General features: G+C 57.8%; 58 protein-coding genes (2 of these 58 cut by a window edge). 20 read left to right on the top strand and 38 right to left on the bottom strand.

All coding sequences use genetic code 11. From position 1 onward, the window contains the following. Positions 1 to 1365: the 3' portion of an AsmA family protein gene (locus ACOTZD_RS18785; RefSeq protein ID WP_048210706.1), read on the top strand. The gene continues 678 nt to the left of window position 1, outside the view; 1365 of the gene's 2043 nt are visible here — the last part of the coding sequence; the start codon falls outside the window, past its left edge; its stop codon occupies positions 1363 to 1365. 250 nt (positions 1366 to 1615) lie between these two features. Here the strand turns inward: ACOTZD_RS18785 and ACOTZD_RS18780 are convergent, their stop codons facing one another. The 3 genes from ACOTZD_RS18780 to ACOTZD_RS18770 form a co-directional block, all read right to left on the bottom strand. Further along, on the bottom strand, positions 1616 to 2938 hold the full coding sequence (locus ACOTZD_RS18780; protein WP_301163719.1) for an MFS transporter: 1323 nt from the start codon (positions 2936 to 2938) through the stop codon (positions 1616 to 1618). A gap of 260 nt (positions 2939 to 3198) precedes the next feature. Beyond that, positions 3199 to 4224, bottom strand: a complete 1026-nt coding sequence (gene yhjD / locus ACOTZD_RS18775) for an inner membrane protein YhjD (protein ID WP_003861199.1) — start codon at positions 4222 to 4224, stop codon at positions 3199 to 3201. Positions 4225 to 4274: 50 nt separating this feature from the next. Next, positions 4275 to 5174 carry a LysR family transcriptional regulator gene (locus tag ACOTZD_RS18770; RefSeq protein WP_174402457.1) on the bottom strand — a complete coding sequence of 300 codons (900 nt, stop codon included), beginning with the start codon at positions 5172 to 5174 and terminating at the stop codon, positions 4275 to 4277. Positions 5175 to 5293: 119 nt separating this feature from the next. Here ACOTZD_RS18770 and ACOTZD_RS18765 point away from each other — a divergent pair, with 119 nt between their 5' ends. Then, on the top strand, positions 5294 to 6052 hold the full coding sequence (locus tag ACOTZD_RS18765; RefSeq protein ID WP_174402458.1) for an SDR family NAD(P)-dependent oxidoreductase: 759 nt from the start codon (positions 5294 to 5296) through the stop codon (positions 6050 to 6052). A 174-nt stretch (positions 6053 to 6226) separates the two neighbouring features. After that, on the top strand, positions 6227 to 6829 hold the full coding sequence (locus ACOTZD_RS18760; protein ID WP_003861204.1) for a helix-turn-helix transcriptional regulator: 603 nt from the start codon (positions 6227 to 6229) through the stop codon (positions 6827 to 6829). Here the strand turns inward: ACOTZD_RS18760 and ACOTZD_RS18755 are convergent. Together ACOTZD_RS18755 and ACOTZD_RS18750 are read right to left on the bottom strand one after the other, a co-directional pair. Beyond that, complete coding sequence (locus ACOTZD_RS18755) at positions 6808 to 7146, bottom strand: lysozyme (protein ID WP_421636358.1); 339 nt, start codon at positions 7144 to 7146, stop codon at positions 6808 to 6810. The genes ACOTZD_RS18760 and ACOTZD_RS18755 overlap by 22 nt on opposite strands. Before the next feature lie 77 nt (positions 7147 to 7223). Further along, a complete protein-coding gene (locus ACOTZD_RS18750) occupies positions 7224 to 7757 on the bottom strand; it encodes a GNAT family N-acetyltransferase (protein ID WP_174402459.1) in 534 nt (177 codons plus the stop codon). Between the two features lie 146 nt (positions 7758 to 7903). On the opposite strand from ACOTZD_RS18750, the gene ACOTZD_RS18745 reads away from it, so the two are divergent. Then, positions 7904 to 9490 carry an STY4199 family HEPN domain-containing protein gene (locus ACOTZD_RS18745; protein WP_421636357.1) on the top strand — a complete coding sequence of 529 codons (1587 nt, stop codon included), beginning with the start codon at positions 7904 to 7906 and terminating at the stop codon, positions 9488 to 9490. A 35-nt stretch (positions 9491 to 9525) separates the two neighbouring features. Here ACOTZD_RS18745 and ACOTZD_RS18740 read toward each other — a convergent pair whose 3' ends face one another. The 4 genes from ACOTZD_RS18740 to ACOTZD_RS18725 all read right to left on the bottom strand — a co-directional run bounded on the left by ACOTZD_RS18740 (position 9526) and on the right by ACOTZD_RS18725 (position 14141). Then, positions 9526 to 11175, bottom strand: a complete 1650-nt coding sequence (locus ACOTZD_RS18740; RefSeq protein ID WP_003861211.1) for an alpha,alpha-trehalase — start codon at positions 11173 to 11175, stop codon at positions 9526 to 9528. Positions 11176 to 11416: 241 nt separating this feature from the next. Continuing rightward, on the bottom strand, positions 11417 to 11704 hold the full coding sequence (locus ACOTZD_RS18735) for a hypothetical protein (RefSeq protein ID WP_003861213.1): 288 nt from the start codon (positions 11702 to 11704) through the stop codon (positions 11417 to 11419). A 171-nt stretch (positions 11705 to 11875) separates the two neighbouring features. Beyond that, complete coding sequence (gene gorA, locus ACOTZD_RS18730) at positions 11876 to 13228, bottom strand: glutathione-disulfide reductase (protein WP_003861215.1); 1353 nt, start codon at positions 13226 to 13228, stop codon at positions 11876 to 11878. Between the two features lie 70 nt (positions 13229 to 13298). Beyond that, positions 13299 to 14141 carry a 23S rRNA (adenine(2030)-N(6))-methyltransferase RlmJ gene (locus tag ACOTZD_RS18725; protein WP_003861217.1) on the bottom strand — a complete coding sequence of 281 codons (843 nt, stop codon included), beginning with the start codon at positions 14139 to 14141 and terminating at the stop codon, positions 13299 to 13301. 206 nt (positions 14142 to 14347) lie between these two features. Between ACOTZD_RS18725 and prlC the strand changes: the two genes are divergently transcribed. Together prlC and rsmJ are read left to right on the top strand one after the other, a co-directional pair. Further along, the gene (gene prlC / locus ACOTZD_RS18720; RefSeq protein WP_032608085.1) at positions 14348 to 16390 is read left to right on the top strand and encodes an oligopeptidase A; all 2043 of its coding nucleotides are present in this window, start codon (positions 14348 to 14350) and stop codon (positions 16388 to 16390) included. Between the two features lie 7 nt (positions 16391 to 16397). Next, positions 16398 to 17150, top strand: a complete 753-nt coding sequence (rsmJ, locus tag ACOTZD_RS18715; protein WP_003861219.1) for a 16S rRNA (guanine(1516)-N(2))-methyltransferase RsmJ — start codon at positions 16398 to 16400, stop codon at positions 17148 to 17150. Positions 17151 to 17247: 97 nt separating this feature from the next. Here rsmJ and uspA read toward each other — a convergent pair whose 3' ends face one another. Next, entirely contained in the window at positions 17248 to 17685 is a 438-nt protein-coding gene (uspA, locus tag ACOTZD_RS18710; protein ID WP_003861223.1) for a universal stress protein UspA, read from the bottom strand. Between the two features lie 283 nt (positions 17686 to 17968). Between uspA and uspB the strand changes: the two genes are divergently transcribed. Next, positions 17969 to 18304 (top strand): universal stress protein UspB, encoded by a 336-nt coding sequence (gene uspB / locus ACOTZD_RS18705; RefSeq protein ID WP_003861224.1) that lies wholly within the window; start codon positions 17969 to 17971, stop codon positions 18302 to 18304. A 54-nt stretch (positions 18305 to 18358) separates the two neighbouring features. Here uspB and pitA read toward each other — a convergent pair whose 3' ends face one another. Then, entirely contained in the window at positions 18359 to 19858 is a 1500-nt protein-coding gene (pitA, locus tag ACOTZD_RS18700) for an inorganic phosphate transporter PitA (RefSeq protein ID WP_003861225.1), read from the bottom strand. 228 nt (positions 19859 to 20086) lie between these two features. Here pitA and ACOTZD_RS18695 point away from each other — a divergent pair, with 228 nt between their 5' ends. Together ACOTZD_RS18695 and ACOTZD_RS18690 are read left to right on the top strand one after the other, a co-directional pair. After that, entirely contained in the window at positions 20087 to 21286 is a 1200-nt protein-coding gene (locus ACOTZD_RS18695; RefSeq protein ID WP_003861226.1) for an NAD(P)/FAD-dependent oxidoreductase, read from the top strand. Between the two features lie 86 nt (positions 21287 to 21372). After that, positions 21373 to 22398, top strand: coding sequence for a TerC/Alx family metal homeostasis membrane protein (locus tag ACOTZD_RS18690; protein WP_003861227.1), 1026 nt, complete (start codon positions 21373 to 21375; stop codon positions 22396 to 22398). Positions 22399 to 22458: 60 nt separating this feature from the next. Here ACOTZD_RS18690 and ACOTZD_RS18685 read toward each other — a convergent pair whose 3' ends face one another. The 3 genes from ACOTZD_RS18685 to ACOTZD_RS18675 form a co-directional block, all read right to left on the bottom strand. Next, positions 22459 to 23121: an HAD family hydrolase gene (locus ACOTZD_RS18685; protein ID WP_003861228.1), complete on the bottom strand. Its 663-nt coding sequence runs from the start codon at positions 23119 to 23121 to the stop codon at positions 22459 to 22461. 106 nt (positions 23122 to 23227) lie between these two features. Continuing rightward, positions 23228 to 24022, bottom strand: coding sequence for an SDR family NAD(P)-dependent oxidoreductase (locus ACOTZD_RS18680; RefSeq protein WP_022651983.1), 795 nt, complete (start codon positions 24020 to 24022; stop codon positions 23228 to 23230). Between the two features lie 32 nt (positions 24023 to 24054). Further along, a complete protein-coding gene (locus ACOTZD_RS18675; protein WP_023314988.1) occupies positions 24055 to 24936 on the bottom strand; it encodes a LysR family transcriptional regulator in 882 nt (293 codons plus the stop codon). A 99-nt stretch (positions 24937 to 25035) separates the two neighbouring features. On the opposite strand from ACOTZD_RS18675, the gene ACOTZD_RS18670 reads away from it, so the two are divergent. Next, positions 25036 to 25542, top strand: a complete 507-nt coding sequence (locus ACOTZD_RS18670; RefSeq protein WP_003861232.1) for a phenolic acid decarboxylase — start codon at positions 25036 to 25038, stop codon at positions 25540 to 25542. Positions 25543 to 25602: 60 nt separating this feature from the next. Here the strand turns inward: ACOTZD_RS18670 and acpT are convergent, their stop codons facing one another. From acpT to ACOTZD_RS18570, 20 genes are all read right to left on the bottom strand, one after another. Continuing rightward, the gene (gene acpT, locus ACOTZD_RS18665; protein WP_058662705.1) at positions 25603 to 26196 is read right to left on the bottom strand and encodes a 4'-phosphopantetheinyl transferase AcpT; all 594 of its coding nucleotides are present in this window, start codon (positions 26194 to 26196) and stop codon (positions 25603 to 25605) included. A 2-nt stretch (positions 26197 to 26198) separates the two neighbouring features. Continuing rightward, positions 26199 to 27428: a beta-ketoacyl-ACP synthase gene (locus tag ACOTZD_RS18660; protein WP_174402169.1), complete on the bottom strand. Its 1230-nt coding sequence runs from the start codon at positions 27426 to 27428 to the stop codon at positions 26199 to 26201. Continuing rightward, positions 27425 to 28156 (bottom strand): 3-ketoacyl-ACP reductase FabG2, encoded by a 732-nt coding sequence (locus ACOTZD_RS18655; RefSeq protein ID WP_026094333.1) that lies wholly within the window; start codon positions 28154 to 28156, stop codon positions 27425 to 27427. The genes ACOTZD_RS18660 and ACOTZD_RS18655 overlap by 4 nt, the downstream gene beginning before the upstream one ends. Further along, complete coding sequence (locus tag ACOTZD_RS18650) at positions 28150 to 28623, bottom strand: hypothetical protein (RefSeq protein WP_059370278.1); 474 nt, start codon at positions 28621 to 28623, stop codon at positions 28150 to 28152. Before ACOTZD_RS18650 ends, ACOTZD_RS18655 begins: the two co-directional genes overlap by 7 nt. Further along, complete coding sequence (locus ACOTZD_RS18645; RefSeq protein ID WP_137041841.1) at positions 28623 to 29789, bottom strand: beta-ketoacyl-[acyl-carrier-protein] synthase family protein; 1167 nt, start codon at positions 29787 to 29789, stop codon at positions 28623 to 28625. The genes ACOTZD_RS18650 and ACOTZD_RS18645 overlap by 1 nt, the downstream gene beginning before the upstream one ends. A 1-nt stretch (position 29790) precedes the next feature. Next, positions 29791 to 30369, bottom strand: a complete 579-nt coding sequence (locus ACOTZD_RS18640; protein WP_045329987.1) for a DUF3261 domain-containing protein — start codon at positions 30367 to 30369, stop codon at positions 29791 to 29793. Continuing rightward, complete coding sequence (locus tag ACOTZD_RS18635) at positions 30366 to 32687, bottom strand: MMPL family transporter (protein ID WP_174402170.1); 2322 nt, start codon at positions 32685 to 32687, stop codon at positions 30366 to 30368. The genes ACOTZD_RS18640 and ACOTZD_RS18635 overlap by 4 nt, the downstream gene beginning before the upstream one ends. Then, positions 32656 to 33261 (bottom strand): outer membrane lipoprotein carrier protein LolA, encoded by a 606-nt coding sequence (locus tag ACOTZD_RS18630; RefSeq protein ID WP_023314981.1) that lies wholly within the window; start codon positions 33259 to 33261, stop codon positions 32656 to 32658. Before ACOTZD_RS18630 ends, ACOTZD_RS18635 begins: the two co-directional genes overlap by 32 nt. Further along, a complete protein-coding gene (locus tag ACOTZD_RS18625; RefSeq protein ID WP_174402171.1) occupies positions 33258 to 33680 on the bottom strand; it encodes an acyl-CoA thioesterase in 423 nt (140 codons plus the stop codon). The genes ACOTZD_RS18630 and ACOTZD_RS18625 overlap by 4 nt, the downstream gene beginning before the upstream one ends. 3 nt (positions 33681 to 33683) lie before the next feature. Continuing rightward, positions 33684 to 35375 carry a glycosyltransferase family 2 protein gene (locus tag ACOTZD_RS18620; protein ID WP_003861255.1) on the bottom strand — a complete coding sequence of 564 codons (1692 nt, stop codon included), beginning with the start codon at positions 35373 to 35375 and terminating at the stop codon, positions 33684 to 33686. Then, entirely contained in the window at positions 35366 to 35716 is a 351-nt protein-coding gene (locus ACOTZD_RS18615) for a hydroxymyristoyl-ACP dehydratase (RefSeq protein ID WP_003861256.1), read from the bottom strand. The genes ACOTZD_RS18620 and ACOTZD_RS18615 overlap by 10 nt, the downstream gene beginning before the upstream one ends. Further along, complete coding sequence (locus ACOTZD_RS18610; RefSeq protein WP_174402172.1) at positions 35703 to 37049, bottom strand: AMP-binding protein; 1347 nt, start codon at positions 37047 to 37049, stop codon at positions 35703 to 35705. Before ACOTZD_RS18610 ends, ACOTZD_RS18615 begins: the two co-directional genes overlap by 14 nt. Continuing rightward, the gene (locus ACOTZD_RS18605; RefSeq protein ID WP_003861260.1) at positions 37042 to 37641 is read right to left on the bottom strand and encodes a hypothetical protein; all 600 of its coding nucleotides are present in this window, start codon (positions 37639 to 37641) and stop codon (positions 37042 to 37044) included. The genes ACOTZD_RS18610 and ACOTZD_RS18605 overlap by 8 nt, the downstream gene beginning before the upstream one ends. Next, positions 37613 to 37864, bottom strand: a complete 252-nt coding sequence (locus ACOTZD_RS18600; RefSeq protein WP_003861262.1) for an acyl carrier protein — start codon at positions 37862 to 37864, stop codon at positions 37613 to 37615. Before ACOTZD_RS18600 ends, ACOTZD_RS18605 begins: the two co-directional genes overlap by 29 nt. An 11-nt stretch (positions 37865 to 37875) precedes the next feature. Further along, entirely contained in the window at positions 37876 to 38133 is a 258-nt protein-coding gene (locus ACOTZD_RS18595; RefSeq protein ID WP_003861263.1) for a phosphopantetheine-binding protein, read from the bottom strand. Further along, positions 38114 to 38929 (bottom strand): lysophospholipid acyltransferase family protein, encoded by an 816-nt coding sequence (locus ACOTZD_RS18590; protein ID WP_045345662.1) that lies wholly within the window; start codon positions 38927 to 38929, stop codon positions 38114 to 38116. Before ACOTZD_RS18590 ends, ACOTZD_RS18595 begins: the two co-directional genes overlap by 20 nt. Continuing rightward, complete coding sequence (locus ACOTZD_RS18585) at positions 38926 to 39648, bottom strand: beta-ketoacyl synthase chain length factor (RefSeq protein ID WP_017384119.1); 723 nt, start codon at positions 39646 to 39648, stop codon at positions 38926 to 38928. Before ACOTZD_RS18585 ends, ACOTZD_RS18590 begins: the two co-directional genes overlap by 4 nt. A gap of 125 nt (positions 39649 to 39773) precedes the next feature. After that, on the bottom strand, positions 39774 to 40823 hold the full coding sequence (locus ACOTZD_RS18580) for an AI-2E family transporter (RefSeq protein WP_003861270.1): 1050 nt from the start codon (positions 40821 to 40823) through the stop codon (positions 39774 to 39776). 135 nt (positions 40824 to 40958) lie between these two features. Further along, positions 40959 to 41516 carry a DcrB family lipoprotein gene (locus ACOTZD_RS18575; RefSeq protein WP_003861272.1) on the bottom strand — a complete coding sequence of 186 codons (558 nt, stop codon included), beginning with the start codon at positions 41514 to 41516 and terminating at the stop codon, positions 40959 to 40961. A gap of 72 nt (positions 41517 to 41588) precedes the next feature. Next, positions 41589 to 42254: a 7-cyano-7-deazaguanine/7-aminomethyl-7-deazaguanine transporter gene (locus tag ACOTZD_RS18570; protein WP_003861274.1), complete on the bottom strand. Its 666-nt coding sequence runs from the start codon at positions 42252 to 42254 to the stop codon at positions 41589 to 41591. Between the two features lie 169 nt (positions 42255 to 42423). Between ACOTZD_RS18570 and tusA the strand changes: the two genes are divergently transcribed. From tusA to ACOTZD_RS18550, 4 genes are all read left to right on the top strand, one after another. Beyond that, positions 42424 to 42666 (top strand): sulfurtransferase TusA, encoded by a 243-nt coding sequence (gene tusA / locus ACOTZD_RS18565; RefSeq protein ID WP_000130627.1) that lies wholly within the window; start codon positions 42424 to 42426, stop codon positions 42664 to 42666. A gap of 234 nt (positions 42667 to 42900) precedes the next feature. Continuing rightward, positions 42901 to 43872, top strand: a complete 972-nt coding sequence (locus ACOTZD_RS18560) for a TRAP transporter substrate-binding protein (protein ID WP_174402173.1) — start codon at positions 42901 to 42903, stop codon at positions 43870 to 43872. Between the two features lie 12 nt (positions 43873 to 43884). Then, positions 43885 to 44394, top strand: a complete 510-nt coding sequence (locus ACOTZD_RS18555) for a TRAP transporter small permease (RefSeq protein WP_003861278.1) — start codon at positions 43885 to 43887, stop codon at positions 44392 to 44394. A 10-nt stretch (positions 44395 to 44404) separates the two neighbouring features. Next, on the top strand, positions 44405 to 45691 hold the full coding sequence (locus ACOTZD_RS18550; protein WP_022649674.1) for a TRAP transporter large permease: 1287 nt from the start codon (positions 44405 to 44407) through the stop codon (positions 45689 to 45691). Between the two features lie 89 nt (positions 45692 to 45780). Here ACOTZD_RS18550 and zntA read toward each other — a convergent pair whose 3' ends face one another. Next, positions 45781 to 47952 carry a Zn(II)/Cd(II)/Pb(II) translocating P-type ATPase ZntA gene (gene zntA, locus ACOTZD_RS18545; protein WP_045349872.1) on the bottom strand — a complete coding sequence of 724 codons (2172 nt, stop codon included), beginning with the start codon at positions 47950 to 47952 and terminating at the stop codon, positions 45781 to 45783. Between the two features lie 76 nt (positions 47953 to 48028). Further along, the gene (locus ACOTZD_RS18540) at positions 48029 to 48655 is read right to left on the bottom strand and encodes a lysoplasmalogenase (RefSeq protein WP_174402174.1); all 627 of its coding nucleotides are present in this window, start codon (positions 48653 to 48655) and stop codon (positions 48029 to 48031) included. A gap of 129 nt (positions 48656 to 48784) precedes the next feature. Here ACOTZD_RS18540 and ACOTZD_RS18535 point away from each other — a divergent pair, with 129 nt between their 5' ends. After that, a complete protein-coding gene (locus tag ACOTZD_RS18535; protein WP_174402175.1) occupies positions 48785 to 49141 on the top strand; it encodes a DUF2500 domain-containing protein in 357 nt (118 codons plus the stop codon). Between the two features lie 60 nt (positions 49142 to 49201). Here the strand turns inward: ACOTZD_RS18535 and ACOTZD_RS18530 are convergent, their stop codons facing one another. Together ACOTZD_RS18530 and rsmD are read right to left on the bottom strand one after the other, a co-directional pair. After that, the gene (locus ACOTZD_RS18530) at positions 49202 to 49483 is read right to left on the bottom strand and encodes a DUF1145 family protein (protein ID WP_003861520.1); all 282 of its coding nucleotides are present in this window, start codon (positions 49481 to 49483) and stop codon (positions 49202 to 49204) included. Beyond that, positions 49467 to 50069, bottom strand: coding sequence for a 16S rRNA (guanine(966)-N(2))-methyltransferase (gene rsmD, locus ACOTZD_RS18525; protein WP_023314975.1), 603 nt, complete (start codon positions 50067 to 50069; stop codon positions 49467 to 49469). The genes ACOTZD_RS18530 and rsmD overlap by 17 nt, the downstream gene beginning before the upstream one ends. 127 nt (positions 50070 to 50196) lie before the next feature. On the opposite strand from rsmD, the gene ftsY reads away from it, so the two are divergent. The 5 genes from ftsY to ACOTZD_RS18500 form a co-directional block, all read left to right on the top strand. Next, complete coding sequence (gene ftsY / locus ACOTZD_RS18520; protein ID WP_023323837.1) at positions 50197 to 51657, top strand: signal recognition particle-docking protein FtsY; 1461 nt, start codon at positions 50197 to 50199, stop codon at positions 51655 to 51657. A gap of 2 nt (positions 51658 to 51659) precedes the next feature. Then, positions 51660 to 52325 carry a cell division ATP-binding protein FtsE gene (ftsE, locus tag ACOTZD_RS18515; protein WP_006812284.1) on the top strand — a complete coding sequence of 222 codons (666 nt, stop codon included), beginning with the start codon at positions 51660 to 51662 and terminating at the stop codon, positions 52323 to 52325. Next, positions 52318 to 53373, top strand: coding sequence for a permease-like cell division protein FtsX (gene ftsX / locus ACOTZD_RS18510; RefSeq protein ID WP_003861527.1), 1056 nt, complete (start codon positions 52318 to 52320; stop codon positions 53371 to 53373). The genes ftsE and ftsX overlap by 8 nt, the downstream gene beginning before the upstream one ends. Positions 53374 to 53623: 250 nt before the next feature. Further along, positions 53624 to 54481, top strand: coding sequence for an RNA polymerase sigma factor RpoH (rpoH, locus tag ACOTZD_RS18505; RefSeq protein WP_000159624.1), 858 nt, complete (start codon positions 53624 to 53626; stop codon positions 54479 to 54481). A 136-nt stretch (positions 54482 to 54617) separates the two neighbouring features. Beyond that, positions 54618 to 54801, top strand: partial view of a 4-aminobutyrate--2-oxoglutarate transaminase gene (locus ACOTZD_RS18500; protein WP_023323836.1) — the start only. Its footprint extends 1082 nt past the window's final position; only the first 184 of its 1266 coding nucleotides appear in the window; its start codon is at positions 54618 to 54620; its stop codon lies off the right edge, out of view.

Here is a 54801-nt window from a genome sequence, read left to right as displayed (position 1 = left end):
GGCCAGCCGCTCACCGGTAAAGGCAAAATCGGCGGCATGCTGGCGCTCAGGAGCGAGGGCACGCCGTTCCCGGTGCAGGCGGATTTTCGCTCCGGCAATACCCGCGTGGCGTTCGTGGGCACGGTTAACGACCCGATGAACATGGGCGGCGTCGACCTCCAGCTTAAGTTTGCCGGTGATTCGCTGGGGGAACTGTACGATCTCACCGGCGTACTGCTGCCGGATACTCCGCCGTTTGAAACGGACGGGCACCTGGTTGCCAAAATCAACACCGAAAAATCGTCCGTCTTTGACTACCGTGGATTCAACGGCCGCATCGGCGACAGCGATATCCACGGCACGCTGACCTACACCACCGGTAAACCGCGCCCGAAACTGGAGGGGGACGTTGAATCCCGCCAGCTGCGTCTGGCCGATCTTGGTCCGCTGATTGGCGTAGATTCGGGCAAAGGCACGAAGTCTAAAGAGGTTAAAAAGGACGTTCAGCCTGCGGGTAAAGTGCTGCCCTATGACCGCTTCGAAACCGACAAATGGGACGTGATGGATGCGGATGTGCGCTTCAAAGGACGTAAAATCGAGCATGGCAGCACGCTGCCGCTGAGCAACCTCTCGACCCATATCATCCTGAAAAACGCCGACCTGCGCCTGCAACCGCTGAAGTTTGGCATGGCCGGGGGAACCATTTCATCGAATATCCACCTGGAGGGGGATAAAAAGCCGATGCAGGGAAGGGCGGAGATCCAGGCGCGTCGGCTGAAGCTGAAAGAGCTGATGCCGGACGTGGAGCTGATGCAGAAAACCCTCGGTGAGATGAACGGCGACGCGGATATTCGCGGCACGGGTAACTCCGTAGCGGCGCTGCTGGGCAGCGGAAACGGCAACCTGAAACTGCTGATGAACGACGGGCTGGTGAGCCGTAACCTGATGGAGATCCTGGGGCTGAACGTCGGGAACTTTATCATCGGGCAAATCTTCGGTGACGACGAAGTACGCGTTAACTGCGCGGCGGCAAATCTGGATCTGGTCAACGGCGTGGCGCGTCCGCAGATCTTCGCCTTCGACACGGAAAACGCGGTTATCAACGTCACCGGTACCGCCAGCATGGCGTCCGAGCAGCTCGATTTAACCATCGATCCGGAAAGTAAAGGCATTCGTATCATCACCCTGCGCTCGCCGCTGTACGTTCGCGGAACCTTCAAAGATCCGCAGGCGGGCGTGAAGGCTGGGCCGTTGATTGCGCGTGGTGCGGTCGCCGCCGCGCTCGCTACGCTGGTCACCCCTGCGGCGGCGCTGCTGGCGTTGATTTCGCCGTCAGAAGGCGAAGCGAATCAGTGTCGGACGATTTTGTCGCAGATGAAGAAGTAGTCCCGTTTCTCCCTCTCCCTGTGGGTTGAGGGATCCCCACAAAATAATGCCTGCACAGACGGCCCCCTCTCCCTTGAGGGAGAGGGCTGGGGTGAGGGGGAACATACGGCTCTGGTGGTCATTCCGTTCACTTTATGTTCCTTGCTACTCTGTCACGACATGACCGGTGAACGTGCCAGGGTGGCTCAGTCGCCACCACCCTGGCGACCCGCCCTCTCGGCGCATCCCCGCGCCTCGCCCCGGCATTCACTTACAGCGCCTGATGCTTCGTCTCATGCGTCAGCAGCAACGCAATCAGCGTCAGCGCTGCCATTGCTGCCAGATAGACACCCACATAGAACAGGCCATAGTTCGCCTGAAGCCAGGTGGCGATATACGGGGCTACCGAGGCGCCCAGAATCGACGAAACGTTATAGGAGAACGACGCGCCGGTGTAACGCACTTCAGTCGGGAACAGCTCCGGCAGCAGTGCGCCCATTGGGCCAAAGGTCAGCCCCATCAGGCTCAGGCCAATCAGCAGATACGCCATCACCAGCGCAGGGCTACCTGAACCCAGCAGCGGCGGGAAGACAAACAGCGCGAACAGAATAATCAGGGAGGTGATGACGATCATGCTTGAACGACGGCCAAATTTATCCGCCAGCAGGCCCGCGATAGGCACCATCACACCAAATCCGATGACCGCCATCATCAGCATCCACAACACTTCGTTACGTGGCAGGCCCAGGCCGACCGGCGCGGCGGCAGTACTGAAGGTCATGGAGTAAACGGTCATGATGTAGAACAGCGTGTAGGTCGCCAGCATGATGAACGTGCCCAGCACGGTCACGCGGAGGTGTTTGGTCAGCAGCGTCCCCAGCGGAACTTTAACCTGCTTTTTCGCCGCGGCGACTTTAGCAAAGATCGGCGTCTCGTGCAGCGACACGCGCACGTACAGGCCAATCAGCACCAGCACGGCAGAGAAGACGAACGGAATACGCCAGCCCCAGCTCATGAACTGTTCATCGGTCAACAGCCAGGAGAGGAGCAGGAAGGTGCCGTTAGCGAAGAAGAACCCAATCGGTGCGCCCAGCTGCGGGAAAGAGCCATACAGGGCACGCTTGCGCGCCGGAGCGTTTTCGGTCGCCAGCAGTGCCGCGCCGCCCCATTCCCCGCCCAGCCCCAGACCCTGACCAAAGCGCGCCAGCGCCAGCAGCACAGGCGCCAGAATGCCGATAGTTTCATAGGTCGGCAGCAGGCCGATGGCGACGGTGGAGATCCCCATCGTCAGCAGCGAGGCAACCAGCGTCACTTTACGGCCAACGCGATCGCCAAAATGCCCAAAGACCGCTGAACCAATCGGACGCGCAACGAAGGCGATAGCAAAGGTGGCTAAAGACTGTAGCGTGGCTGCCGTCGGGTCGCCCTGAGGGAAGAAAATATGCGGAAAGACAATGACCGCAGCGGTGGCGTAAATATAAAAGTCGAAGAACTCAATGGCGGTGCCAATCAGCGATGCGACGACGACTTTATTGCGCGAGTTGACCGGAACGTGTTCCGCCCCTTCGTTAAGTGTGGTGGCTGTTGCTTGCATAATATTTTCTTATTTTTGGACGAACGAAGGGCCATATTAGGCATAGCAAAAGCGACATTTCAATCTGTAACAAAGGCGTGGTGTGGTCATAAAAGCAACAAAAAGCGGATAATTTTCAGACCAGCGAAAACACTTCTATGAAATGCTTCACACTTTTTAAATATCAGTCATTAAAACTGGTTTTGCGTTAAATAAAAGTTACGGACTGGATTTATATGCTGAAATGGCGGATCGGGCTGAAATATCAGCCCGACAGGACATCAGCGGTGGGTTTTACCCGGCATGCGCGGGTCATCTTTATACTCAGCCGTGGCGATCCACGCGGCGCAGAACAGCGTCAGGCGAGCGAAGAAATAGAAGAAAGCCATCAGCCCCAGCACCGAACCAAAGGCCGCGCCGGAGGGCGACTTCACCAGCGACGGCAGCGTATAGGTCATCACAATTTTGATCACTTCAAAGCCAATGGCGGCAATCAACGTCCCACGGATCAGCGCCTTCTTGCGCGGCCGATGGCGGGGCAAACGCCAGAAGATCCAGAAGAACAGCAGGTAGTTAGCAAAGATGGAGATGGCAAGCCCTATACCGCGCCAGGCCGGTTTCAGCCATTCAATATAATCCAGGTACAGCGCGGAGATAATCATCTGCTGCGCGGAACCGGCGACCGAGGTGATAGAGAGCGTGATGACCAGCGCCACCAGCAGCCCAATCAGCGAAATAAAGTCGCGCAGATACTTCACCCATATCTTCTCCTGATCCTGCGGTCTACGCTCCCAGACGTCACGCGACTGGGCGCGAATAGCCTCACGCAGGTTGCCCATCCAGTTCACCCCGGAATAGAGCGCAATCAGCAACCCGACGATACCCACAGTGGTACGCTGCTGCACGGCGGTGTTGATGGTGCTTTTGAGCGTTGTGGCGAGCGTCTGGTCGCTGACGTTGGTCAGGATCTTATTGAAGATGTCCTGCAACAGCGTCGGGTGAGACGCCAGCACAAAACCGGCGGCGGCAAATGACACCATCAGAATGGGGATCATCGACAGGAACGAGAAATAGGTAATCGCCGCGCCAAACTGATTTCCCATGCGGTCGTTAAAGCGCTCAGCGGCGCGTATCAGGTGAGCAATCGCGGGTATCTGCTGAATTTTTTCGGCTATGCCGGTCACGGTACCCAGCGCTTTGCTGGCCGTTCCAGGCTCTTTCGGCGCTTCAGGCTCGTTATCCATCTTTTTGATGGGTTCATAATCTAAATGTTGAGTCGGTCGTTGCGGGTTATTTTCCGGCGTCACGCGCATTTTCCTTTTCGTTGAGCTGGATGTTACTGAATTATAGCTTGCGACTAGTCCACGTAACCTTTTGTGAGTTCGGTAAGCCACTCCATAAACACATGCACCCGACGGGAGAGGTTACGGCGGTGGGGATAAATGAGGGAGACGGGCATTGGTTCAGCCCGATATTGCGGCAGGATCTCAACGAGTTTTTTCGTGCGCAGGGCATCACGCACCCCGACGCGCGGGACCTGAATAATCCCAAGCCCGGCGATACAGGCGGCCTGGTAGGTTTCTGTGCTGTTAACCGACAATACGCCTCCCGTTTTTACCCACTGGGTCGCGCTGCCGTTGTAATACTCAAAACCCTGCGGACGGGTGCCCAGCGTGGCGGAGTAGTGAATGAGGGCATGCGAAGCCAAATCGTCCAGCGTCTCAGGGTAGCCGAATCGCGTCAGATAATCCGGGCTGGCGCAATTAATCACCGAGAGCTTCCCAAGCGGGCGGGCGATAAGCCCGGAGTCCTTTAAGTTTCCCACGCGAACCACGCAGTCAAATCCTTCGCGGATGACATCGACCAGACGATCGCTGCTACTCAGCTCCAGTTCAATGCCGGGAAACTGTTGTAAAAATGCAGGCAGTTTCGGAATGACGACATTTCGCGCAATGGCAACGGGCATATCCACACGTAGTCGACCACTGATGGTTGAAGGGTCGTGCAGGAACATGCCGTCCAGTTCGTCCAGATTCATCAGCAGATCTTTGGCGCGCTCGTAATAAACCATGCCGTCCTGCGTCAGGCTGACGCGGCGGGTAGTGCGGTGCAGCAGCTGCGTGCCCAGCGCGTTTTCCAGTGCCTGGATCTGTCGCGATACGCTCCCCTTCGGCAGGCTTAACGTCTCCGCCGCGCGGGAAAAACTCTCCAGTTCCGCGACCCGAAGGAAAAGCTGCATTGCGTGTATTTTATCCATAGATGTTGGTCATTGTTGTTAAGAATGAAACAGTGAAGCGCTCACGGCACTATTTATTGATTTTCTACCATCTAATAAGCTCTTTCTCAATCTTCATCACAGCCGAAACGAGGTGAATTATGAGTGAACGTATTGCTTTAGTGACGGGCGGTAGCCGCGGCCTGGGTAAAAATGCCGTTTTGAAGCTGGCCGCGGAAGGGACAGGCATTATCCTCACCTGGAACAACAGCCAGCAGGAGGCGCAGGAAGTTGTGCGCGAAATCGAGGGAAAAGGCGGAAAAGCGGCAGCATTGCAGCTCAACGTCGGCGATACGGCAAGCTTTTCGCGCTTTGCTCAAAAGGTGAAAGATACCCTTAAACACGTCTGGCAACGTGACACCTTTGACTATTTAGTGAACAACGCAGGTACAGGGTTATATGCACCCTATACCGAGACGACTGAGGCGCAGTTTGATGATGCGCTGAACATTCACTTCAAAGGACCGTTTTTCCTCACGCAACAGCTGCTGCCGCTCATAAAAGACGGAGGGCGGATCCTGAACGTCTCCAGCGGACTGGCCCGTTTTACTCAGCCCGGTTCAGGAACCTACGCGGCAATAAAAGGGGCGATGGAGGTGCTGACCCGCTATCAGGCAAAAGAGCTTGGCGCGCGCGGAATTTCCGTCAATATCATCGCGCCCGGCGCGATTGAAACCGACTTTGGGGGCGGGCGAGTGCGGGATAATGCGGAGCTTAACCTGCTGCTGGCCTCGCAGACAGCGCTGGGACGCGTGGGCCTGCCCGATGATATTGGTGACGCCATTGCGGCGTTGCTCAGTGACAAACTGGGCTGGATGAATGCGCAACGTATTGAAGTTTCAGGCGGTATGTTTCTGTAATGTTCAGTCTTAAGGGGGAAGGAACCCTCTTAAGGAAATCCTTAAAACAGGTATGTCTAAATGCTGGAAGATATAAAGAGAGCTGGGTGATTTGTAACCTCTCCATTCATTGAGTTTTTTCTTAAAAAATGCCTCTGTAGAATCCCCCTTCGCTATTCTCAGAGGAGTAAAACGATGCGAGTAATCATGTTTGACAGGCAGTCATTATTTATTCATGGAGCGATGTACAGTTTGCAGAAGTTAATTCCGAAAATAGATATGACAGGAACTCGTCAGACTGATGAATTATGGGCGCAATTATCCGCGTCACCCTCCGCTATCGTCATGATAGATGGGTATTTAATTCGTGATAATGGTGTGGCTTTACTGGAAGAGATTATGGATCGCTTTCCAACGTCGCGCGTGGTGTTGGTGTTAACGAAAAAAGAGCGGCGTTGGGTTGAGCAAATGTTTCAGCGCAACGTGGTGGCGATAATTCCCCGCAATGCGAATCCCGAACGCTTTTCCGCAGTGCTGGATTCTGTATCGCGAGGAATGGTCTGTTTTCCCGGCGAGTGGCTGAAACAGCACACCTCTCAGGATGAACTGGCAGTGTTAAGCGAGCGCCAGCGTGAGGTATTGAAGTTACTGGCGGCCGGAGAGTCCAATAAAGAGATTGGACGTAATCTCAATATCAGTGCGGCAACGGTAAAAGCCCATCTTGAGACGCTTTTCCGGCGTCTTGATGTCAAAAACCGGACGCAAGCCGCGATGTACTACACCCGGGCGACGGCCTGAAGGATCTTCTCTGGCAGAGGGGACTCTTCCCCAAAATTGAAGAGGGTTAATATCAGTGCGTCATGCTGCTGTTGGGTTAATGGGCGTTTGTTCATTTCCCGCAGCAGCGCCTCACATAATTGAATATCATTACAAAGCAAATTCTCCGCCTCAGTCGGCGTGATGAGACCGTTAAATTTTTCCCACTGGCGAATTACGTGACCATAACCTATAACCCATATTCCCTTTTCGTCACGGTATTTCTCCAGGGAAAGACCCTGTTGTTTTTTAATTAATGCGATTGCAGCAGAAGATATCTGCATTGCATAACCCGTCATAAGCGTTTCCTCTTAATGACGCGACTATAGAGGAAACGCCGCCGGGGAAATATCCGCCAAATGGCTGTTGATCAGGTTTAACTGAACGGGAATTCCTTTTTCAGTAAACCGAATAGCCAGTCGTTATGCCATTGCCCTGAAAGGAAATAACTCTCGCGCAACTCACCTTCCAGCTGAAAACCTGTTTTTTCCAGCAGTCGCCTGGAGGCGATATTTCCCGCCGTCACGGTCGCGGTGAGCCGACGGATATTGCCCTGAGTCAGCGCAAAATCACACACAGCCCGCAGAGATTCAAAGCCGTAACCTTTCCCCTGCGCAGAAGGCGCAAAGAGAAAACCGACTTCAGCACAATCTGCCTCCCGGTGCACATATCCGGTTACGCCCAGCGGCGTCTGGCTGGCCGTCTCACGCATCATAAGGCAGAGCCAGTGCGAACTGCCCGGCGTCCACGGCAACAGACGAGACTCAAAGGCTTCCCGAATGTCCGCCTCGCTACGCGCAGGGGCGACAAAACGCATTACCTCAGGATTTTGCTGTAGCGACAGAAAAAAGGGCCAGTCTTGCTCTTGCAGCGGCGAGCAGGTGAGACGCGCGGTGGTTAAGGCGGGCATGACGATCCTCCGGAGACATTGCAAATGATTATAAGGTTGTCACTTTATTTCAACAGAAAGTCAGGTATGTTTAACCTCATATAAATAAAAAGAAAAACGACTTTTAATGCCGCTTTAGCGGTACTCATTGTCTCTCAAGGAAAACAATGATGATTAGCTCATCGCATCATACCCGCGAACAGTTTGAACACTGTCTGGCGGCGATCCGTCAGGCGTCTGTTGAAATTTTACTTCTGTTGAATGTACATGTTTCTGAAGGAAAAGATCCACGCTGGTTTCTGGAGCAACTGGATAGCGCCCGCCTGGGGCTGGGCGGGTGGGGCGCTGTAGCCAGGAAGCTGAACCTGAATGATGCGGAAATGACGGCCTTTACGCTGCAATTACGCTTGCTTCAGCAGCGTGTTCCCCAGTATGAAAGCGGGCAGGATGTCAGCGAAAATCAGCTGATTGCGGCGATGCGCTTCGTCACCTCCCTTGAATATCTGCGTCTGCAACAGCCCCTCCTGACCTACGAAACCGGGAGGGTGCCAGAGAAGGAGAGCCAGCTTCAGGCGCAGAAACAGGTGCGTGCCATTGAGCTGATGATTAAAGGGCTGATACAGCAGGCGTGGCCCGATCCGGTGCGGCTGAATAATCATCTTAAGACCTTGTTTAACGCTGAACGCGTGCGTCGCTGGCTGAAAAACGGTGAGATTAATGATGTTCTGAGCGGCATGTTGTTCAGCGAACTGGCCCAACTGCTGGTGGATAAAAAAGAATTTAGCCGCTACTACGCGCCGCTGTTTAACGGCCCGGACATGCTGACGCTGCTGGTAGAGCCCCGCAAAACCCTGCAAACCTTCCTCGAAGATATTCGACAAATCCGCAACAGCATCACCGTGCAGCAGCCGTTAAGCGGAGCGCAAATCCAGCTGCTCGACTGCTATTACACGCAGATCACCCGCTCCGTTCAGCGCGCGTTTGAGGAAGGGCGGACACGCGTTAACCCGGCGGCGCTGATGGCGGTGGACGAAAGCGAGCTGCACGCGTTCTGGGAAAAGGCGCAAAAAATGGACCGCACCACAGGCGGCGATCTTTTTGAAGTGCGCGACAGTATAGAAAAACCGACTCAGCGTGCCACGCGTACGCCAGAGCAGCGCGAACAGCTGATTTCCGGCGTGCTGTGGGGAGCGGTTGGCGTGATGGTTATCGCGATTGTCGTGGGGGGATTCTGGCTGGTGACCAGCAGTAAACCGCAGCCGGCTGTGGCCAGTACGGCATCTCCCGCACCGGTGCAGGAGATGCGCGAAACGCCTTCCTCGCGAGAAACGCTGACGCGGATGGGTGTCACCTGGGATGAAAACAACTTCCGTTCAGCGATTAGCCGCAACGATACCCGGGTGGCGCTCCTGTTTTTGCAGGGCGGGATGGACTGGAAAATGTCATGGACGGAGGAGGCGTTGTCGGCAGGCTACGACGATGTGCTGGAAGTAATGTTGCGCTACCGCCTGCAAATGACAGAGCAAAAGCCCTGCCGACGCTTTATTAATACGCTTAGCCATGCGATGGCGAACGGGGAATCGCTGACGCCTATGCGTAAGCAGTACCTGAAAGCATTCTGTACCGTCCCTGCGGTGGTGAAACGCCAGCAGCACGACGCCGATATGGCAACGCGCCGTGCGAAGACGCAGCCCGATGCCAGCACAAAAAAATGGCAGTCCATCCAGACTGCCATTTATGAGGTGATTCGTTAACTTTTCCCTCTCCCCTCAGGGGTGAGGGGCAAGGCTCAAGGTTCACCATATAACCCAATCAACCGCCGCACCACGCCATTCGTCCAGCCGAAGCCATCCTGCAACGGATACTCCCCCCCGCCACCTTCGCGTGGCGTGCTGCTGGCGATGTGGTACTTCTCAATCAGCTTATGATGGGTTTTGTAGTAATGGTTCACCGTGTGCAGCCAGCTCCAGGCGATCTCATCTCCCAGCGAGTCGTTGCCGTACTGCTTGAACCCCTGGATCGCCATCCACTGGAGCGGCGCCCAGCCGTTCGGCTTATCCCACTGCTCCCCGGTTTCATATTCGGTGGCGAGAATACCGCCCGGCGTGAGCAGACGGGCTTTAACGGCATCGGACAGCCGTTCAGCCTGCTCATGCGTCGCCATGCCCACATACAGCGGCACAATGCTGGCCGCAGAGAACAGCGCCAGGGCTTCACGCCGCCAGTCGTAATCACGATAACAGCCGTTCTCTTCGTCCCACAGATAGCGGTTTACCGCCGCGCGCCGGTCGCTGGCTTTCTGGCGGAACAGATCAGCCGTCTCTTTATCCCCTTTCGACGCGGAGATATTGGCGATAGCGCTCTCCAGTTTGAACAGGAATGCGTTCAAATCGATGGGGATAAATTGTGTTGTGCGGATGCTGGCCAGCCGCGCAGGATCGCGCAGCCAGCGGGATGAGTAATCCCATCCTGAGGCTGCCCCGGCACGCAGGTCACGGTACACCTCGTTCGGCGGACGACCAGAATGACGGGCAGTTTCAACGTCCTCAATCCACGATTCATCCCGCGGCGTATCGCGATCGTCCCAGTAACGGTTGAGCAATGAGCCATCCGGCATACGAACCGCACTGCGATAGGCCTGATTGAGCAGCAGCGATTCCGCCCCGTCCATCCAGAAGGCGTACTCCATCTTGAGGTGCTCAAGATAGCGCTTCGCCCCGCGCACGCCGTCCTCTTCAAACAGCTCCACCATCAGGGCAAAAACGGGCGGCTGGGAGCGGCTGAGATAGTAGGTGCGGTTGCCGTTCGGGATATGGCCGTAGCGCTCAATCAGCCAGGCGAAGTTATCGGCCATACATTTCAGCAGATCGTTACGACCGCTTTCTGCCAGCCCCAGCATGGAGAAGTAAGAGTCCCAGTAGTAGGTCTCGCTGAATCGCCCGCCGGGCACAATATAGGCCTGCGGCAGCGCCAGCAGCGACGACCACGGGATGTGATCCTGCGGCTCGCGCGTCAGCACCGGCCACAGATTATCGATATGTTCTTTCAGGGACAGGCCGGGATCAGAGACGTACTCTTTGCTGTAGTCCTCCGGTAGCCAGAAGTGATTCTCCACAAAGCGCGCCAGGTCAAAATCACGGTGGCGACGCACCTTGCGATAGCGGATCAAAATATCCAGCGGATCCATCTTCGGCGCGCAGTCGGGAAAGGTTTTGCTGTCCGCAAACAGCCGCGACGACTGGACGTGTTCAAACAGTTCAAGGTAGCGGTCAGCGGGCGTAAGGGCATCGGACGCCGGCAGCCCTTCAATCATTTCCGGTTCCGGCTCTGCCTCGATCATCTCATCCAGTTTTAACTCACAGGGATCGGTTTCATAGCGCAGCTCTTCTGCAATATCGAACTCGATATCCTCGGCAGTCTGTAGTTTCTGGTTGAACATGGTGTTCAGGACCTCCGGTTTTTGTCGTAACAAATACGGGTTTTTCCCGGCTATCTTTTAAGCGTAGACATTCGCTTCGGTTAATGCGGTGCGAAGTGTGCGGTAGATCACGCTTTCAAAATGGATTTAAACACGCTGAAAATCAGATATCCCTTTGATTATGAAATCATTAAATCAGAATCTTTGGAAACAGAGCAGGAATAAAATTCAGAGCATTCGGTATTCTGCATATACGCAGGGATTAATGTGCCTGACGCGCATTGCCTTGAAGGCTGTTGGCGGTTTGATTGGCTTTCTGGCTGGCGCCTTCGCTTTTATCCATCGCCTTGCTGGCCGCTTTTTCTGCATGGGCGGCGCTGTACGCAGCCAGATGGGAAATCACGATGGCGTAAATGCTCATTAACGACACCCACAGAATGCTGTTTTTCCACCACAGCAGGGTAGGAATAGTCAGTATCGCCCATACCAGCGCGAGAACAAGGTGCATTTTGGCCATCAGTTTTGCGGTGATCTTTACGTGCATTTTCATATCTCTAATCTTTTTCCGTAGTAACAGGCGAACGCGTAGCGCTTTCTAAGATTAGTTAATTCCACCGCGGGTAGCGGGTTATTTTGTTACCGTTTGTACACCCGTTAGGTTTACCTGCCCAGGGCACAAAAAAACCGGCCAGTTGGCCGGTTTTGTTGCGGATCAGACCGATCAGCGCATGGTCACAAATTCTTCCGCCGCAGTCGGGTGGATTGCCACGGTGTTATCGAAGTCTTTCTTCGTTGCGCCCATCTTCAGCGCCACCGCGAAGCCTTGCAGGATCTCGTCCATGCCGAAGCCAATACCGTGGATGCCGACGATCTTCTCTTCCGGGCCCACGCAGACCAGCTTCATGCGGCACGGCTGACGGTGCGAGGTGACCGCGGTATACATCGCGGTAAACGCCGATTTATACACTTTCACCTGATCATCGCCGTACTGCTCACGCGCCTGCGGCTCGGTTAAGCCGACGGTACCGATTGGCGGGTGGCTGAAGACCACGGTCGGAATGTTGCTGTAATCCAGATGTTCGTCCGGCTTGTTGTTAAACAGACGCTCGGAAAGACGACGCCCCGCCGCCACGGCAACCGGCGTCAGCTCTACGGCACCGGTGTTATCACCGACGGCATAAATGCCCGGTACGCTGGTGTTCTGGAATTTATCAACGACAATGTAGCCTTTTTCATTGGTTTTCACCCCGGTTGCGGCCAGGTTGAAGTTGTCGGTGGCCGGTTCACGGCCAATCGCCCAGATCAGGCAGTCAACGGTCTGGCTGCGGCCATCTTCCAGCTCCAGCGTCAGGCTACCGTCCGCATTTTTCACCACTGCTTTTGGCACGGCGTTGGTGTGCAGGGTTGGGCCTTCGGCGTTCATCACCTCGACCAGCGTGTCGACGATCAGCGGGTCAAAGCTGCGCAGCGGCGCGTGTTTACGCACGAACAGGTGCGCTTCCGCCCCCAGGCCGTTAATCACGCCGGCCAGTTCAACCGCGATGTAACCTGCGCCCACAATGGCAACGCGTTCTGGCAGAGCAGGCAGCTCGAAGAACCCGTCGGAGTCGATACCGTATTCCGCGCCCGGAATGTGCGGGTGGCTCGGACGGCCGCCGGTGGCGATCAGGATGTGATCGGCGGTGATCGTCTCGCCGTTCACTTCGATCGTCTTCGCATCCACGAAACGGGCGAAGCCGCGGATCACGTCGACGTTATTCTTGCCCAGCACGTTATCGTACGAGGTGTGAATACGGTCGATGTAGGCGGTACGGCTGGCGATCAGTTTATCCCAGTCGAAGTGGTTGATGGTGGTGTCAAAGCCGTAGTCCGGGCCATACATATGGATAGCTTCACGGATTTGCGCGGCATGCCACATCACTTTCTTCGGTACACAACCCACGTTCACGCAGGTGCCGCCGAGTTCTTTGGCTTCAATCAGCGCACACTTCTGGCCGTACATGGCTGCACGGTTGATGGAGGCGATGCCGCCGCTGCCGCCGCCGATTGCGATGTAGTCATAATGCTTAGTCATAGCGTTGTCCTTAATCGTGAATTGCCGCGATTGTATACCTGAAATCAATAGTTTCCACCGATGGCTGCGATTACTCCGGCACGATCCAGCTCACGGTGGCGTGACCCGTACCGGCTGGCACCAGCGTTTTGTGCAGCCACGGCAGCACGTTGTTCATCTGTGCTTCGAGCTTCCACGGCGGGTTAATGACGATCATGCCAGACGCGGTCATGCCGCGCTGGTCGCTGTCAGGGCGCACCGCCAGCTCAATTTGCAGGATTTTGCGAATGCCCGTCGCTTCGAGGTCTTTAATCATGCGTTTAATTTGCGCGCGCAGCACTACCGGATACCACAGAGCATAGGTGCCGGTCGCAAAGCGTTTGTAACCTTCGTTAATGCCGGTCACCACCGCCTGATAGTCGGTTTTGATTTCGTACGGTGGGTCAATTAGCACCAGGCCGCGACGGGAAACCGGCGGCAGTTTGGCTTTCAGCTGCTGGTAGCCATCGGCTTTGTCTACGCGGGCGCGGTTATCTTTCTGAAACTCAGAACGCAGCAGCGGGAAGTCGCTCGGGTGCAGCTCGGTTAACTGGATGCTGTCCTGCTCGCGCAGCAGCTGGCGGGCAATCAGCGGGGAGCCAGGGTAGTAACGCAACTGGCCGTTGCGGTTGAAGTGATTCACCACGCCAATGTACGGCTCCAGCTCGGCAGGCAGATCGTCCTGCTGCCAGATTCGCGCAATCCCTTCCAGATATTCACCGGTACGCTCAGCATGCTCGCCGCTCAGCTGATAACGGCCCGCGCCCGCGTGGGTGTCCAGATAAAGGAACGGTTTATCCTTTTCTTTAAGCGATTCGATGATCAGGCTCTGAACGGTGTGTTTGAGGACGTCGGCGTGGTTGCCTGCGTGGAAGCTGTGGCGATAACTGAGCATGGGTAATGATATTCCGCTGAATTGACGATTTGCCACAGTTTACAGCAGAACGGCACAGATTACCCGCAGGCCCGGTAAGCGCAGCGCCACCGGGCTCTTTTCCGCCACGTCTGGCATTGAAATCCTCTACACTTAACCCCATTACTGAACAATATGCACAGCGCCGGATGCGCGCTTCATTCACCTATTTCAACAGGACAGCGTTTATGACCAATCCATTACTGACGCCTTTTTCGTTGCCACCGTTTTCTAAAATCCTCCCTGAGCATGTGGTTCCAGCGGTTACGCAATCGCTGGACAACTGCCGCGCGGCGGTAGAAAGCGTGGTCGCGCAGGGCGGGCCGTACACCTGGGAAAATCTGTGTCAGCCGCTGGCCGAAGTGGACGACGTGCTGGGGCGCATCTTCTCCCCGGTGAGCCACCTGAATTCGGTAAAAAACAGCCCGGAGCTGCGCGAAGCCTACGAGCAAACCTTGCCGCTGCTCTCTGAGTACAGCACCTGGGTCGGCCAGCATGAGGGGCTCTACAAAGCCTACCGCGACCTGCGCGACGGCGACCACTATGCCGAACTGAACACGGCGCAGAAAAAATCGGTCGATAACGCCCTGCGTGATTTCGAACTGTCCGGGATTGGCCTGCCAAAAGAAAAACAGGTTCGCTACGGTGAAATCGCTGCGCGCCTGTCCGAGCTGGGCAACCAGTACAGCAATAACGTCCTCGACGCCACCATGGGCTGGACGAAGCTGATTACCGATGAATCTGAACTGGCGGGCATGCCGGAAAGCGCGCTGGCGGCGGCAAAAGCCCAGGCCGAAGCGAAAGAGCAGGAAGGCTTCCTGTTAACGCTGGATATCCCAAGCTATCTGCCGGTGATGACCTACTGTGACAACCAGGCCCTGCGCGAAGAGATGTACCGCGCCTACAGCACCCGCGCCTCCGATCAGGGCCCGAACGCGGGTAAATGGGACAACAGCCCGGTCATGGCGGAGATCCTCGCCCTGCGCCACGAGCTGGCACAGCTGCTGGGCTTCGACAGCTACGCGGATAAATCCCTCGCCACCAAAATGGCCGAGAACCCACAGCAGGTGCTCGACTTCCTGACCGATCTGGCGAAACGCGCCCGTCCTCAGGGTGAAAAAGAACTGGCTCAGCTGCGCGCCTTTGCGAAAGCGGAGTTCGGCGTAGACGAGCTTCAGCCGTGGGATATCGCGTACTACAGCGAAAAACAGAAACAGCATCTCTACAGCATCAGCGACGAACAACTGCGTCCGTACTTCCCGGAAAACAAAGCCGTTAACGGCCTGTTCGAGGTGGTGAAACGCATCTACGGCATTACCGCGAAAGAGCGTACCGACATCGACGTCTGGCATCCGGACGTGCGCTTCTTTGAGCTGTATGACGATAAAAACGAACTGCGCGGCAGCTTCTACCTCGATCTCTACGCGCGTGAGAACAAGCGCGGCGGGGCGTGGATGGACGATTGCGTGGGCCAGATGCGTAAAGCGGATGGTTCCCTGCAAAAACCGGTCGCCTACCTGACCTGTAACTTCAACCGTCCGGTGAGCGGCAAACCTGCGCTGTTTACCCACGATGAAGTGATCACCCTGTTCCACGAGTTCGGTCACGGCCTGCACCACATGCTGACCCGCATCGAAACCGCTGGCGTCGCCGGTATCAGCGGTGTGCCATGGGATGCGGTCGAGCTGCCTAGCCAGTTTATGGAAAACTGGTGCTGGGAGCCGGACGCGCTGGCGTTTATCTCCGGTCATTACGAAACGGGTGAACCGCTGCCGAAAGAACTGCTGGATAAAATGCTGGCAGCGAAAAACTACCAGGCGGCGATGTTTATCCTGCGCCAGCTGGAGTTCGGCCTGTTCGACTTCCGCCTGCACGCCGAGTTCAGCCCGGAGCAGGGGGCGAAAATCCTCGAAACCCTGGCTGAGATTAAAAAGCAGGTTGCCGTTATTCCAGGGCCAACCTGGGGACGCTTCCCGCACGCGTTCAGCCATATCTTCGCAGGCGGGTACGCCGCAGGCTACTACAGCTACCTGTGGGCCGACGTGCTGGCGGCGGATGCCTTCTCGCGCTTCGAAGAAGAGGGGATTTTCAACCGCGAAACCGGTCAGTCGTTCCTCGACAACATCCTGACCCGCGGCGGTTCAGAAGAGCCTATGGAGCTGTTCAAACGCTTCCGTGGCCGCGAGCCTCAGCTGGATGCGATGCTGGAGCATTACGGAATCAAAGGCTGATTGCTACGTGAAGATCTGCTTAGTAGATGAAACAGGCGCCGGGGACGGCGCCTTATCTGTTCTGGCGGCCCGCTGGGGGCTGGAACATGATGAAGACAACCTGATGGCGCTGGTGATGACGCCGGAACATCTGGAGCTGCGCAAGCGCGATGAGCCAAAGCTTGGCGGGATTTTTGTCGATTTTGTCGGCGGCGCGATGGCGCACCGGCGTAAGTTCGGCGGCGGTCGCGGCGAAGCGGTGGCCAAGGCGGTTGGCATTAAAGGGAGCTATCTTCCGGACGTGGTGGACGCCACGGCGGGGCTGGGGCGCGATGCGTTTGTGCTGGCCTCGGTGGGCTGCCGGGTGCGGATGCTGGAGCGTAATCCGGTTGTCGCCGCGCTGCTCGACGACGGGCTGACGCGGGGCTATGAGGACCCGGAAATCGGCCCGTGGTTACAGGAACGTTTACAACTTATTCATGCCTCCAGCCTGACGGCGCTCACCGACATCACCCCGCGCCCGCAGGTGGTTTATCTCGACCCCATGTTCCCGCATAAGCAGAAAAGCGCGCTGGTGAAGAAAGAGATGCGGGTGTTTCAGTCGCTGGTGGGGCCAGATTTAGATGCCGATGGCCTGCTGGAACCGGCTCGTCAGCTGGCGACGAAGCGTGTGGTGGTGAAGCGGCCGGACTATGCGCCGCCGCTGGCGGACGTTGCGACCACTAACGCGGTGACCACGAAAGGGCACCGGTTTGATATTTATTCGGGTACGCCGGAATAGAAAAAGCCGGGTGGCGGCTTCGCCTTACCCGGCCTACATCCTCGATCTATTCCCTCTCCCTTTGGGAGAGGGTTAGGGTGAGGGGAATTTAACGCACTTACTCGTCTTCTTCGTCACGCAGTGGAACAATCAGCATATCCACGTGAACGGTGTTAATCAGCTGGCGCGCGGAAGACATCAGTTTGCTCCAGAAGTCCTGATGGTGACCACATACCACCAGGTCCATATCGTATTTCTTAATCGCATCAACCAGCACCTGGCCCAGATCGCCGCTACCGCTTAAGGTTTCAGTGATCGGATAGCCCGCGTTGGTAGAAAGCTCGCTCAGCGCGTGGTGAGTCTCTTCGGAGATGCGTTTCTGCATATCGCCGAGATTCACGTCGATCAGACCGGTGTAGAGGTCGGAGTAATTCACATCTACGTGAATCAGCGAAACTTTCGCGTTGTAGGGACGTGCCATGGATACTGCTTTATCAACCAGCACTTTACTCTCCGGGGAGAGGTCTACCGCGATAAGAATGTGTTTGTAAGCCATAGTGTTACTCCTTCCTTAAGTTATCGATGACTAAATGGGAAAGCCGTCGTCTGATGCTTTCATTACGGCCCAGTTAAACATATTTTTCAAGCTTTGGTGTTGATAACGATTAACCTTGTGGCAAAAAAATTAACGGATCTCCTACACTATTTAATGAGCCGTTCGGATATTAAAACGCGAACCGGATCGACTTTTGGTCATTCTTTCACTGAACTGTCTGTCAGGGCATTGGGGTGCGGTAGCTCAGGAGCCTTGCTTCGTGGGCGGACGCCGGGGAGGATGTATGATTAGCACCGTCGCATTGTTTTGGGCGTTATGCGTGGTTTGCATAGTGAATATGGCGCGCTACTTCTCATCGTTACGTGCGCTGTTAGTGGTACTTCGTGGTTGCGATCCGTTGCTTTATCAGTATGTGGACGGTGGAGGGTTCTTCACCTCGCACGGACAGCCCAGCAAGCAGATGCGTCTGGTGGGGTATATCTACTACCAACGCTACCGCGATCACCACGATGAAGAGTTTATCCGTCGCTGCGAGCGCCTGCGTCGTCAGTTCATTTTGACCAGCGCCCTCTGTGGTCTGGTTGTGGTGAGTATGATTGCGCTGATGATTTGGCACTGAGCATAAAAAAAGCGGGCCAGTTTCCTGACCCGCTTTTTTGTCGCCTTCAGCCGATTAAATCAGCTTCAGCGAAATCCAGTACAGACCGCCAGACAGCAGGATGGACGCCGGGAGGGTGAACACCCAGGCCATCAGGATGTTGGTCACGGTTTTACGCTGCAAACCGCCGCCGTCAACAATCATTGTACCTGCCACGGACGAAGAGAGTACGTGGGTGGTGGAGACTGGCATACCGGTGTAACTCGCCAGACCGATAGATACCGCTGCCGTCATCTGCGCGGACATACCCTGCGCATAGGTCATGCCTTTCTTACCGATCTTCTCGCCGATGGTGGTCGCCACACGACGCCAGCCAATCATCGTACCGATACCCAGCGCCAGCGCGACCGCCATGATGATCCAGATTGGCGCGTACTCAATGGTATTGAGCATATCGCCTTTCAGTTTCTTCAGCAGACGTTGGTCGTCAGCATTAACCTCTGGCAGCTTCGCGACTTTATCGGTCACGTCGGAGATACAGAGCATGATGCGACGCAGCTGACCACGCTGTTCAACAGCCAGTTTGTCATAGCTTTCGATATCGGCCAGCATGCCTTTCGCACGTTCCAGCGCGTTAATCGCGTTTGCCGGATGGCAATGGAACTCGCCCGGTGCCGTCGTTGCGCCTGACTCCGGAGAAGGAATCAGCTGGTCCACGCCGGTCGCTTTCTTCAGCAAATCAGGATGCTGCTGGAAGTAAGTCTCAACGTTGTTTACCGCATCACGGGTACGGGTGATTTCGTAACCGGAGGCGTTCATGTTAACCACGAAGCCCGCCGGTGCGACGCCAATCAGAACCAGCATCACCAGGCCGATACCTTTCTGACCATCGTTCGCGCCATGAGAGAAGGCGACGCCGATAGCGGAAATGATCAGCGCGATACGCGTCCAGAACGGCGGCTTTTTCTTGCCGTCTTTCTTCTCACGCTCTGCTGGCGTCAGGTGGATACGCGCACGTTTTTTCGTGTTGCTCCAGTAGCGACGCAGGATGAAAATCAAGCCACCCGCCACCACCAGACCGACGATAGGGGAGATGATCAGAGAGCCGAAAATGCCGAGAACTTTCGGGATATTCAGCGCATCAACGACGGAGGTCCCGGTCATCAGGGCATTGGTTAACCCGATACCGATAATCGCGCCGATGAGGGTGTGAGAGCTGGATGCCGGCAGGCCGAAATACCAGGTACCGAGGTTCCAGATAATCGCAGCAAGCAGCATAGAGAACACCATGGCCAGGCCATGACCGGAACTCACGTTAAGCAGCAGATCCGTTGGCAGCATATGCACAATGGCATACGCAACGCTCAGTCCGCCCAGGAGGACACCAAAAAAGTTAAATACCGCCGCCATAACAACCGCAAGCTGCGATCGCATTGCGCGAGTGTAGATAACCGTTGCTACTGCGTTTGCAGTGTCGTGGAAGCCGTTGATCGCTTCGTAAAACAGCACAAAAACCAGAGCAAGCAATAATAAAAGCCCGGTATGTAAATCCAGGCCGGCAAACAAATGTAGCATAGGACGTTACGCCATTTTGAGGACATGAACGCGGCGCATTATCCAGGACAAATGCGCAACGGGCAAAGTGAAATATAGACTTTTTTTGACATACCACCTGATTTGAGAAATGTGCCTGAAAGGATAATCTTTAAATATCAATGAAATGGCTTTGTAATATCTTTTTACGCTGGTGCGACCACTGAGGAAACTTTACAATCCGCGGCAGTTAACGAAGAGGATTTTGACGTGGAAAGGTTTGATGCCGTAGTTATTGGCGCCGGTGCGGCGGGTATGTTTTGTGCGGCGATGGCCGGACAAGCGGGTCGTCGCGTGCTGCTGCTGGATAACGGAAAAAAGCCTGGCCGCAAGATCCTGATGTCTGGCGGTGGGCGCTGCAACTTTACTAATCTTTATGTCGAGCCTGCGGCCTATTTGAGCCAGAACCGCCATTTTTGCAAATCTGCGCTGGCGCGCTATACCCAGTGGGATTTTATCGAACTGGTGGGTAAACACGGTATCGCGTGGCATGAGAAGACGCTGGGACAGCTGTTCTGCGACGACTCCGCGCAACAAATCGTTGATATGCTGGTGGCCGAGTGCGAGAAAGGCGGCGTAGTAATGCGCCTGCGCACCGAAGTGCTGGACGTCGCCCGTGACGAGCAGGGCTACACGCTGCAACTCAACGGTGAGACCGTCAGCGCCGATAACCTGGTGATCGCCAGCGGCGGCCTCTCGATGCCGGGGCTGGGCGCCTCACCGTTCGGCTATAAAATTGCCGAGCAGTTTGGCCTGAAGGTACTGCCCACCCGCGCCGGGCTGGTACCGTTCACGCTGCATAAGCCGCTGCTGGAGCAGCTTCAGACACTCTCCGGCGTGTCTGTACCGTCGGTCATTACGGCCGAAGACGGCACGGTGTTCCGCGAAAACCTGCTCTTTACCCATCGTGGACTCTCGGGGCCGGCGGTATTGCAGATCTCCAGCTACTGGCAGCCGGGGGAGTTTGTCTCCGTAAACCTGGTGCCGGACTGCGATCTGGACGCCTTCCTCAACGAGCAACGCGCCGCGCACCCGAATCAAAGCCTGAAAAATACCCTGGCGATGCAGTTGCCGAAGCGTCTCGTGGAGTGCTTGCAGGTGTTAGGGCAAATTCCGGATGTTGCGCTCAAGCAGCTCAACAGCCGCGAGCAGGAAACGCTGGTGGAGACGCTGACGAACTGGCGCGTACAGCCAAACGGCACCGAAGGCTACCGCACGGCGGAAGTGACGCTGGGCGGCGTGGATACAAACGAACTCTCATCCCGCACGATGGAAGCCCGCAACGTGCCGGGTCTTTATTTCATTGGTGAAGTGATGGACGTGACCGGCTGGCTCGGCGGGTATAACTTCCAGTGGGCGTGGGCCAGTGCCTGGGCATGCGCGCAAGCGCTGGCTGAAAAGAACGGTTAATATTTATTTTTTAGCGTGATGCCTCCTTAACGGGCCCACGCTTTTTATTGTGTGCATGGTGTTTTGTCTTCTTAAAAGGGTTGTCTATGTCTGCTGCTCATCTCGGTTTCCCGACGGAAACCGTTGTTGTCTTCGTGGTGATGGCCGTTGGGGCGATGTTTATCGACCTCTTCATGCACCGTCACGATAAACCGATCTCGCTGAAAAACGCGGTCATGTGGTCCATCTTCTGGGTCATGATGGCGATGGCCTTCGCCGGATTCTTATACGTGCACCACGGCGCGGAGATGGCCAGTCTGTTCCTGACCGGCTATGCGCTGGAAGAGGTGCTCTCCGTCGACAATCTGTTTGTGATGATGGCGATCTTCGCCTGGTTCGGCGTGCCGGATAGATATCGTCACCGCGTGCTCTACTGGGGCGTGCTCGGGGCGATTGTGTTCCGCGGTATTTTTGTTGCCATCGGCACCAGTCTGTTGAGCCTGGGGCCGTATGTTGAGGTCATTTTTGCGCTGGTCGTCGGCTGGACGGCGGTGATGATGCTGAAACGCAATGAAGAGAGCGATGAAGTAGAAGATTATTCCAACCATCTGGCGTACCGCCTGGTGAAACGCTTCTACCCGGTGTGGCCAAAAATCAGCAGCCATGCGTTTATCCTGACCCAGAAAGAGGTGGATGCCGAACTGGAGAAGCCTGAAAACAAGGATGTAATGGTAGGCCGCGTGAAGAAGGCGAAGCGCTACGCGACGCCGCTGCTGCTCTGTGTTGCGGTGGTGGAGCTGTCCGACGTGATGTTCGCCTTCGATTCCGTACCCGCAATCATTGCCGTCAGCCGTGAGCCGCTGATTATCTACAGCGCAATGATGTTCGCGATCCTCGGCCTGCGTACCCTCTACTTTGTGCTGGAAGCGCTGAAGCAGTATCTGGTGCATCTGGAGAAAGCGGTGGTGTTACTGCTGTTCTTCGTGGCGTTCAAGCTGGGGCTGAATGCGACCGACCACTTCTGGCATCACGGTTATAACATCGGCGCCACGGCAAGCCTGTTTGTGGTGCTGGGGGTACTGGCGCTGGGGATTATTGCGAGCGTGATGTTCCCGGGAAAACGTGAGGCCTGATGTACCGCTTTTCTCCCTCTCCCTGTGGGAGAGGGCCGGGGTGAGGGCACCGGGCCGCACCTAACCCTTAATTGGTGAATTTCGGCGCTTGCTCGGATGATGAAAATGCCGCCAGTGCGGATCCTGCGCCGCCGCCAGCAACTCGTGGTCGCCACGCGTGTCGCCCCAGGCGCGCAGGTGATACGCGTTCAAATCCCCATACACCTTCTCCAGCCTCGCCACCTTCTGGGCACACCGGCAGTTGTGGCCGGTGATCCGCCCGGTCAGCTTGCCGTCTTTCACTTCCAGCTGCGTGCCAATCAGCTTAATGCCGAGCTTATCGGCCCACGGCTGCAATACCAGCGCCGGGGAAGCAGAGCAAATCGTCACTTCCGCACCGGAATTGACCTCGTTGGCGACGGCCAGCACACCTTCCGGGCGCATCAGCTTGTTCCAGTATTTTTCACAGAAGGCTTCCGCCTGCTGACGTAACCAGTGCTCATCCACCCCCGTCAGGAAGGTTTTGATCAACACCTCTTTCAGCTCATCTCGCGTCAGCTTGCGGCGCACACAGTGCAGCGTAGGCAGGGCCATGCGCACCAGTCGGCCAGCAAAGTAGCGCTTGCCAAAGGCAAAGCGCAGGAACGGGATAAAACTGTCGTGGTGCGTCAACGTACCATCAAAGTCAAAGACAGAGAGCACGCTGGACTTCGCCACGGCTTCGTCGGCAATCATATTGGTCATAAATACGTCTTAGCTGAAATACACATTCTGTTCACTAGTTTACCTGCTTTACCTTCATAGTCCTTATATCAGGTCGCATTTTTTCCTGAACCTGTGGCCTGACGGGTCAAACTATGTCATCCACCACGCCACCGTCAACGCGCAGCGCCGCGCCGGAAGTCGCGGAGGCCTGCATGGAACAGACATACACCACCATATTCGCCACTTCTTCTACCGTTGCGGCGCGCTGAATAACCGAGCTGGGACGATTCTCCATCACGAACGCTTTCGCCAGCTGCTCCAGCGATTTACCGGTTCTTTCGATTTCGTCTTTCATCATCGCGGCAAAACCGTCCGACATTGTCGGGCCCGGCAGTACGCTGTTCACCGTCACGCCGCTGCCTGCCACGAACTTCGCCAGACCGCGCGCCAGCGAGAGCTGGGCGGTTTTTGTCACGCCATAGTGGATCATATCCGCAGGAATATTGCAGGCCGATTCTGACGAGATAAACACTACCCGACCCCAGCCCTTTTGTACCATGCCGGGCAGCAGGGCACGGGAGAGGCGCACGCCGGACATCACGTTGGTTTGCCAGTAGCGTTCCCAGGTCTCGTCGTCGGTGGAATAAAAATCCTGCTGGCCATAGATCCCGGCGTTATTCACCAGAATATCGACGTGCGTGGCGACCCTGAGCAGTTCGTCAACGCCCTCCTGCGAGCTCAGGTCGGCGATGGCGGCACGGACCTGTACGCCAGGCACCACCTGCTGTAGCGCCTGAATGCCTTTATTCACCGAGTCGACGCTGCGTCCGTTTACGATCACTTCCGCACCGCTCTCCGCCAGCCCGCGGGCGATGGCAAACCCAATACCGCCGGTGGACGCGGTCACCAGCGCTACTTTCCCCGTTAAATCGATTTTCATCGTTCACTCCTTGTCGTTTTATGGTTCAAAACTTAAAGCGTAGCAGTTGACGATGACGGCTCCTGCTTAAAAAGGCGCAACAGCGTCTCAACCTGCTCGTCCAGCGGGCTGAGGGAGCGTTTGACGATGAGGTGCAGCGGCGTGGCGCGACGTACGCCGTGGCTGAGCGGCAGCGTTTTAAGGATGCCCTGCTGGAGCGGGGTCTGAATGCGTTCTTCCGGTAACCAGCCGTATCCAACCTGATACATCACCGCTTCGATCGCGGCATCGATAGTGGAGAATGTCCACGACTCCCCGGTGGGGTGAGTGGTGGGCTGGCTGTCTGCGATCTGAATGCGCGGCCACGGCCGTAGCATCTCGTCATTAAGCGGCGTATCCAGCGAAAACAGCGGGTGCGCGTGATGCGCGACGGCAACAAAATCGATATTCATCAGCCATTCGCCCAGGCCGGTAATGTCCTGGCGGCGGGTTAAGACCATCACGTCGGCTTCATCATTGAGCGCATCTGCGCGGCTGTTTTCCAGAACCTCGGTAAGCCGCACCTGCGTTTGCGGGTACAGCTGCTGAAACTGGCGCAAAATCGCGAACAGCCGGCTACGCGGAAAAATACTGTCTACCATCAGGTCGATACGGGTTCGCATCCCGCTGCGCAGGGTCGCAGCGCGCGTTTCAACATAGGCGAAGGCTTTCAGCAGCGGTTTAACCTGATTCAGCAACAGCTCACCCGCCGGGGTTAGCACGGCACGCCGTCCCTCTGTCATCAGGAGCGCCACGCCCAGCCGCTCCTGCAAAAGCGACAGGTTATAGCTGACCGAGGACTGGCTGCGGTAGGTCTCTTCCGCCGCCTTAGCGAAGCTGCCAGCCTCGATGACTCTCTCCAGCAAGGCCCACTGTTCGAGCGTCGTCTTGTGCATAATTAATCTAAATTTTGGATGAATTTGATTCAAACATAGCGTTATTCATTCATTTTTTGAAGGGGTACGATCGTCTCATCAAAACAAAGGAGACATCGTATGAGCACCTTCGATAAACATGATTTAAGCGGCTTCGTCGGCAAACATCTTGTATATACCTACGATAATGGCTGGAATTACGAAATTTACGTTAAAAACGAAAACACCCTGGACTACCGTATTCACAGTGGTCTGGTGGGCAACCGTTGGGTGAAAGATCAGCAGGCCTACATCGTCCGTGTTGGGGAGAGCATCTATAAAATTTCCTGGACGGAGCCAACCGGTACTGACGTGAGCCTGATCGTGAACCTGGGCGACCGCCTGTTCCACGGCACCATCTTCTTCCCGCGCTGGGTCATGAATAATCCGGAAAAAACCGTCTGCTTCCAGAACGATCACATTCCGCTGATGAACAGCTACCGTGATGCCGGACCAGCGTATCCAACCGAAGTGATTGATGAATTTGCCACCATCACCTTCGTGCGTGACTGCGGTGCGAATGACGATAGCGTGATCAATTGCGCGGCCAGCGAGCTGCCTGCAAACTTCCCGGAAAATTTAAAATAAGATCGAGAACAACGTGAACGGGACATTGGCCATGTTGGTTTTAACCGGCATGGCCGTTTTTTATGCCGCAGGAATACCGGAGTAAGTAACCGCTTCCGCCGTTAAGGTGAAAGGCGTAGGGGTACAGACCGCCAGGCTCAGCGAGCCGAAGCGTAGCTGACTGACCGGGAGCGACTGGGCGGTGCTGTCAATGCTGACTATCTGCCACGCGCTGCCGCCACGCTGTTTGACGATTGCCTCTTTGCGTGTCCAGATGCGCCAGAATGCGGAAAGCTGCTCTTCCGGCGCTTCACGTTCCAGCTCGTCATGTTCGGTGAGGCTGAAAACGGCATTTGCCAGCGCCTGCCAGTTCTCCCGCGGGCGGATCACTTCGATATCGCAGCCCACTTCACCTTCATCGCTCATCAGCAGGGCAATATCGTCCCCGCTGTGGCTCAGGTTAAACCACAGCGGATGGCCGTTAGCGAAGGCCGGTTTTCCCTGCTCGCCGTAAATTATCTCGGGAAGGGGCAAGGGGGATAAGGTTCTGGCGAGCAGCGTCCGGCCTGCAAGCCAGGAAGCGTGTCGTGCACCCTGAGGTGCCATGTCTGCGAGCGTTGACGCCAGCGGGTCCGCGCTAAGGGTGGAGATCTTTCCCAGTACAAACTGGTACATAGTTACGCCCAGCGTTTAATGATTATCGAGGTATTGATGCCGCCAAAGGCAAAGTTATTGCTCTGAATAAATTCGCAATCAATCGGGCGGGTTTCCCCGATAATATAATCTAAAGCGCCGCATTGCTCATCCGGTTGTCTTAAATTGAGCGTCGGCGTGAACCAGCCCTCCCGCATCATGTGCAGACTCAGCAAGGCTTCCAGCGCGCCGCAGGCTCCCAGGGTATGACCGAAATAACTCTTTAAGGATGAGATGGGCACGCTGTCGCCGAAAATGGCGGCGGTCGCCTGACTCTCGGCGATATCCCCGCGATCGGTTGCCGTGCCGTGGGCAGAAATGTAGCCAATGTCCTGAGGGCCAAGACCCGCCATCGCCAGCGACTGCTCCATACACACCTGCATGGTTTCACGCTGGGGCTGGGTGATGTGCGCCGCATCGCAGTTGGTGGCAAAGCCCACGATCTCGCCATAAATTGTCGCTCCGCGCGCTCTGGCGTGATCCAGCGCTTCCAGCACCAGCGTACCCGCCCCTTCGCCAATCACCAGGCCATCGCGCTGAACGTCAAACGGCGACGGCGTGGTTTTTGGCGCGTCGTTACGCTGGCTGGTGGCAAACAGGGTATCGAAAACCGCCGCTTCCGACGGGCACAGCTCTTCCGCGCCGCCTGCCACCATCACCGTCTGGTAGCCGTGACGAATCGCTTCCCAGGCGTAGCCAATCGCCTGGCTGCCAGAGGTACAGGCGCTCGAGGTGGGGATCACCCGTCCGCGCAGGCCAAAGAACAGCCCGGTATTCACCGCCGTGGTGTGCGGCATCATCTGCACATAGGTGGTGCCGGTGATGTTGTGGGTGTGCTTTTCGGTGAGCATTGAGGCAAACTCGCTGACCGGCCCGGTGCTGCCGGTCGACGAGCCGTAGGCGATGCCGGTCTGACCGTTGGTCAGCACCGCGTCGTCGATCAGTCCCGCCTGCTCCAGCGCCAGCTCGGTGGCGCGGGTAGAGAGCAGCGACACGCGGCCCATGGCGCGAATGCGCTTACGGGTATAGTGAGCGGGGAGAGTGAAGTCTTCAATCGGCGCGGCGAGCAGGGTTTGCAGGCCGTCATACGCCTGCCACTCCGTCATGGTACGCACCGCATTTTCATACTCGCGCAGACGGCGCGAGATGGTCGGCCAGTCCTCGCCGAACGCGGTGACGCCGCCCATGCCCGTAATCACTACCCGGCGGGTCATAGCATGCCTCCGTTAATCGAAATCACCTGACGCGTCACATAGCCTGCTTTATCCGACATCAGGTAACTCGCCAGCCCCGCGACCTCCTCGGCTTGGCCCATACGCTGCATCGGGATCATCGACATCGCCGCGTGCAGTGCGGCTTCGTCCATTTCGATCATGCCGGTATCGATCAGCCCTGGCGCGATGCAGTTGACGGTGATTTTGCGTTTTGCCAGCTCGGTGGCGAGCGCTTTGGTGGCGCCGATGATCCCGGCTTTCGCCGCGCTGTAGTTCACCTGCCCACGGTTGCCCATAATGCCTGACACCGACGACAGGGTGATGATCCGCCCGCCCTTGCGGGTGCCGATCATCGGCATAATGCAGGGATGAATGACGTTATAAAAACTGTCGAGATTGGTGTGGATCACGCTGTCCCAGTCATCGTCGCTGAGCGCAGGAAATGCGCCGTCGCGGGTAATACCGGCGTTACTGACCACGCCATACCACGCGCCGTGGTCAGCGATCTCCTGTTCCAGCACCGTGCGGCACTGCTCGCGGTTGCCCACGTCGAAGGTGAGTAAACGGCCCGCGCCGCCTGCCTGGACAATCGCTTCCAGCGTCTCCTGCGCGCCCGCTTCATCACGATGGTAATGCACGCCGACGGTGAAACCGTCCGCCGCAAGCTGAAGGGCGATAGCGCGGCCAATGCCTTTGCTGGCGCCAGTGACCAGTACGGATCTCATGATGGTGTTACCTGGTTGAAAAGTGTGGTTAATTCTTCCTCGCTCGGCTGGAAGGTGTTCACGCGTCCCGTGGCGAGGGGGACACTATCCGCATGAATGGTGCACTCGAAGCTGCCAAAGCGTTCATCCTGCATCAGACGTTCGATGGTGATGGTCAGCGTGCTGCCTGCGGCAAAATGCCCTGCGTCGCACACCAGCTCGCGCGCGCCCAGCACCATGCCCAGCGCACAGTGCGGCAGCCCTTTTTGCATCCGGTGCCATTCAGACCAGACGCCCACGGTCTGGGCCATCAGCTCCAGCGCAAACCAGCCAGGCAGGTTGCCGTCCGCGTCCAGGAACGGGGCCAGAACGCCCCGTTCGTTCACCGTCACGCTGCAAACGGCGCGGTCATCGGTGACGCTTTCCACGCTCTCAAGCAGCAGCATCGGCGTGTCGTGAGGAAGATAATCCCCGGGAGGTAAGTAGTGCATCATACTCTCCCCAGCAGAAGGCTGGCGTTGTTGCCGCCAAACGCGAAGGAGTTTGACAGGATCACCGGTTTATTCAGCGGTGCGCTCTGGTGCAGTAGGCCGAAGGCGGGCAGGGTGTCGTCCGGCGCGTAGCGGGAAAAATCCTGCGGCGGCAGCGTCAGGCTTCGGGTCAGGATCAGCCAGCTCAGGGCGGCCTCGGTGATCCCCGCGGCGCCCAGCGTGTGGCCGGTAAGATGTTTCGTGGAGCTGCACGGCACGCGGTCGCCAAAGAGATCGTGGATCACCTGCGCCTCAATGCGATCGTTCAGCGGCGTGGCGGTGCCGTGCAGGTTGATATAACCGACGTCCGCCGCCGTCATGCCCGCCTCGTTCAGCGCCTGGTTGATGGCGCGGATCGCCCCTTCACCCTGCGGATGCGGGGCGGAAATATGGTACGCATCGCTGGATTCCCCCGCGCCGAGGAGCGCAACCTCGCCCGGCTCGCGGGTCAGCACCATCAGTGCCGCCGCTTCGCCAATGGTGATCCCCCGACGGTGGCGGCCAAACGGTTCGCACAGGGTCGGGGAGAAGGACTCCAGGCTGTTGAAGCCGTTGACCGGCATGCGGCTCAGGCTGTCGGCCCCGCCGACGATGGCGACGTCCACCAGCCCGGCGTCGATCAGGCGTCGACCGCTGATGATCGCCCGCGCGCTGGAGGAGCAGGCGGTTGAGATGGTATACGCCGGGCCGTCCAGCGCAAGCCAGCTGGCGAGAAAGCGCGACGGATCGCCCAGCTCCTGCTGCGGATATTGCCACTGCGGGCTGCGCTCGCCGTTCTGCGCGCGGCGCACGTACTCATCACCCTCGTCCAGTCCGGAGGTGCTGGTGCCCAGCACAACCGCCACGCGGTCTCGCCCCACGCGCGCAATGGCTGCATCGACGGCGGGCCGGATTTGCGCAAGCGCCGCCAGCAGCAGCTGGTTGTTGCGGCTGCGATGCGCAGAAAAAGACTCGGGGACAGGGGGAAGTTCACCCTCCACGCCTCCCAGCACGGCCTCGGGTAAGCCCTGTAGCCAGCCCGCACGTTGGCGCATCCCGGGGGCCACGCCAGCGATCAGGTTCGCCGCTATTTCATCAGCCGAGTTGCCGAGCGCGTTGACCATGCCAACGGCAGAAAGGTAAATCATCTCAGTCACCCAGATATTGAATGGTGATGTGGTAGTGAAAAGCGTGCTGCACAATGCTAATCGGTTCGCGCCTGCCGTTACGGTTCAGGTAGGCAATTTCCGTGACCAGCTTGCCATCGGGGTTGCGCAGTTCGCGTCTGGTGTCAGTATCGTTCAGCGTCCAGCCTTTCGGCAACTGCGGCTGCCAGGCGCTGAGCGGCCAGTGGCTCAGCATCACGTCGGCCAGCACCTGGCTGGCGGGCGGCAGCTGCGGCATCACAACCGACTGCTCGGTGTGGATCCCGGTGTCGTCGTAGGTGGCGAGGAACAGGCGGATCCCGACGGAGGAGAGGCCGGCAAGCGTCACTTTATTTCCGTCGGCGTTCAGCATCACCAGCAGCGACTGGGTCTGGCCTTTAAAACTGCCGGTAAGCAACTGCTGCGAGCGGATGGCAGGCGTGATGCCCGGCGGGGGCAGCGTGACGCGAGTGCCGGGCTGGAGCCAGGCCTGAGGGCGCGCGTCATCGCGGTTCGTCGTATGGCTACACCCCGCCAGCAACAGGGCCATCATCACTGCCGCCAGGCGAATGAAACGGGTCATGGTAAGTTCTCTTTGTTAGACGGCATCGCCAGCGGGGCGAGCAGGAACGCGGTGAAGATACCGCTCACCAGCACAATGCCAAAGCTGCTGATGGCCTGAGTGGTGCTGAATACCAGCATCCCCAGCGTCAGCAGGGTGGTCATCATGGCGAGGGTAATCGCCAGCATGGAGGTCAGCGGCGTGCCGCGCGGGTTGCTGAAAAACAGCGTGTAGTTGATGCCAATGCCGAGGACCAGCACCAGCGCCAGCAGGGAAAACAGGTTCACCGGATGGCCCGTCACGGCCAGCGCCGCCAGCCCGCCGCCCAGCGACAGCACGGACGGCACCAGCGCCACCAGCCCTTTTCGCCAGCCGAGACGTAGCATCGCGCCGCCGGCAATCACCGCCAGCGCCACGCCCAGCAGCCCCGACAGCAGCGAGCGGTAGAGCGCAAACAGGCTGTCGAAGCTGGCCTTACGGTCAACCCAGACGACCCCGGGATGGCGGGTGGCCAGCTCACCGAGCGCGGCGCTGTTTCTGACGCCATCGACCGGGACCAGCACACCGCTTTTGCCGTCCGGCAACGTCAGCCACAGCAAACGCCAGCCCTCGCTGGCCGGGCTGGCGAGCCACGCTTCCACGCTGACAGGCATGGCGTTCAGATTCGGGGCGACGGCATTCAGCCCCGTGCTTTGCAGCATTTTCACCACCGTCGGTGCGGCGTTGCGCAGCAGATGCAGATCGCTGTTCTGTCGCGCCAGCGAGTTCAGCGGCAGGGTACGCCAGCGGGTTAATTCACCGGCTTTTTGCGCCTGCGCCAGCGCCGGGGTAAATGCCTCCAGCCGCTCCAGCGTTTCCTGAGCCGACGCGCCATACACCACGAACCACTTCTGATCGACATTTTGCCCGGTCAGGGCGGTGATGGTTTTTTCCTGCGCCAGAATGTCCTGCGGCAGCGCCTGAAGCCGGGCGATATCGTCATCCACCCGCAGGCTGGCGATCCCGATGGCGGAGAGCAGCGCCAGTGCTACCGGCAGCCCGACGGAGAGGGCTTTACCGTCGCGCCAGGCGTCCAGCCAGCGCTGCATTATCCGTCTCAGGGGGACCGGGCGGACCGGCATGCCACGGCACAACCACGGATGCCAGAACATTACCGTCAGGCACGAGGCGCTCAGTCCTGCGGCGGCGAACACCGCCATCTGACGAATGCCGGGGAAGGGGGCCAGCATCATGAAGAGATACGCCACGACGGTGGTCAGCAGCGCCAGCAGCAGCGCGTTACGCACTTTTGCCAGGCTTTGCCAGGGCGAGTGTTCCGCGCCGTGCACCATCCGCTCCGTGAGGTAGTAAATCGTATAGTCCGCCGAGATGCCGATAATGCTCATGCTCATCACCAGCGTCATCAGGTGCAGCTCACCGAACAGCAGGAGCGTCACGACCGTCCCCGCCAGCGCGCCGATGGCAATGGAGAGCAGGCTCAGCAGCAGCGGACGCACGGAGCGAAACACCGACACAATCAGCAGGATCACCCCGAGCACCGTGGCGACGCCAAGCGTGGAAATATCGTTTTTAGCCTGCTGGCTGGCGTAATCGCTGTAGAACACCGTCCCGCGCGAGAGCAGCTGCGCCTGTGGATACTGGCTTTTCAGCGTCTGCTGCAACGCGTTGAGGGTGGTCACCAGCTGGTGGGTTTGCTGCATGTCAAACGACGAGCCCGCCAGCTCGCCGTGTAGCAGATACCAGTAGTTCCCGGCCGCATCTTTTGTCACCAGCCAGCCGTCCATCAGCTGCATCTTCTGGCTGTTCTTCGCCAGCGCGAGCTGCGCGCCGCGCATCAGCATCAGCGGATCGTTTTGCAGCTCCTTGCCGCTCACGCCGGAAAAGGCGGAGTAGAGCTGGGACAGGATCCACTGAGCCTGCGCTTCACCGCCGTTTTGCAGGCGGGCGCGGGTGGCCGGATCGACCAGGCCATTGCGGTGCTGCCAGAAGAAATCTCCCCAGGCCTGTTGCCCGGCGGCATCCAGCGGACCTTTTACGACACTCAGCGCCTGGCTGCGTTGCAGCAGGGTTAACCACTGCTGCGCCACGCGCGGGTCCGGCTGTTTGCCGGGGCTGACCAGCCAGATGAGCTGGCGGTCGAGGCGCTGCATAAATCCGTCGTTGAGAGCGGGAGGGATCGCGCCGAGCGTCTGTTTCGGCAGCATGGCGAGCACGCTGCTGTTCAGCCGCGCGCCAGGCAGCAGCGACAGCAGCACGCCCAGCAGGATCAGGCATACCGCGGCCCACAGCAGCGCCGGGCGCAGGGCGTTACGGTGCGGCAAAGCGCTGGCGTTCTGCATCAGTCAGGCGGGCGGGCGTCAGTTGGTGGCGGGAGAGGGCGATATCCGTCGTGTCGCCCTGCTTATCGTTCAGGCGAATGGATTCCAGATAGATCGCGCCCTTCAAATCAAGGGTGGAGAAAATCTTGTCCAGCGGCGTGGTGACGGGCGTCAGCACCAGCGACCAGCGGCCTTCGCCCAGGTCTTTGAAATCGACGCGGAAGTTCTCTTCCAGTACCTTGCGGTCGGCCTGGAACAGCGCCCGCAGCAGATGGTTGAACTGAAACATCTGCGGGTTAGTGTCGGCGGTAATGGTCTGCGGCGACTGACCGTTGAAGATCTGCACCATCCGTTTGTCATCCAGCAGCAGCGTCATCGGGAACGGCGCTTTTTGATCCCACAGCAGGCCATTGTCACGGGCGATTAGCATCTCCCCCTGCGAGCGCAGGGGCTGAGGCATATCCTTGATCGTGCGGGTCTGTTCGAAGTGTGCGCGCACTACCGGTTGCTCCGCAAACCGCTGTTGCAGTTCATCCAGCGTGACCGCGTTCACCAGCGGGCTTACCAGCAGCGCGAGTAGCGTTATCCATTTCATGGCGCGATCCCCATGCGTTCGAACAGAATGGCCGGGCTGACAAAGCACATCTCCCGGCTTGCTTCTTCCACCGCCACCTGAATGGTGTAGCCGGTGGTGGTGCGTTTCCCGGTTTGCGCGTCGAAGATTTGATAGGCGATGCGCAGACGGTTTTCAACCTCTTCAATGTGGGCGCGGATGCGAATGCGCTGATCGAAGGTCACCGCGTCGCGGTATTTCACCCGGGTATCCACCACCGGCCAGACGTAGCCGGACGCTTTCATCTGGCGATAGCCGTAATCAAACTGGTTGAGCAGCGCTTCGCGGGCAATCTCAAAGTAGCGGAAGTAGTTGCCGTGCCACACCACGCCCATCATATCGACGTCGTGGAACGGAACGGTGATTTCAACTTCAGCCGTAAAGCGGGGATCGGTCAGCACCCTTTACTCCTTCTCGTTGATCTCTGGCAGCTGCCAGAAATCGAAAAAATTAAACCAGTCGAGCGGCGACAAGAGCGCGTAATGCTCCAGCCGCTCCGCATAGCGGTCGACGGTCTGCTGTAGCGCCTGCTGGCGTTCGCCGCGCGGCAGCAGCAGCGGGTCGGCAAACGGCTCGCAGTGCAGGGTCAGCTTTCCCTGCTGACAGAGGGCAAAAATCAGCACCACCGGGCAGCGCAAAATGGACGCCAGGATAAACGGCCCCTGCGGGAACGGCGCGGGCTGGCCCATAAATTCGCTCCATATCACCCGCCAGCTACCGCCGCGCTGCGGGGTGACGGCAATGCGATCGCCCACGATCGCCACCCATTCGCCGCGATCCAGCTTCTCTTTGATGAGGATGGCGGTCTCCGGGCCAATGTCGGTGACCGGCATCAGGTGAATGCCCGCCTGCGGCGCCATCTCCTCCATCACCTGCTTAAAACGTCTGGCGTTGTCGCTAAAGACCAGCGCGTTGATGGTTTTCGCCCCTTCGCGCTGGGCCAGCGCCCGGCAGGCTTCCACATCGCCAAGATGCGACGCGAGCAGCAGTTTGCCCTGAGGATCGTCGAGCCCCAGCGCCTCCTGCGCGCCTGGCGCAAAGACCAGATCGCGATGGAGTTTCATTTCGCCGCGCCAGCTGGCCACTTTGTTCAGCATGGCATGACCGAAGCGCAGGAAGTGGGAAAAACTGTTAAGCCGCGCGGGTTGCGGCATTTGCCGCTGTGCCATCACCGTTTTAACCCGCGCCAGCCACTGCTGCGACGCCTGACGCGCAGCGCGGGCGGTTAGCCAGTAGACGGCCGTAACCGGCCATAGCAGGGCGGTAAACGCCTTACGCCCCAGCAGTTGCCAGACGCGCAGCATCAGGCGCATGCCCCATAATCCTTTCACCTCCTGCTGCTGCGCCCAGTGCTGCGAGCGGCGACGCATCAGCAGGGAAGGAATGCGCGGCAGCATGCCGAGAAACAGACGGGTATGCATCAACGAGATGCGCACGTTGTCTTTCAGGGCATCGAAATGGGATACCCCGTCCGGCGGATAGGTCACGCGGGTGGGCAGAAAATAGCTGGTGTTGCCCTGCCAGTAGAGGCGCACCATCACTTCGGTATCAAAATCCATTCGCCTGCCGAGCGGCGTGGTTGCTGCAAGGCGCAAAACCGGGGCTATCGGGTAAACGCGAAACCCGCACATGCTGTCTTTCAGTTGCAGGGAGAGGGTTTCAATCCAGACCCAGACGTGCGTTATCCAGCGGCCGTACAGGCGCGAACGGGGGATCGAGTCATCGTAAACGGGCTGCCCGGAAATGAGCGCATCGGGATGGCGTTCGGCCAGCGCCAGCAGTTTGGGGATGTCTTCGATAGCGTGCTGGCCGTCAGCGTCCACCTGAACGGCGTGGGTGAAGCCGCGATCGGCGCAGTCTTTCAGCCCCTGCATCACCGCCGCGCCTTTGCCGCTGTTTTCGGCCAGCCGCAGTAGCGTGACCTGCGGACGATCCGCCGCCAGCGCTTCAAGCGTGCGGCGCGTGGTTTCATCGCTGCCGTCGTCCACCACCAGACAGGGCAGATCGAAAGGCGCCAGGCGCGCCAGCACCGAAGCCATCATCGCCCCGTGGTTATAGCACGGGATCAGCACGCAGGGACGGAAGGTTACTGACATAAGCGAATCTTCCCGCTGCTGGCGGTGTGGCGCTCGTTACCCGCATGGCGCTGGTAGCTAAAGGTCAGCATCTCGCGTTCGGGCTGCCAGGCAAGGAGCAGCGTGACCGTATTCTCCGGCAACAGCGGGGCGGCGAACTTCACGTTCTGAATACTGTGAAAACGGTAGCCCGGCGCCAGCGCGGCAGCGTAATGCATTACCCAGTCGAGCTGGGCCACGCCCGGCAGCAGCGGCTGTACGGCGAAATGTCCCTTAAACCAGAGCAGGTCAGGATCAAGATAAAAGGTTATCTCCAGATGCTGTGGATCGGGCTGGAGGCGCCCGATTTCAGGGATCTTCATGAAACAACTCCTGTAGCTGCGCAGTCACGCGCTTGTTCATGCTGTTGACCGGGATTTCATCAACGATCCGCCAGTAGCGCGGCACGGCAACCGGTTCAAGCCAGGGGCGAAGGGCGCATCGCCAGGCGAGCTCCTGCGCTTTTTTGCCCTGTTCGTGTTGCTGACGCACCGCTTCATTCAGCACCAGCAATACGCCAATGCCCTCACGCCCGCCGCGCGTCACCGTCAGCGCGGCGGCCTCACGGATGCCGTCCAGCGCCAACAGGCGGCGCTCAATGTCATCGAGTGAAATGCGTTTATCTTCAATTTTGACCACCCGACCGCGGCGCCCGACGAGGCTGAACTGCCCGTCAGCCGTGAAGTGCAGGATATCATCCAGCACGACCCCCTCCACCTCGGGGATCAGCGGCGACATCACGCGATCGCCGTGAAACGTCACGCCGGGGAAAGGTTGCCAGCGGGTGCTTTCCTCCTGACGATAGCGCCAGGCCATTACGCCTGTTTCCGTGCTGCCGTATATTTCATCCGGCCAGACGTTGAGCCAGGCCTGAACCGCGGCGACCTCCTGCCAGGGCAGCGCGCCGCCAGCGGAGAAGAGCAGGTTGACGGGGGGCGGCGTCAGTGACGCGTCCAGCCGCTTGAGAAACGCCGGACTGCTGATGAAAAGATAGCGTTTATCGTCGGGAAGGGCAGAGAGCTGCTCGGCATAGTTGAGCAGGCTGGCGTGCAGCGGCAGGCCGAGCGCCATGGGTAAGACGACACGAAACGTCAGGCCATACAGGTGGTGCAGCACCACGGAAGCCACGACGTGACAGCCCGCCAGACGCTCGCCAAAATGCGCCGCCAGAAGACGAGCCTCACGATCCAGGCTGACCACCGGCTTACTCACCCGCTGCGGCGTGCCGGTCGAGCCGGAGGTGTAAAGCTCGATCGTGCGCATCTCACCGATGGCAGGCAGCGGTGAAAAGGGATGGCCTGCCCGCTGAGCGGAAGCCACCCGCAGCTGTTGCCCCTGAAAATCGAGCGTGGTGTCGCTCAGGACACCGCTGAACAGCGCCCGCTGTTCGTTAAGCTGCGCCGCCCGGCTGTGCCCGGGGAGGACCGGCGTTTTACCCGCATGCAGCGTCGCCAGCAGCGCGACAATAAACAGATAGCCGTTTTCGATGCACAGCGCCCAGCGCTCGCCATCTTCACGACGCAGCGTGTCGACCAGCTGAGTGACGTCGTGGCGCAGATCGCCAAGCGTCCAGAGATGGTCGTCCTGCCAGGCGACAGGGGTGTCGTCAGGGCGGGGCGCACTGAGCCACTGGCTAAGCGGAAGAGGGTTAAGCATCGTTTTTCTTCACCCGTTGTCGCACCAGCCACTCGCCAGCCATCAGCGTGCCCATCAGGAGATAGGCAATCATCCCGTTCCACAGCGTCCACAGACGGATATCGGCGTGTAATACGGTAAACAGCGCGATCGCCCCGTTGATAATAAAAAAGCCGCACCAGACCTGGGTAACCCGGCGCGTGTAACGTACCCCGACGGGGGAGAGGTCCGGTTCACGCAGGCGCGCCAGCCGCTCGACGACGGGCATTGCCGTCCACAGCGAACCGCCAAACACCACCAGCATCACCAGATTCACCACCACCGGATATAACAGCACCCACTGGTGCGCGTGCAGGACGTAGCTCGCCGCGCAAAGCGCTATGCCGGCCAGCGCCACGCTTACGAACAGATAACGCAGGGGGCCGCCTTGCCGACGGGCCTGGCAGACGCGCATCAGCAGCACCAGCGCCATCACGGGCAGTATCCCGTGCAGGCTATTATTCGCCAGCCCGAAGCCGATCAAAAACGGCCATGCCAGCAGCATCAGCCCCGTCAGGGCGGGAAGAACTGGAATCGAACGCACGTTACGCGTCGCGCTGAAGCTGTTCCACAACGTCCACGACGTCCTGCACCGTGCGCACCGCTTTGAAGGTTTCAGGCTTGATTTTATGGCCCGTTTTCTTTTGCAGGTGCACCACCATATCGACGGCATCAATGCTGTCGAGGTCCAGATCCTCGTAAAGACGTGCCTCAGGGGTAATATCCTCCGGGGCGATTTCAAACAGCGTAATAAGAAGCGCAGAGACTTCCTGATAAATCGTTTGTTGTTCTGTCATAGCGGTCATTCTCAGGCGCGTTGTTGATGGATAAAAGCCGCGAGCGTGGCAACGGAATAAAAGTGCTGACGCATCTCATCACTTTCGGCAGAAAGCACTACGCCGTACTGATTTTTTACCGCCAGCCCCAGCTCAAGGGCGTCGATTGAGTCCAGACCGAGGCCGTCGCCAAAGAGCGCGGCGTCTGTATCAATATCCTCTGGGGTAAGTTCTTCCAGATTCAGCGTAGAGATAATGAGATTCTTAATTTCAAGATAGAGCGCTTGCATCTTTCGTTCCTGACAAAGATTGAAGACCGGTTGTTAACTGATGCTGCATATGCCGGTTTAACTGCCTTGCTGCCAGCGCGGGTTCGTGCTGACTCGCATCATAAAAATCATGAATGTTGATGCGTTCGCGAACATCCACGGTGAAAACAGGTTTGTTGGGGGGCACGTTATACCAGCTGCTCTGTTTATCCAGCATCCGTTCGCTACAGTGGATCACCACCACGCGCACGGCGCTGTTGCAACGAACGGCGATATTCGCCGCCCCACGTTGCAGGGTCATGGCTTCCCCCACCCGGGTGCGGGTGCCTTCAGGGAAGATAAGCAGGGTATCGCCCTGGGCCAGACGCTGCTGGCTTGCGGCAAGCAGCGTGTCGGCTTCGCTGTTAATCAGATAGTCAGCCGCGCGGATCACGCCGCTGACGAACGGGTTATGCAGCAACGCGCTTTTCACCAGACAGTCGGTTTCGTTCATCACCGACGCCAGCAGAACGTAGTCCAGCAGCGAGGGATGATTCGCAATCACCAGACAGCCCCGCTCGGCGCGTAGAACGTCCAGGTTGTTGAAACGGTAATCCAGTACCCCTACACCGCGTACCACCGCGAGGAACAGGCGAAAACTGGCAGAAATAGTACGGCGTGCCAGGCGGCGACGTTGGGTGCGGTCGCGCTGGAAAATCAGCAGCAGGTTAAACCATACCAGCGACAGCGTCAGTCCGCCGAGGCCGAACAGGGCGAAGCACAATCCGGTCATCAGCATCCGCCATAACCGATCGAGGCGGGAACGTAACCCTCTCATTGGCGCGTCCATTGCCACAGCAGGCGCTCGCCCGGCAGGGTGAACTGGCGCTCGTCCCGCAGGTAATGGCGCAGGAACTGGAGGCTTTGCGGCAGCGCGGGCTCTTCAGGCGTGCGGTTGACGTGCGTTTCACAGCTGAGCGTATTTCCGGCTTCAATCACCAGCGCCAGCGCGTAGGGCCAGACGGGCATCTGCGGTGGCAACCCGGCGTGATAAAAATCAGGCAGCAGACCGTCGAAATCCACCAGCAATACGCGGGAGTAGCCCGCATGCAGCAGGCTCAGCACGTCGCACAAGCTCTGCTGGAAGGTATCCATACCGGCGGAAACCGACGAAGAGACAACAGGCTGACGCGCGGCGATAGTGAGATTGCCGACCGCCGAGTTGTGTACCGACATGGCAAAATCGGTGGGGGAAACGGGCTGTTCTGCCGCCAGGGCCTGGAGAATACGGAAATTGCGCTCCAGCTCCCCATGACGGCTGCTGTAGACGACGGCATCGATGCGGTGTTTGCGCAGCATCATCAGGCCAAGATCGACGGCCAGCCTGCTGCCTGAATTCAGGCGGCGGGCGGTCATCATCGGCAGATCGGTCAGTTTCGCCAGCGGTGCAGCGGGATCGATGGCGTCAGACCGGCGTGACCATGCCTGCCATTCGTCGGCATCGCTGAGTCCTGGCGCTCTTGCCTGCCAGTCGATAAGGGTAAGTGTAAATTTCATCTACGCGCGTCCGCGATAAACCTGTTTCTGTGACTTTTTCTTCGCCAGCGCGATTTACTGCGCACATCGTACAATGTTGTCGTCGCGCTGGCGAATAAACGTCACTTTTGACCCTTTCCACCCGGTTATCCCGGCAAACGGCTTTTTGGCCGACCCGGACCCAGAAGAATGGCGAGTTTACTGCCTCCTTTCGTGGTTTCCATCCAGATTTTACAGACGCTGGTGAGCGGCACGGAGAGCAGCATGCCCACCGGACCCAGCAGCCATCCCCAGATCAGTAACGATAAAAACACCACCATCGTCGACATGCCCAGACGGTGGCCCATCATGCGCGGCTCAAGAATGTTACCCAGCACCATATGCACGACGAGGAACAGCGCCCCTACCAGCATGCACTCATAAAAACCGTTAAACAGGAACGCCTGGATCATCGGCGGAACGGCGGAAAGCACCGCGCCGATATTGGGTACGTAGTTCAGTAAAAACGCCAGCACGCCCCACATCAGCGCGAACTGCACGTCCAGCAGTACCAGCCCCAGCCAGACAATCACGCCGGTCCACAGGCTTAACAATGTTTTCAGCGCCAGATACTTGGATACGCCTTTCAGCGCGCGGTGCAAGCCGGCAATGTGGATCTGCGGATTGTTCAGGGCAAAACGCAGCTTATACGGCACGTGGCGCACTTCGAACAGCATAAACACCACCGTCATCACCAGCAGCAGAATGCTGGCCATTGCCCCGGAAAGCCCGGTCATCAACGTGGTGGCGTAGGTCATCACCTTCTCGGAATCCATCCGGCGCAGCATCCGTTCCGGTGAGATATGCAGATTCACGAACGGCAACATGCGCTGAAGATCGACCAGCTTGCGCGTCAGCTCTTTATTGTACTGCGGCAGCATGGTGGAAAATTCGCTCAGCGAGGCGGCGAGCACGCCGAACAGCGCCGTCAGGACAACCAGCATCACCATCACCACAATGGTAATCGCGACCGGGCGGCTGATGCCCCGGCGTAAAAACCATGTCACCAGCGGGTTGAGCACAATGGCGAAAAACAGCGCCAGCAGAAGCTGAACAATGATATCCGCCGCCGCGTGGATACCCGCAAGGATAACCACCAGGCAGGCAAGTTTTAATAAAATATGAAGTCCGGCTTTGTCGGGCGGGCTGGCAGTCATAAGAATTCCTTTTTCCGGGGGGCGTGTTAATTGTAGTGCGCCGGATGGGCTTCGTCTGGAGCGTTAGTCTGAAAGTCGTGGCAAAAAAATGGCCCCCGGCGCAAGCGACGGAGGCCACGGCATCCCGGTGAACGATTACTGGATCACGAGGGTGTTAATGATGTTTTCAGCGGCGGTCTGCGCTTTCTGCTGATTGTCTGCCGGCAGGGTGATCTGCATGGTCAGCAGTTTATTGTCCACCTTGCCGAGCACCACGGAGGAGTACGCGGTCTGGCCTTTGGCAGAGATGATGCTGTCCAGCTGTTGCAGCGTGTGGCCTTTCAGTTCAACAGACTTGTTGGTGACCACCTGAAGCTGCGGGTCGCGGCTGCGCTGCTGATCTTCCAGGCGTTTGGCCAGCACGCCCAGATCTTCGCTGGTATCGTCACCGACGATCACAATCACCGCTTTTTGGCCGGTGGCATCGGAATAGACGTGCATATTGTTCGCCTGGGTACCCAGCTTACCGCTCTGGTCGGTCATGTCCGCGGGCAGAGAGAAACTGAGTTTGCCATCCATCAGGCTCACCGGCTGACCGGTGGCGTTGCTTTCTGCTGACGCGCCCTGAGCAGGCGTTTTGGTGTCGCTGTTATCACAGGCTGCAAGGCCAACAACCAGCAGGCCAATCCCGACATATTTAACCAGATTGCGCATTGACTTCTTCCTTTCGATAAACGGCCATAACGGCTCATTCGTTCATCTTATCACAACTGATAAAGCGAACCCTTAACCTGCCTGCAATGCGGAGATTTCAGATTTATCTGCCAGCCTTTTCAGCAGCATATTCAACAGTACGCCGTACATCGGCAGGAAGAAAACCAGGCTGATAAGCACCTTAAAGGCGTAGTCCACCAGAGCGATTTCCATCCAGTGTTCTGCCATGAAGGCGTCCGGGCTGCGCCAGAAGGCGATGAAGAAGAAGGCCAGCGTATCGCTCACGTTACCGAACAGCGTGGAGGCCGTTGGCGCCATCCACCAGCGATGGTTCTGACGCAGGCGGTTAAACACGTGGACATCGAGGATCTGCCCCAGGGCGTAGGCCATAAAGCTGGCGGTGGCAATACGCGCGACGAAGAGGTTGAAGTGCGTCAGCGCTTCGAAGCCCTGCCAGCTTCCCATGTAAAACAGCGAGGAGATGGCGTAGGAGACAAACAGTGCCGGGATCATCACCGCAAAAATAATCCGCCGCGCCAGCGGTGCGCCAAAAATACGCACGGTTAAATCCGTCGCAAGGAAAATAAACGGGAAACTGAACGCGCCCCAGGTGGTATGGAAACCAAAAATGGAGATGGGGAGCTGTACCAGATAGTTACTGGAGATGATCACCAGCAGATGAAATAGCGAAAGCCAGAACAACGCCTTGACGCGCTGCGATTGTGTAAAGGAGTTCATATTGTACCTTTTTGATTAATATTTGGGGTGAGGGAACCCAATAAAGCCGCCGCATGATACTGCTTTGACGACACTTTGCAATGGCTAATTTTCACGCAATCGTTAACCTGGTTTGCATTGGCGATAGCGGGGCGTAAACTACAGCCGTTTTTACCTGAACGAGAAGAAAATGACCGACCTGTTTTCCAGCCCAGACCACACGCTTGATGCTCAGGGCCTCCGTTGCCCGGAGCCGGTAATGATGGTGCGTAAAACCGTCCGTAACATGCAGAGTGGCGAAACGCTGCTGATCGTCGCCGATGACCCGGCTACCACCCGTGATATCCCCGGCTTTTGTACCTTTATGGAACATGAACTGGTGGCGCAGCAAACCGAGACCTTGCCGTACCGGTATTTGATTCGTAAGGGGTAAGTGCGGCCTGACGCCCGGCGGCGCTTCGCTTGCACGGGCCTACGGGTGTAGTAGGTCGGGTAAGGCGCAGTCGCCACCCGACAAGTACTCATCACAATTTCGAACCATCGTTTCAAAATTTCGCGCTTTTTGTGAGGCGCTTCACCCTCCCTTTTCCAGCCGTAGTCTAATTTTTAAGCGTCAAAAATTAAAACATCGTTTTAACGCTTATCTCACTACCCTGGAGTTGACTTAATGAAAACGACCCTCAAGCCGTTACTGACCGCGCTGTGTCTGACTGCTTTCGCCTGCACCGTTTCTGCCCAGACCATTAAAGCCGCCGATGTGCATCCCGAAGGCTACCCGAACGTGGTGGCGGTCCAGCACATGGGTGAAAAACTCAAACAACAAACCGATGGCAAGCTGGAGATTAAGGTCTTCCCCGGCGGCGTGCTGGGGGATGAAAAGCAGATGATTGAGCAGGCGCAGATGGGGGCGATCGACATGATCCGCGTCTCCATGGCGCCGGTGGCCGCCATCCTGCCGGATATCGAAGTGTTTACCCTGCCCTACGTATTCCGCGATGAAGACCACATGCACAAGGTGATTGACGGGGATATCGGCAAGCAGATCGGCGACAAACTCACCGCCAACCCGAAATCGCGTCTGGTCTTCCTTGGCTGGATGGATTCCGGCACCCGCAACCTGATCACCAAAGAGCCGATCGTCAAACCGGACGATCTGAAAGGGAAGAAAATCCGCGTGCAGGGCAGCCCGGTGGCGCTGGCCACGCTGAAAGCGATGGGGGCGAACTCGGTGGCGATGGGCGTCAGCGAGGTTTACAGCGGCATGCAGACCGGGGTGATCGACGGCGCGGAGAACAACCCGCCAACCTTTATCGCCCACAACTATATGCCGGTCGCCAAAAACTACACGCTGAGCGGCCACTTCATCACCCCGGAAATGCTGCTCTACTCCAAAGTGAAATGGGACAAGCTCAGCGCTGACGAACAGCAAAAGATCCTGACGCTGGCCCGCGAAGCGCAGTTCGAGCAGCGCAAGCTGTGGAATGCGTATAACGACCAGGCGCTGGCGAAAATGAAGGCCGGCGGCGTGCAGTTCCACGACATCGATAAAACGGTGTTTATCAAGGCGACAGAGCCGGTGCGCGCGCAGTATGGCGATAAGCATCAGGATCTGATGAAAGCCATCGCTGACGTTCAGTAAGCCGGAGTACGTATGTCCGAACTCTACCTGAAGTGGATGGACCGTCTGTACCTGCTCGCCATGGTGGTGGCGGGTCTCTCGCTACTGGTGATGACGATTGTGATCCCCATTGGCATCTTCTCTCGCTATGTGCTCAATCGCGGCGAATCCTGGCCGGAGCCGATCGCCATTATCTGCATGGTGACGTTTACCTTTATCGGCGCGGCGGTGAGCTATCGCGCCGGGTCGCATATCGCGGTCAACATGCTCACCGACCGCCTGCCCGCGTCGCTGCAAAGAGTGTGCGCGCGAGTGGTAGATCTGCTGATGCTGCTCATCTCCGGCCTGATGTGCTGGTACAGCTACTGGCTGTGCGTCGAGCTGTGGGAGCAGCCGGTGGCGGAGTTTCCGCTCCTGACCTCCGGCGAAAGCTATCTGCCGCTGCCTGTCGGGTCGGCCATTTTGATCCTGTTTGTGCTTGAACGCCTGCTGTTTGGCTCGCAGGAAAACCGTCCGGTCGTGCTGATCGGCAATCACAGTTAAGGGGTGAACAATGGATGCTTTTGTTTTGTTATTCACCCTCGCCATTTTGCTGGCGCTGGGGATGCCGGTGGCCTTCGCCGTCGGCTTAAGCGCCGTGGCGGGCGCGCTGTGGATTGACCTGCCGCTGGAGGCGCTGATGATCCAGATCACCAGTGGAGTGAATAAATTTACCCTGCTGGCGATCCCGTTCTTCATTCTTGCCGGGGCGATCATGGCGGAAGGGGGTATTGCCCGACGGCTGGTTAACTTCGCGTACGTTTTTGTCGGCTTTATTCGCGGCGGGCTGTCGCTGGTGAACATCGTGGCATCAACGTTCTTCGGCGCGATTTCCGGCTCGTCGGTGGCGGATACGGCGTCTATCGGCAGCGTGATGATCCCGGAGATGGAGAAGAAGGGCTATCCGCGCGAATACGCGGCGGCGGTGACGGCCAGCGGGTCGGTGCAGGCGATCCTGATCCCGCCCAGCCACAACTCGGTGATTTACTCCCTGGCGGCAGGGGGAACGGTTTCCATCGCCACGCTGTTTATCGCGGGCGTGCTGCCGGGCCTGCTGCTGGGCGTGAGCCTGATGGTGCTCTGCCTGTGCTTCGCCCGCAAGCGCGGCTATCCGAAGGGGGACAAAATCCCGTTCAGGCAGGCGCTGAAAATCATGCTCGATGCCCTGTGGGGGCTGATGACGGTGGTGATTATCCTCGGCGGGATCTTGTCCGGGATATTCACGGCGACCGAATCTGCCGCCGTGGCCTGCCTGTGGGCGTTTTTCGTCACCATGTTTATCTACCGCGACTATAAATGGAGCGAACTGCCGAAGCTGATGTGCCGCACGGTGAAAACCGTCACCATCGTGATGATTTTGATTGGCTTTGCCGCGGCGTTTGGCGCGGTAATGACCTACATGCAGCTGCCGATGCGCATCACCGAATTCTTCACGTCGCTCTCCGATAACAAATACGTGATCCTGATGTACCTCAATATCATGCTGCTGCTGATTGGCACGCTGATGGACATGGCGCCGATCATCCTGATCCTGACCCCGGTGCTGCTGCCGGTGACCAATGCACTGGGTATCGACCCGGTGCATTTCGGGATGATCATGATGGTGAACCTGGGGATTGGGCTGATCACGCCGCCGGTCGGATCGGTGCTGTTTGTGGCGAGCGCGGTGAGTAAGCAGAAGATCGAGCACGTGGTGCGGGCGATGCTGCCGTTTTACGGTATGTTGCTGGTGGTGCTGGGGATGGTGACGTACATCCCGGCGATTTCATTGTGGTTGCCGGGGCTGCTAGGGATGCAGTGATGCGTGCGGCCTGATGCCCTCACCCCGGCCCTCTCCCGCGGGGAGAGGGGGCAAACACGAGAAACGGCAACCCGGTTGCCGTTTCACTTTTACCTTTGGCGCAACAGCCGCAACGCGTTCGCCGTAACCAGCACTGTCGCCCCCGTATCCGCCAGCACCGCCAGCCACAGTCCGGTCATGCCGAGCAGCGTGGTGACCAGGAAAATCCCCTTCAGACCCAGCGCAATGCCGATGTTCTGCCGAATATTGGCCCGCGTCGCCCGCGCAAGATCTATCATCTGCGCCAGCCCGGTCAGGCGGTTGTGCGTCAGCGCCGCGTCGGCGGTCTCCAGCGCCACGTCGGTGCCGCTGCCCATCGCAATGCCGATGGTGGAAGCTTTCATTGCCGGGGCATCGTTTATCCCGTCCCCGACCATCGCCAGCGGGGCGTTGCTGTTCAGCTCGGTTACCGCGCTGACTTTATCCGCAGGCAACAATCCGGCCTTAAACTCCATCCCCAGCTCACCGGCAATCGCCGCCGCCGCGCGCGGATTATCGCCGGTCAGGATCACACCCTGTACTCCCAGCCTGTGCAGCGCGTCGACGGCGTCTTTCGCATCGTCGCGCAGGGTGTCGCGCAGCGCCAGCATGCCCATCAGTACACCGTCCTGCATCACGGCAACGACCGTCTGCCCGGCCTGCTCTAATGCCTCAACCTGTGGATTCGGGAACGCGCCTGCCGAGGCGATCAACACTTTTTTGCCTTCGACCACAGCTTCAATCCCTGACCCGACCAGCGCTCGCTGGGCGGTTGCCGGAGGGATGTTCAGCCCGCGCGACTGCGCTTCTCGCACAATCGCCTGCGCCAGCGGGTGAGTGGAGCCCTGCTCCACGGCAGCGGCCAGCGTCAGCAGGGCGTCTTCACTGATGTCCTGCGGATACACGCCGGTCACCTGCGGCTTGCCGACGGTCAGCGTGCCGGTTTTATCGAAGGCGATGTGCTGAACCTGGCTCAGCTGTTCCAGCGCCGCGCCGCCCTTAATCAGCGCCCCGCGACGTGCCGCCGCCGCCAGCCCTGAGGTAATCGCCGCCGGGGTGGAGATCACCAGCGCACACGGACAGCCGATCAGCAGCAGCGTCAGCCCTTTGTAAATCCAGCCCTCCCACGGCGCGCCGAAGCACAGCGGCGGGACGACGGTGACCAGCAGCGCCACCAGCATGATGGCGGGGGTGTAAATCCGGCTGAAGCGATCGATAAAGCGTTCTACCGGCGCGCGGCGCTCCTCGGCCTCTTCAATCAGCCTGAGGATGCGGTCGATGGCGCTGTCGCCCGGTTCGGAAAGGACCGTCAACTGCACCAGTCGGTCGACGCTGGTGGCGCCCGCAGGCACCTTTTCACCCGCCGCGCGCGCTACCGGGATGGATTCTCCGGTCAGGGCACTTTCGTCAAAACTTGCGGTGGCAGTAACGAGGGCCCCATCGGCTGGCAGGCGTCCGCCTGCGGGCACTTCAATCACGTCGCCCGGGCGCAGGGTGTTGATGGCGACCGTTTCACGCTGACCATCAATAACCCGCGTGGCGGTTTCCGGCTTCAGCGCCATCAGCGCGCTCACCCCTTTACGCGCCCGGCTCGCCGCCCAGCCCTCAAGGCGTTCGCCAATTAAGAACAGCAGCAGCACCATCGCCGCTTCCGCCGTCGCGCCAATAAACAGCGCCCCGATAGCCGCCACGCTCATCAGCGTTTCGATGGCAAACCAGCTGCCGCTTCTCATCAGACGCAGCGCCTGACGCGCAATCGGGAACAGGCCAACCAGCGTGGTGGCGATAAACGCCAGGTTGCCGAATGGGTGGTTGATCTGCTCCAGCCCCCAGCTCAGGGCCATCATGATGATGAGGGTGATAAGGGGCAGATTTTCTTTTAGCGGGGACGTTTTTTCTGCGGGCGCCGTTTCGCTGCGCAGGGTATAACCCGCTTTGCTGACGGCGGCTTCAACCTGTCTGCTGACGTCGTTTTCGGCGCTGACCAGCAGCTTTTCGGTAGCGAACAGCACCTGAACGTGATTCACGCCTGGCACCTGCTTCACCGCATTTTCCACTTTGCGGGCGCAGGCCGCGCAGTCCATGCCGTTGACCACCCAACTGTAGCGGTTGCCGCTTTCAGGCAGCGCTTCGGTCTGGGTTTCGCACGCGCCCTCGCAGCAGCAGTCCTCTTTTGGCGGAACCGGGCTGAGCTTAAGTGCCGAGAATTGGGGAACTTTTTTAGGTGTTTCTGGAGTCGACATGGCAGTCTCCGGTAATGATAATTTTCTCATTAACCGCAGCATACACTCTGGAGTCGACTCCAGAGTCAAGCGTTATTTAGATATACAGCGAACGCACAATCAGGAAGTGTCCGGCAAAGTAACAGGCGGCGGAAATCGCATTATCCGCACGGAAGCGGCGACGATAGTGGCTGCCCAGCCAGACGATATTACCCAACAGCAACAGTGCGGCACCGAAGAACGCAGATATTGCAGGCGCCGTCGGACGGAAGAACCACAGCTCGCCCGCCAGCCACACCATCACCAGCGTCATAGCGATAAACGTACAGACCGGCAGACGCATCTCTTCCAGACGCGACCAGATCACCGCGATCAGCAGGGCGCCAATCACCAGCAGCACCAGCGGCAGTGGCCAGAAGAAGGAGAGCGTCATCTGGCTGGCAAAGTAGATGGTATAGAGCAGATGTGACAGGAAGAACGCCCCCACGGCGTACAGCAGGCGCTGACGCGGCAGCAAGGTTAAGGCATCGCCAATCAGGGAAGCACACAGCCCCGCGAGGACAAGATAGCTAACGGCGTTAAACATCGGGGCCTGCCAGGCAAGCAACAGCAGGAGTAATAGCGTGACGGGTTTAAATAACCAGCGCTGCCAGGCTGGGCCACGGTAGGACGCATCGACGTAAAGCCATGCGGAAAAACAGACAGCGATAAATGACCAAAGCATATTAACTCCCTGTAACTGTTGAGGCTGAATGATCAGTTCCTGATCCAGTGTAGTGACGCGAGCGGGCGTTTGGCAATGCCGGGGCAGGCGAGGTATCCTGAATTCCGCATAATCTGATGGGATTTTTCAATGAGCAAGATGCCGCTGTTTTTCATTATCGTGGTGGCGATTATCGTCATTGCCGCCTCGTTTCGCTTCGTGCAGCAGCGCCGTGAGAAGGCCGACAATGACGCCGCGCCGCTGATGCAAAAGCGCGTGGTGGTGACGAACAAGCGTGAGAAGCCGCTTAACGACCGCCGCTCCCGCCAGCAGCAGGTGACGCCTGCGGGCACAACGATGCGCTATGAAGCGAGCTTTAAGCCGGAAACCGGCGGGCTGGAGATGACCTTCCGCCTGGAGGCGCAGCAGTACCATCAGCTGACGGTGGGAGAGAAAGGCACGCTGAGCTATAAAGGGTCGCGTTTTATAGGTTTTAGGGCTGAATAATGCGCGATCGGTCCCCTCTCCCAGTGGGAGAGGGTTAGGGTGAGGGCATCACACCGCACCTTACTTCTTCACCTGCGCCTTAAACTTCTTCATCCACACGAGCAGCTCAAATACGCCGAAAATAAACACCCGCAGCTGCTGCCAGCCGGTCATCGGTGGGCTATCTTTCGGCAGTCCGTTTTTCAGCATCACCATCTGTAAGGCATGCATGAACGCGGTAAAAATCAGCGCCACGTTAATGAAGATATTCAGCGGACGCGGGAACGGGTGCACCAGATTCAAAATCAAAAATGCCCAGACGCCCAGCATCAGCACGCGCCCTACGTTAATCAGTACTGGCATCGGATCCTCCTTGTGCCTGACGGTGATACAGACGATAAGCCACCTGGCCGGCGACCTTCTCGCGGTGCAGATCCCAATGAACGGGAACGGACGGCAGACCATTTTCCACTTCGCTTTCAACGTAAATCAGCGCGTCGTCCGCCAGCCAGCCATTTTGCTCCAGCAGGGATAGCGTCTCTTCCAGCAGCCCTTTACGGAACGGCGGGTCAACAAAAACCACGTTGTACGGCGTCCCCTGTTGGGCGAGGAAGCTCAGCGTGTTGGTATTCACCACTTTGGCGTTGGTTGCCTTCAGCGTAGCCAAATTTTGCTGCAACGTCTGCGCGACGCCGCGCTCCATCTCCAGCAGCGTGGCGCTGGCAGCATAGCGCGACAGCGCTTCCAGCCCTAATGCACCGCTTCCGGCGAAGCAGTCCAGGCAGTTGGCGTCTACCATAGACGGGGCGAGCCAGTTAAACAGCGTCTCGCGAACGCGGTCCGTGGTGGGGCGTAAACCGGGGCTGTCCGGCACCGGTAATTTCCGGCCTCGCCACTGACCGCCGATAATGCGAATTTGACCGGCCGGGGCGCGGGTGGGTTTCTTCATCTCAGGAAAGCTCTGTTAACCATTGCCCTGCGATTGCGGGCGGTGATGTCAATTAAGTAAAGTGTTAGACTATTTCATCATTTTTTTAGCTTCCCTGTATATAGCGCCGCGAGGAGTGTAGTCGCAGATGGCAAAACAAAAAAAACGTGGCTTCTTTTCCTGGTTGGGTTTCGGTGAAAAAGAGCAAGAAACAGAACAGAAAACCGAAGAACAGCAGGTTGTAGAAGAGCAGTCACAGCCTGAAACGCCTGTCGAAACCGCTGCGGTTGTCGAAGCGGAAGAGCCAGCGCACAGCAAAGAAGAGATTGAATCCTTTGCTGAAGAGGTGGTTGAGGTCACTGAGCAGGTTCAGGAGAGCGAGAAGCCAGAGCCGGTTATCGTAGAAACCCTTACCGAAGCGCCGCAGGCCGCTATCGAACACGAAGCGCTGCCGCTGCCGGAAGAGGTTAAAGCTGAAGAGGTTTCTGCCGAAGAGTGGCAGGCCGAAGCGGAAACCGTTGAAATTGTTGAGGCGGTGGAAGAAGAGGCGGCACTTGAGCCAGAGCTGACCGACGAAGAGCTGGAAGCCCAGGCGCTGGCGGCGGAAGCGGCTGAAGAAGCGGTCATCGTCGTGCCGGTGGAAGAGCAAGCCGAAGAAGAGATCGTTCAGGAGCAGGAAAAACCGACAAAAGAAGGTTTCTTCGCGCGCCTGAAACGCAGCCTGCTCAAAACCAAAGAAAACTTAGGTTCCGGATTTATCAGTCTGTTCCGCGGCAAAAAGATCGACGACGATCTTTTTGAGGAGCTGGAAGAGCAGCTGCTTATTGCGGACGTGGGCGTGGAAACCACCCGGAAGATCATCGCTAACCTGACTGAAGGGGCGAGCCGCAAACAGCTGCGTGACGCCGAGGCGCTGTACGGCCTGCTGAAAGACGAGATGGGTGAAATTCTCGCAAAAGTTGACGAACCGCTTAATATTGAAGGCAAAATGCCGTTTGTTATCCTGATGGTTGGCGTCAACGGCGTGGGTAAAACCACCACCATCGGCAAGCTGGCGCGCCAGTTTGAGCAGCAGGGCAAATCGGTGATGCTGGCGGCGGGCGATACCTTCCGTGCGGCAGCGGTGGAACAGCTTCAGGTGTGGGGCCAGCGCAACAATATTCCGGTCATTGCTCAGCACACCGGCGCGGATTCCGCGTCCGTGATTTTCGATGCCATCCAGGCGGCGAAGTCGCGTAACGTGGACGTGCTGATTGCGGATACCGCGGGGCGTTTGCAGAACAAATCGCACCTGATGGAAGAGCTGAAGAAAATCGTTCGCGTCATGAAGAAGCTGGACGAAGATGCACCGCATGAAATTATGCTGACTATCGACGCCAGCACCGGACAGAACGCCATCAGCCAGGCGAAGCTGTTCCATGAAGCGGTAGGACTGACCGGGATCACGCTGACCAAGCTGGACGGCACCGCGAAAGGCGGGGTGATCTTCTCCGTGGCCGACCAGTTCGGCATTCCTATCCGTTACATCGGTGTGGGCGAGCGTATTGAGGATTTACGTCCGTTTAAAGCGGACGACTTTATTGAGGCACTATTTGCCCGAGAGGACTAACAATGATTCGCTTTGAACACGTCAGCAAGGCCTATCTCGGCGGGAGACAAGCGCTACAGGGGGTGACATTCCACCTCCAGCCAGGCGAGATGGCATTCCTGACCGGCCATTCCGGCGCGGGGAAAAGTACCCTGCTCAAGCTGATCTGTGGGATCGAGCGGCCAAGCGCCGGGAAAATCTGGTTCAGCGGCCATGAAATTAGCCGTCTTAAGAACCGTGAAGTGCCGTTCCTGCGTCGTCAGATTGGCATGATTTTCCAGGATCACCACCTGCTGATGGATCGCACGGTTTTCGATAACGTCGCGATCCCGCTGATTATTGCCGGCGCCAGTTACGATGATATCCGCCGTCGCGTTTCGGCGGCGCTGGATAAGGTCGGGCTGCTGGACAAAGCGAAGAACTTCCCGATCCAGCTCTCCGGCGGTGAGCAGCAGCGCGTGGGTATCGCCCGTGCGGTGGTGAACAAGCCTGCCGTTTTGCTGGCGGATGAACCGACCGGTAACCTGGACGATGCCCTCTCTGAAGGGATCCTGCGTCTGTTTGAGGAATTTAACCGCGTGGGGGTCACGGTACTGATGGCGACGCACGACATGGGGCTGATCTCCCGCCGTTCGTACCGCATGCTGACCCTGAGCGACGGGCATTTGCACGGAGGCCACGGTGAATAAGCGTGATGCAATGAACCAGATTCGGCAGTTCAGCAACCGGTTTGACCGTTTCCGCAAGCCTCAGGGCGGTGGTGACGGCAATCGCAATGCGCCTAAGCGTGCCAAAGCGACACCGAAACCGAACTCCCGCAAAACCAACGTCTTTAACGAGCAGGTGCGGTATGCCTTCCAGGGCGCGTTGCAGGATCTGAAAAGCAAACCGCTGGCGACGTTCCTGACGGTGATGGTGATTGCCATCTCCCTGACGCTGCCCAGCGTCTGCTATATGGTTTACAAAAACGTAAACCAGGCGGCGTCCCAGTACTATCCGTCGCCGCAGATTACCGTTTATCTGGATAAAGCCCTCGACGATAACGCGGCGGCTCAGGTAGTGGGGCAGATTCAGGCCGAGCAGGGCGTGGAAAAGGTGAACTATCTCTCCCGCGATGAAGCGCTGGGCGAATTCCGCAACTGGTCCGGATTCGGCGGCGCGCTGGATATGCTTGAAGAGAACCCGCTGCCCGCGGTGGCGGTGGTGATCCCGAAACTCGATTTCCAGGGCACGGATTCGCTCAACACCCTGCGCGACCGCATTACCCGCATTAACGGGATTGATGAAGTGCGCATGGACGACAGCTGGTTTGCCCGTCTTGCCGCCCTGACCGGGCTGGTAGGACGCGTGTCGGCGATGATCGGCGTGCTGATGGTGGCGGCGGTGTTCCTCGTCATCGGTAATAGCGTGCGCCTGAGCATCTTCGCCCGTCGCGATACCATCAACGTGCAGAAACTGATTGGCGCAACGGATGGTTTCATCCTCCGCCCGTTCCTCTACGGCGGCGCGTTATTAGGTTTTTCTGGTGCATTTCTTTCATTGATTTTGTCAGAAATTTTGGTGATGCGACTGTCGTCAGCCGTCACCGAGGTGGCGCAGGTTTTCGGAACTAAGTTTGATATCAGTGGTTTAGGTTTCGATGAGTGCCTGCTGTTGCTGCTGGTGTGCTCCATGATCGGCTGGGTGGCGGCATGGCTGGCAACGGTTCAACATTTACGCCACTTTACTCCCGACTAATAAAAGCGTGATATAATCTTTCCCTGCACCGAGATGTTCGCTTGCAGGGAAAGCGTCCCTGTTGTCTCTTCCCCTGTAATCATCTTCATGTCACATTTTGTGCGTAATTTATTCACTGTTGCACCTGGAACTTGTGGATAAAATCACTGTCTGATAAAAGAGTGAATGCTAATCTCGTTGCTCAAACGCTTTGGCATGGTTGTTGCCTGACGGGGACAACCTGGACCAGAAGAAACATTGAGAGGAATGAATGACCAAAGAAATGCAAACTTTAGCTTTAGCCCCTGTTGGTAACCTGGAATCTTACATCCGGGCTGCGAACACCTGGCCGATGTTAACGGCTGAGGAAGAAAAGGAGCTTGCTGAAAAGCTGCATTACCAGGGCGATCTGGAAGCAGCTAAAACGCTGATCCTGTCTCACCTGCGCTTTGTTGTTCACGTTGCTCGTAATTATGCGGGCTACGGCCTGCCGCAGGCGGACCTGATTCAGGAAGGTAATATTGGCCTGATGAAGGCGGTACGTCGCTTTAACCCGGAAGTGGGTGTGCGACTCGTCTCCTTCGCCGTGCACTGGATCAAAGCGGAAATTCACGAATACGTCCTGCGTAACTGGCGTATTGTGAAAGTCGCCACGACGAAAGCGCAGCGCAAACTGTTCTTCAACCTGCGTAAAACCAAGCAGCGTCTGGGCTGGTTCAATCAGGATGAAGTGGAAATGGTGGCGCGCGAGCTGGGCGTTTCCAGCAAAGACGTCCGCGAGATGGAATCCCGTATGGCCGCTCAGGACATGACGTTTGATATGTCTGCCGACGATGACGCGTCCGACAGCCAGCCGATGGCCCCGGTTCTGTATCTACAGGATAAAACCTCTAACTTTGCTGACGGCATTGAAGAGGATAACTGGGAAGACCAGGCGGCGAACAAGCTGACCTTCGCGATGGAAGGCCTAGACGAGCGTAGCCAGGATATCATCCGTGCCCGCTGGCTGGACGAAGATAACAAGTCCACGTTGCAGGAACTGGCCGACCGCTACGGCGTCTCCGCTGAACGTGTGCGTCAGCTTGAAAAGAACGCCATGAAAAAACTTCGCGCCGCTATCGAAGCGTAATTTTCGCGAAGTACACCGAGAACCCCTGGATGAGAGTCTGGGGGTTTTGTTTTTTTAGCGCCCGCTCTGGCGAATTCCCTGCCCCTGGCAAACACTTACTGATGCGCTAAGCAGGCGACTTTCAGAGGGTGACAGGGTGAAAAATAACGAACTGAACGACCGGCGTTTACAGGCGACGCCGCGCGGTATCGGCGTCATGTGTAACTTCTATGCCGATAAAGCCGAAAACGCCACGGTGTGGGACGTGGAAGGTAACGAGTATATTGATTTTGCCGCCGGGATCGCCGTGCTGAATACCGGGCATCGCCATCCTAAAGTTA

Source organism: Enterobacter cloacae complex sp. SHL022, from assembly GCF_049237785.1.
In the GTDB taxonomy this organism is placed as follows: domain Bacteria; phylum Pseudomonadota; class Gammaproteobacteria; order Enterobacterales; family Enterobacteriaceae; genus Enterobacter; species Enterobacter hormaechei_C.
The sequence above is the reverse complement of the archived record's forward strand: the minus strand, read 5'-3'. Positions and strand labels throughout refer to the sequence as shown.

Excerpts from the sequence above, each read along its gene's own strand:
- ACOTZD_RS18780 (WP_301163719.1), bottom strand. The coding sequence starts at position 2,938 with ATGCAAGCAACAGCCACCACACTTAACGAAGGGGCGGAACACGTTCCG.
- ACOTZD_RS18770 (WP_174402457.1), bottom strand. The coding sequence starts at position 5,174 with ATGGATAAAATACACGCAATGCAGCTTTTCCTTCGGGTCGCGGAACTG.
- ACOTZD_RS18765 (WP_174402458.1), top strand. The coding sequence starts at position 5,294 with ATGAGTGAACGTATTGCTTTAGTGACGGGCGGTAGCCGCGGCCTGGGT.
- ACOTZD_RS18760 (WP_003861204.1), top strand. The coding sequence starts at position 6,227 with ATGCGAGTAATCATGTTTGACAGGCAGTCATTATTTATTCATGGAGCG.
- ACOTZD_RS18755 (WP_421636358.1), bottom strand. The coding sequence starts at position 7,146 with ATGACGGGTTATGCAATGCAGATATCTTCTGCTGCAATCGCATTAATT.
- ACOTZD_RS18750 (WP_174402459.1), bottom strand. The coding sequence starts at position 7,757 with ATGCCCGCCTTAACCACCGCGCGTCTCACCTGCTCGCCGCTGCAAGAG.
- ACOTZD_RS18745 (WP_421636357.1), top strand. The coding sequence starts at position 7,904 with ATGATGATTAGCTCATCGCATCATACCCGCGAACAGTTTGAACACTGT.
- ACOTZD_RS18740 (WP_003861211.1), bottom strand. The coding sequence starts at position 11,175 with ATGTTCAACCAGAAACTACAGACTGCCGAGGATATCGAGTTCGATATT.
- ACOTZD_RS18735 (WP_003861213.1), bottom strand. The coding sequence starts at position 11,704 with ATGAAAATGCACGTAAAGATCACCGCAAAACTGATGGCCAAAATGCAC.
- gorA (WP_003861215.1), bottom strand. The coding sequence starts at position 13,228 with ATGACTAAGCATTATGACTACATCGCAATCGGCGGCGGCAGCGGCGGC.
- ACOTZD_RS18725 (WP_003861217.1), bottom strand. The coding sequence starts at position 14,141 with ATGCTCAGTTATCGCCACAGCTTCCACGCAGGCAACCACGCCGACGTC.
- prlC (WP_032608085.1), top strand. The coding sequence starts at position 14,348 with ATGACCAATCCATTACTGACGCCTTTTTCGTTGCCACCGTTTTCTAAA.
- uspA (WP_003861223.1), bottom strand. The coding sequence starts at position 17,685 with ATGGCTTACAAACACATTCTTATCGCGGTAGACCTCTCCCCGGAGAGT.
- uspB (WP_003861224.1), top strand. The coding sequence starts at position 17,969 with ATGATTAGCACCGTCGCATTGTTTTGGGCGTTATGCGTGGTTTGCATA.
- pitA (WP_003861225.1), bottom strand. The coding sequence starts at position 19,858 with ATGCTACATTTGTTTGCCGGCCTGGATTTACATACCGGGCTTTTATTA.
- ACOTZD_RS18690 (WP_003861227.1), top strand. The coding sequence starts at position 21,373 with ATGTCTGCTGCTCATCTCGGTTTCCCGACGGAAACCGTTGTTGTCTTC.
- ACOTZD_RS18685 (WP_003861228.1), bottom strand. The coding sequence starts at position 23,121 with ATGACCAATATGATTGCCGACGAAGCCGTGGCGAAGTCCAGCGTGCTC.
- ACOTZD_RS18680 (WP_022651983.1), bottom strand. The coding sequence starts at position 24,022 with ATGAAAATCGATTTAACGGGGAAAGTAGCGCTGGTGACCGCGTCCACC.
- ACOTZD_RS18675 (WP_023314988.1), bottom strand. The coding sequence starts at position 24,936 with ATGCACAAGACGACGCTCGAACAGTGGGCCTTGCTGGAGAGAGTCATC.
- ACOTZD_RS18670 (WP_003861232.1), top strand. The coding sequence starts at position 25,036 with ATGAGCACCTTCGATAAACATGATTTAAGCGGCTTCGTCGGCAAACAT.
- acpT (WP_058662705.1), bottom strand. The coding sequence starts at position 26,196 with ATGTACCAGTTTGTACTGGGAAAGATCTCCACCCTTAGCGCGGACCCG.
- ACOTZD_RS18660 (WP_174402169.1), bottom strand. The coding sequence starts at position 27,428 with ATGACCCGCCGGGTAGTGATTACGGGCATGGGCGGCGTCACCGCGTTC.
- ACOTZD_RS18650 (WP_059370278.1), bottom strand. The coding sequence starts at position 28,623 with ATGCACTACTTACCTCCCGGGGATTATCTTCCTCACGACACGCCGATG.
- ACOTZD_RS18645 (WP_137041841.1), bottom strand. The coding sequence starts at position 29,789 with ATGATTTACCTTTCTGCCGTTGGCATGGTCAACGCGCTCGGCAACTCG.
- ACOTZD_RS18640 (WP_045329987.1), bottom strand. The coding sequence starts at position 30,369 with ATGACCCGTTTCATTCGCCTGGCGGCAGTGATGATGGCCCTGTTGCTG.
- ACOTZD_RS18635 (WP_174402170.1), bottom strand. The coding sequence starts at position 32,687 with ATGCAGAACGCCAGCGCTTTGCCGCACCGTAACGCCCTGCGCCCGGCG.
- ACOTZD_RS18630 (WP_023314981.1), bottom strand. The coding sequence starts at position 33,261 with ATGAAATGGATAACGCTACTCGCGCTGCTGGTAAGCCCGCTGGTGAAC.
- ACOTZD_RS18620 (WP_003861255.1), bottom strand. The coding sequence starts at position 35,375 with ATGTCAGTAACCTTCCGTCCCTGCGTGCTGATCCCGTGCTATAACCAC.
- ACOTZD_RS18615 (WP_003861256.1), bottom strand. The coding sequence starts at position 35,716 with ATGAAGATCCCTGAAATCGGGCGCCTCCAGCCCGATCCACAGCATCTG.
- ACOTZD_RS18610 (WP_174402172.1), bottom strand. The coding sequence starts at position 37,049 with ATGCTTAACCCTCTTCCGCTTAGCCAGTGGCTCAGTGCGCCCCGCCCT.
- ACOTZD_RS18600 (WP_003861262.1), bottom strand. The coding sequence starts at position 37,864 with ATGACAGAACAACAAACGATTTATCAGGAAGTCTCTGCGCTTCTTATT.
- ACOTZD_RS18595 (WP_003861263.1), bottom strand. The coding sequence starts at position 38,133 with ATGCAAGCGCTCTATCTTGAAATTAAGAATCTCATTATCTCTACGCTG.
- ACOTZD_RS18590 (WP_045345662.1), bottom strand. The coding sequence starts at position 38,929 with ATGAGAGGGTTACGTTCCCGCCTCGATCGGTTATGGCGGATGCTGATG.
- ACOTZD_RS18585 (WP_017384119.1), bottom strand. The coding sequence starts at position 39,648 with ATGAAATTTACACTTACCCTTATCGACTGGCAGGCAAGAGCGCCAGGA.
- ACOTZD_RS18580 (WP_003861270.1), bottom strand. The coding sequence starts at position 40,823 with ATGACTGCCAGCCCGCCCGACAAAGCCGGACTTCATATTTTATTAAAA.
- ACOTZD_RS18575 (WP_003861272.1), bottom strand. The coding sequence starts at position 41,516 with ATGCGCAATCTGGTTAAATATGTCGGGATTGGCCTGCTGGTTGTTGGC.
- ACOTZD_RS18570 (WP_003861274.1), bottom strand. The coding sequence starts at position 42,254 with ATGAACTCCTTTACACAATCGCAGCGCGTCAAGGCGTTGTTCTGGCTT.
- tusA (WP_000130627.1), top strand. The coding sequence starts at position 42,424 with ATGACCGACCTGTTTTCCAGCCCAGACCACACGCTTGATGCTCAGGGC.
- ACOTZD_RS18560 (WP_174402173.1), top strand. The coding sequence starts at position 42,901 with ATGAAAACGACCCTCAAGCCGTTACTGACCGCGCTGTGTCTGACTGCT.
- ACOTZD_RS18555 (WP_003861278.1), top strand. The coding sequence starts at position 43,885 with ATGTCCGAACTCTACCTGAAGTGGATGGACCGTCTGTACCTGCTCGCC.
- ACOTZD_RS18550 (WP_022649674.1), top strand. The coding sequence starts at position 44,405 with ATGGATGCTTTTGTTTTGTTATTCACCCTCGCCATTTTGCTGGCGCTG.
- zntA (WP_045349872.1), bottom strand. The coding sequence starts at position 47,952 with ATGTCGACTCCAGAAACACCTAAAAAAGTTCCCCAATTCTCGGCACTT.
- ACOTZD_RS18540 (WP_174402174.1), bottom strand. The coding sequence starts at position 48,655 with ATGCTTTGGTCATTTATCGCTGTCTGTTTTTCCGCATGGCTTTACGTC.
- ACOTZD_RS18535 (WP_174402175.1), top strand. The coding sequence starts at position 48,785 with ATGAGCAAGATGCCGCTGTTTTTCATTATCGTGGTGGCGATTATCGTC.
- ACOTZD_RS18530 (WP_003861520.1), bottom strand. The coding sequence starts at position 49,483 with ATGCCAGTACTGATTAACGTAGGGCGCGTGCTGATGCTGGGCGTCTGG.
- rsmD (WP_023314975.1), bottom strand. The coding sequence starts at position 50,069 with ATGAAGAAACCCACCCGCGCCCCGGCCGGTCAAATTCGCATTATCGGC.
- ftsY (WP_023323837.1), top strand. The coding sequence starts at position 50,197 with ATGGCAAAACAAAAAAAACGTGGCTTCTTTTCCTGGTTGGGTTTCGGT.
- ftsE (WP_006812284.1), top strand. The coding sequence starts at position 51,660 with ATGATTCGCTTTGAACACGTCAGCAAGGCCTATCTCGGCGGGAGACAA.
- rpoH (WP_000159624.1), top strand. The coding sequence starts at position 53,624 with ATGACCAAAGAAATGCAAACTTTAGCTTTAGCCCCTGTTGGTAACCTG.